Source organism: Nostoc sp. CALU 546 (genome assembly GCF_048836525.1).
The window spans coordinates 36807-94477 of sequence record NZ_JAWJTF010000018.1; the positions used below are offsets into that span (position 1 = coordinate 36807).

Consider the following 57671-nt stretch of genomic DNA (forward strand, 5'->3'; position numbering starts at 1 on the left):
GACACCAATGAGCAATGTGCTTTACCCCTACAAAAAATCTATATGTATCAAGATTTTTGTGAAATGGTATGAGATAGTTTTTTTACGAGTAATCGAGCAGACTCCTAATGAAACGTGGTTTATTACTGTTAAGACAGTCATAAACCACGTACTAAACTTGATATTACCTTTTACCTTTTAATAGAGACACGAAATTTCAAGTCTCTATTCATCGTCGAAATCATCTTCGTCGTCTTCCTCTTCTTCCTCGTAATCGTCGTCGTCTGCTACTTCATCGGCGATTAATTCATCTTCGTCATCTAGAACTGACCTTTCTGCACGTCTGCTGCCAAAACCCGATTCCCCAAGAGTCGGAGAATCTAAATTATAGGTGCGAGCTGTGCGGTCATCTAAGACCATATCCAAGGGATCATCAACTTCATCTAAGACACTACTGCTAATCTCAGCAGCATAATCATCGATCGCTCCTGGTTCTTCATAGGTATTGTAACCAGTACCAGCCGGAATCAATCGCCCGATAATCACGTTTTCCTTTAATCCGCGTAGCCAATCAGATTTGCCTTCAATAGCTGCTTCGGTAAGTACCCGTGTTGTCTCTTGGAAGGATGCGGCGGAAATAAAGCTGTCGGTGTTCAAGGATGCTTTGGTGATCCCCAATAATACTGGGGTATACTGTGCCCGCGCACCGCCTGTAATTGCCATCGCTTCGTTCACTTGCTCAACTTGGCGCAGTTCCACCAATTCGCCGGGAAGCATGGTGGTGTCACCACCATCATCAATCCGCACTTTGTTGGTCATCTGGCGAACAATCACTTCAATGTGCTTATCGGAAATATCAATCCCTTGAGACTGATACACCATTTGCACTTCATTCACCAAGAAAGTCTGTACCTTCTGCAAGGCAATGCTGGCACAAGCATAGATTCCGTCTTCGGAACCCAGGCTAAAGAAGATTTCCAAAATTTCGTGGGGATTGGATGGGCCATCAGTCAAGGGTTGTCCGGCCAAAACATAAGATCCATCGGGGACAATTAAATTTTGTCCTGGGCCCAGAGGATAATCTGTGACCACGCCATTTGATTCTACGACCTTGATGGCGATCGCTTCATCACCATCACCGTAAACTACCTTAACTTCTCCTCCCCGTCGGCATAAAATGCACGCTTCTTTCGGTTTCCGAGCTTCAAGTAGTTCCTCAATCCGGGGCAAACCTTGAATGATATCTCCGGTTTTGGCGCGTTCAAACACCAGCAACACCAAGTTATCACCCCGTTGCACTAAATCGCCGTCTTCTATCTGCAACACAGCACCAGGGCTGACTCGATAAGGGCGACCGATGCGGGTAGTAATAACGTAGTTTTTAGTACTCAAAGCTGACTCTCCACCAGATGCAGCAGCGGCACTCTTGATATCCACTACTTGCCCTGATTCTGGGGCAAAAACTCCAGGAGCAACTTCTGTACCTTCTACTAGCAAGTCACCCACTTTCACCTTGGGCTGAGTACTAGTATTAATGGGAAGCCTGTCAGCGTCGCGCAACACCAAACAGCGACGCACGTTTTCGGTTCCTTTTTTAACGCCCCGCACTTCTCCACCTTCTTTACACAAAATTTGGGTACGTGCGACCACAGAACCGGGGGCAATGGTCAACCCATCATGTACCTCAAGTGTTGTCTGGGTGCTACCTTGAGTAGCATCGGCGGTAATGTCTCGACGAATTACCAAGGATTCCAAAATTACCAGTTGTAAACGTTGAACTTCTGGGTCTTCAGTATCCTGTACCAATTCAATATCTGCTGCTAAAGGTGAGGCATTGTGGTCTTGTTCCCCTTCTTGCTCAATTTCCAGCACAAGCTGGGTTCGCAGCAGTTCCACACCTTCAACAGATTTGACGCGTTCTGAATCTTTGTAAGGTAGTCTTTGCACAGCTCGCAACTGAATCGATCGCCCGGTTTCTTGACTTACCGATGTGGTTGATGGCACATCTGGATTATCCGGTACGGCAAACTCAACTACTGGACGACTCAACAGGGCGGGCCCTTCTGGTGTTTCTACATACTGGATATAACGCAATTCCGTAGCAACATTGCCTTGGAATTCCTCACCTGGTTGGATGAAGGTGTTATCTCGCCCGATAACTGATTCTGGATCGTCCACCATCAGCAGTTCCCCTGGCTTCACCACCACTTCCCGCAGGATGTCGTTTTTCTGGGTGACTTCTACCACACCGCTGTTTTGACAGAAGATATCTTTTACTACCTCAGTGCCAGCTTCTACAAACTGACCATCTTCCACCAACAGCAAGGAGATATCTTTATTAACTTCGTGGCTTTCTTCGGGAATCCACAACAGAGTACCACCCTGCACAACTTCATAACCCAGCTTGGCTTTACCTTTTTTCTGGACTTCAACACCCGCGAATTTCAGGAATCCACCAGTGGTTGTGCGATAGCGGTCATCAATTAACTCAGCTACTACTTGACCATTTTGCACTTTTGTGCCCGGTGTAGCTCGGAGGTTAAATACTTGGTTGTTGCCAGTGGAGACTAAGTAGTTATTGCGACCTTGGGAACTTTGGACTGTCACCGTTGCCTGGTCTAGGACTACAGAAGCGGTGATAATCTCAATTTCTCTGGTACTCTTACCTGGAGTAGCTTCGGGCAAGCGCACCACACCGCCGTGCAAACTAGTTAATTTAGTTTCTGCTAAAACTCCATTAGAAGCGATCGCATCACCATTTTTCACCACCAATTCTGCACCAGGCGGCAAGTTGTAAACTTCTCCAGACAAAATCCAAATCAAGCCACCGCGTGCGGCTGTGGTTGTGGTATTACCTTGACGGTCAGTTTTTTGTTCTGGAACTACTTCGGCAAATTGGACTTCCCCAGCTAAGTCGGAGGCAACATCTTTAACGGCTTTTTCTGTATTAGTCCGAGTTGTGCGTCCACCAAGGGCAACCTCTGCCAATAACTGACCTTGTTTTACCTTATTTCCATCAAATACATATAATGTTGAACCTTGGGTAAGATGAACCTCTTGGTTATCTGGGGTAACATCACCTACTTTTGTTGGTTCCAAAAGCATGATGCCATTAGCTTCAACATAGAGGGCATCTTCCCCGTGGCGGGTACGATACGTTCTGGTCTTCAGTTTGCGGGGAAGCTTAACAGTCCCATCAATTTTAGAACGAACTTGTTGCGCCACTTCCCCAGTGAACACCCCACCTGTGTGGAATGTCCGCATGGTTAATTGAGTACCAGGTTCGCCGATACTTTGGGCGGCAATAATCCCCACAGCTTCGCCCAAATCTACCATCTTGGCGTGTGCCAAACTCCAGCCGTAGCAGTGTTGACAGACAGAACGTGCGGCTTCACAAGTTAGTGGCGATCGCACCACAACTTCTCCCACCCCAGATTCTTCAATTTTCTTCGCCAAATCCTCAGAAATTGGGGAATTGCGGGCGGCAATCACTTCTTTTGTGACCGGATGCACCACATCTTCGCCAATTACTCGTCCCATCAAGCGGGTCGCCAGAGGAATCAGGGTTTTGGCACCTTCTGTCATTGGTCGAATGCTAAGACCTCTAGTGGTGCCGCAGTCAAATTCCCGAATAATCACATCCTGGGATACGTCCACCAAACGGCGAGTCAGATAACCGGAGTCAGCCGTCCGCAAGGCAGTATCCACCAATCCTTTTCTGGCACCGTAAGACGAAATAATATATTCCGTTACAGTCAGTCCTTCACGGAAGTTGGTTTTGATCGGCAAATCGATAATTTCCCCTTGAGGATCTGCCATCAGTCCCCGCATCCCCACCAATTGCCGCACTTGAGAGATGTTACCCCGTGCCCCGGAAAATGCCATCATATATACGGAGTTCAGGGGATTAGTCTTCTTGAAGTGAACGACGACTTCATCTTTCAAGGCTTCACTAGTACCGTTCCAAGTATCGATTACCTTTTGGAAGCGTTCTACTTCAGTGATTTCTCCCCGTTGATAACGGGTTTCAGTAGCGCGAATTTCTTCCTCGGCTGCTTCTAAGAGCAATCGCTTAGTTGGTGGTATCATCAAGTCATCTACACTGATGGAAACCCCGGCTTTGGTAGCGTAGCGAAATCCCAAATCTTTCAATTTGTCCGCCATCACTGCGGTTCGCGCTGTACCATAATTCGTAAAGGCCCAAGAAATTAATTTTTGCAGTTGACTTTTGTTAACTACGCGATTGCGAAAAATCATTTTTTCGTTAGTCATTAATCATTAGTCCTGAGTCATTGGGCATTGGGCATTGGGCATTGGGCATTGGGCATTGGTAATTGTTCCCTATGCACTATGCCCCATGCCCTATTCTCTAACTTGCTAGCGCTTCCTGAATGGCATTGTTGTAAATAACGCGTCCAGGAGTTGTGTATATATACTGTGAAAGTACATTGCCTTTAGCGTCTTGTCTGACTCGACGGAACTTATAGAGTAATGTGCGAGTACCATCCTCGTTTTCCGTCACTTTCACCGGTTCTGTATCGGGTTGGTCTGATTCTATTTCACCGTCAAACCTTACGTAAATATAGGTGTGCAAGTCAATTTGATCTTGCTGGAAAGCCATAATTACGTCCTCCAACGAGGAATAGTAATTTCCTGCCCCTTTAGTTGCACCAGGATTTTCTGCTGTTAAATAATAGGCTCCCAACACCATATCTTGACTGGGCGTGATGATGGGTTTACCTGTGGCTGGTGACAAAATATTGTTAGAAGCCAACATCAACAACCGCGCTTCAGCCTGACTTTCTAACGATAGAGGGACGTGTACCGCCATTTGGTCGCCGTCAAAGTCGGCGTTAAACGCCGGACAAACTAGAGGATGCAATTGAATCGCTCTACCTTCTACCAAAATTGGTTCAAAAGACTGAATACCCAAACGGTGCAAAGTTGGTGCCCGGTTTAGCATTACAGGGTGTCCTTCAATCACCTCTTCCAACACATCCCAAACACTGGGATCATTGCGGGATATCAGCTTTTTCGCAGCTTTGATGTTATTCACCATACCGCTACGAATCAGGCGGTTAATCACAAATGGTTGAAATAGTTCAATCGCCATTTCTCTAGGCAAACCGCACTGGTGAATTTTCAGCTTTGGCCCGACCACAATTACCGAACGTCCAGAGTAGTCAACTCGTTTACCTAACAAGTTTTGTCGGAAACGTCCTTGCTTACCCTCAATAATGTCGGACAAAGATTTCAGGGGTCGGTTATTTGCCCCTACCACAGTGCGTCCCCGACGACCATTGTCAATCAAAGCGTCCACTGCTTCTTGCAGCATCCGCTTTTCGTTCCGCACAATAATCTCTGGTGCCAAAATTTCTTGCAAGCGTGCCAAACGATTGTTCCGGTTAATTACCCGCCGATACAAATCATTCAAATCGCTAGTAGCAAACCGTCCGCCATCTAGTTGCACCATTGGCCGCAAGTCGGGCGGAATTACGGGAATAACTGCCATTACCATCCACTCTGGTTTAGAACCAGTAGCGATGAAGTTGTCAATCACCCGTAGTCGCTTAATTAGCTTGGCTCTCTTTTGTCCCTTGGCGTTGCCAATTTCTTCGCGTAGGCTTTCGGCTTCTTGTTCCAAATTGATATCGGCAAGCAAACGCAACAGCGCTTCAGCCCCAATACCTACCTCTACGCCTTGCAGCACAGAATCTTCGCTATAAATTTGGTCTTCTATTTCCAACCACTGGTCTTCACTCAGTAGTTGTTTGTAAGTTAAAGTTTCGGCATTACCTGGACTCAGGACAACATAAGAGTTGAAATAGACAATCTGCTCGACATCCCGCAAGGGCATATCCAACAGGATGGAAATATAGCTAGGAATACCCTTGAGATACCAAACGTGAGCTACTGGTGCGGCGAGTTTAATATAGCCCATGCGGTGACGACGCACCCGTGACTCGGTGACTTCTACACCACAGCGCTCACAAACAATACCTCTGTGCCGAACTCTCTTATACTTGCCACAATGACATTCCCAATCTTTCGCTGGGCCAAAGATGCGCTCACAAAACAAGCCATCCATCTCTGGCTTGAGAGTTCGGTAGTTAATTGTTTCTGGCTTGGTAACTTCACCGACTACTTGACCATTGGGCAATGTTCTCTCGCCCCACTGGCGAATGCGTTCAGGGGAAGCCAAGCCGATTTTTACGTAGTCAAACTGATTAGTTTGGGCAGGTCTCATACTTAATTCGTAATTCGTAATTCGTAATTCGTAATTAACAATTTCTAATTCGTAATTAACAATTTTTAATTCGTAATTCGTAATTAATTCTTCAATTACGAATTACGAATTATCAATTACGAATTATTCGTCGTCTTCCAGCGATTCGCGGGAAAGAGATTCGTAAGTTGGTCGAGGAGGTGTGCGACGGGCTGATTGGTCTGCCATCAAATCGACTTCCACATCTAGGGAACTGCCGTCCGTTTGGGTTTCTACCTTGTGTACAGCAATATCTAACCCCAATGATTGCAACTCACGCATTAGCACTTTAAAGGATTCTGGAGTTCCAGGACGAGGAATTGCCTTACCTTTAACGATCGCATTTAACGCTTCATTCCGTCCTTGCATATCGTCAGATTTAACTGTGAGCAATTCCTGTAAGGTGTAAGCCGCACCAAAGGCTTCCAATGCCCACACTTCCATTTCTCCAAACCGCTGACCACCTTGTTGTGCTTTACCACCCAAGGGTTGCTGAGTCACCAGTGAGTATGGGCCTGTGGAACGGGCGTGGATCTTATCATCTACCAAATGCACCAGTTTCAGCATGTAAGCCACACCGATGGTAATTGCTCGGTCAAAGGGTTCACCTGTTCGCCCGTCATACACCATGATTTTGCCTGGGTTATCTGGGTTATATACCCAGTCTTTCCCTGTTTCGTCCCGTGCTTCTTGCAATTTGCCATGCACGATTCGGCGGGATGTCTCTTCACCGTACATTTCATCAAAGGGAGTAATCTTAAATCGGACTCCCAAGGTTTGACCAGCCCAACCCAACAGGCACTCAAATACTTGTCCGACGTTCATCCGACTGGGTACGCCCAAGGGGTTAAGTACAATGTCCACTGGTGAACCATCGGGCAAATAAGGCATATCTTCCGCCGGTAATATCCGAGAAATAATCCCTTTATTACCGTGGCGTCCTGCCATTTTGTCGCCAACTTGGATTTTGCGTTTTTGAGCAACATACACCCGGACTACCATATTGGCTCCTGGTGGCAGTTCATCGCCTTGTTCACGAGTAAACAAGCGCACATCAACTACGCGACCTTTTTCACCGTTTGGTACTCGCAGGGAATTGTCCCGCACATCCCGTGCTTTTTCACCGAAAATGGCCCGCAACAATTTTTCTTCTGGCGGTTGGTCAGATTCACCTTTTGGTGTGACTTTTCCTACTAAGATATCTCCAGCTTCTACCCATGCCCCAATGCGAATGATTCCCTGTTCATCCAACTGACGTAAGGCATCTTCCCCGACGTTGGGAATTTCTCTGGTGATTTCTTCTGGCCCCAGTTTGGTCTGTCTAGCTTCAATTTCATATTTTTCAATGTGAATTGAGGTGTAGACATCATCTTGTACCAGTCTTTCAGAGATTAAAATCGCATCTTCGTAGTTGTAGCCTTCCCAAGGCATATAGGCAACCACGATATTTTGTCCCAGTGCCAATTCACCGCCTTCGGTGGAGGAACCATCAGCCAATACCTGACCAGCAACAACTCGCTCACCAATGCGGACGAGAGGTTTCTGATTTAAACAGGTGTCTTGGTTTGAGCGTTGGTACTTGGAAAGGGTATATCTAATCTCGGAGGTGTTAGGTTTGGGGCGGACGCGAATTTCTGTGGCATCCACATAAGTGACATCGCCATCAGTACGCGATACAATTACCATCCCAGAGTCTCTTGCTCCTTGCGCTTCCAAACCAGTACCCACCAGCGGTCGCTCTGGTTTGAGCAGGGGTACTGCTTGCCGTTGCATGTTCGATCCCATCAGCGCTCGGTTAGCGTCATCATGCTCCAAGAAGGGAATCATGCTGGTTGCTACCGATACAATCTGTACAGGAGATACTGCTACGTAGTCCACCTGCTCTGGTGTTGTGGTAGAAAATTCTTGACGATAACGGACTGGCACTAATGGCCCAATAATGTGCCCGGTTTCATCTACAGGAATATCTCCCGGAGCAACCCGCAGATCGTCTTCTTCATCGGCTGTCATGTAGGCTGGAGGCAGATCAAATCTGACTCGCCCATTTTCTACAGGTCTAAATGGTGTTTCTAGGAAGCCGTACAGGTTAACCCGCGCATGGGTTGCTAAGGAGCCAATCAATCCGGCGTTGGGGCCTTCTGGTGTCTCAATGGGGCAAATACGTCCATAGTGACTAGGGTGAATATCCCGCACCGCAAAACCGGCGCGTTCACGAGTTAAACCACCAGGACCAAGGGCGCTCAGACGGCGTTTGTGGGTCAGTTCTGCGAGAGGATTGGTTTGATCCATGAACTGACTTAATTGGCTGGAACCAAAGAATTCTTTAATTGCTGCTACCAATGGTTTAGGGTTCACCAAGGAAGCAGGAGTTAGGACTTCAGCATCGGATACAGTCATCCGTTCCCGAATGATTCTCTCTAAGCGGTTTAAACCGACCCGCACTTGGTTTTGCAGCAATTCCCCGACGCTTCTCACCCGACGGTTGCCTAAGTGGTCAATGTCATCGATATTACCGATGTCATATTCTAGATTGATCAGGTAATCTACGGCTGCCAAGATATCGCCAGCAGTCAACACGCGCATCGTGTCGGGAACAGAAAGGCGCAATTTCTTGTTGAGCTTGTACCGTCCGACGCGACCAAGGTCATAACGTTTTGGGTCAAAGAAACGAGAATCTAGAAGTTGTTGTCCACCTAATACTGTGGGTGGTTCACCAGGACGCAGTTTCCGATATAACTCCATCAGGGCTTCTTCTTCAGAAAACTGCCCTTCTTTTTCGATGGTTTTTTGGAAATATTCGGGGTGGCGTAAGGCATCGAATATTTCGTTGTCTGATAACCCTAAAGCTTTTAGAAGTACCTGCGCTGATAGTTTGCGGGTTTTGTCGATGCGTACCCAAACTAAATCGTTACGGTCTGTTTCAAATTTCAGCCATGCTCCCCGGTTAGGAATTAAGCTAGCTGAATAAGTACGTCGCCCGTTTTTGTCGATTTCTGATTTGTAATAAACCCCTGGCGATCGCACTATTTGATTGACAATTACCCGCTCGGCTCCGTTAATAATAAACGTCCCGCGATCGGTCATCAAGGGCAAATCACCAATGAATACCTCTTGCTCTTTGATTTCCCCGGTTTCCTTATTAATCAACCGTGTGGGAACATACATTTGTACGGCATAGGTGCTATCCCGCCGTTTGGCTTCTTCAACGCTGTACTTTGGTTCTTTGAGTTTGTAGTTATGACCTAAAAAGTGCAGTTCTAATTTGCCCGTATAATCTGTAATAGGACTAAAGGAGTTAAGTTCTTCTATCAGCCCTTCTTCCAAAAACCAGCGAAAGCTTGACCGCTGGATTTCAATCAAGTCGGGCAATAGAAAGGCGGGTTCCATATATGTTTCTTTAGTCATGCCTCTACCTTTGTCAACCTGGTTAACTTTTCCCTTGGACACTGCTCTTTAACGCTTCCCACTGCTAGCCAGTGTCCTTAGCTGTTTGGGAACTTTTTATTACACACTTGTTGTTTACAGGTGTGGACAAACGCAGCGATTAAAGCTGGCTGGAATGAGCATTTTGACAACGGAGTAATCGCTCTTAAATAGGAAATGTGGGAGCAGAGGAGCAGGAAAGAAGTTGCTGAAAGTCTTTCCACTCTGCACCCCACGCCTCATCCCCAATCCCCATTTCAAAAAGAATATGCTGAGATATTCCTGAGTTTGATCTACTTTCCTCACTTCCCCTCCAAAAAGCGCGTTAATTTGCTGACGCAGCTCCATCCGGTGTGTCTTAAGTCCACCCCGCTGTTTATACTCTCAGTGATATCCTAGATATCCTAAGACTGAGGGGATGATCCGTACCTTGTCGGTTTTGAATCAGAATCACTTTATTTTGCTGAATTGTACTCACAAGGCAATTTTGTTTAACGATTTTCAATAGGTTCAATACACACCAAGCCGATGTTGTGCAAAAGTCTAGCTCAATTTGGATTGGCACGGTTAGTCATGTGTGGAGAGCATCCGCTTGTAGAGATTGGGAGGATGGCCAAGCCATAACAGCACGGAAAATTCAGACGAAAATTTTTAGGTTCCTTCCTTTATCATTATGGCGCAAGCAAAATGTTTTTGAGGGAATAATATTAGCATATTTTTGTCCCCCTAGAGTTATATTTTTTTTAGCACAACTTAACAAAATATACTAGGGCACACCTGATATTGACAAACCAAATAATTCACAGGCATTTTGGGTGGTTTGATGGGCGATCGCCTCTACCGTTTCCTGACGCAGTTTAGCTACTTGCTCGGCTACATAAAGCACGTAAGCAGGTTCGTTGCGTCTCTCACCCCGTTTCGGAACTGGGGATAGGAAAGGACAGTCTGTTTCAATCAGTAGGCGATCGCTATTCACCATCGCAGCTGAGGATTGGATCGCTTTGGCGTTTTTGAACGTTACCGTTCCGCTAAAGCTGATGTAAAAGCCCAAATCCAGAAACCACTGAGTTTCTTCTGGTGTTCCTCCCCAACAATGCATGACACCCCGCACTCTTTCTCCTTTGAGTTTTCGCCATTTTTGCAACACTTCTCTGGTTGCCACAGCAGCATCGCGGCAGTGAATAATCACTGGTAAGTTGAGTTCAGATGCGATCGCCAACTGTGACTCGAACACCATGTACTGTTGCTCGTAGTTATCAGCTTTGTAAAAATCCAGTCCCATTTCCCCAATGGCCACTACATTCGAGTCAGAACTAGCTAAAGTTTTGATTTTCTCGGCTGTCTCGCTATTCCACTTATCAGCATCTAAAGGATGTAATCCAACAGCAAAGCTGATTTCGGGAAACTCTTGGGCTATGGATTGAATACTGGAAAACTCCTCTGGGTGAACACAGGAATGTACTAAACGCACTACACCTGCTTCTTGCCACCGCGATCGCACTGTTGCTAAATCCGGCTGGAAACTATCAAAGTTGAGATGTACGTGTGTGTCTATCAGTTGCATCTTTTGTCCTTTGTTGTTTGTCCTTCGTCATTTGTTTCCGGAGTCTTGTACCCTGTTGGGCATGATGGAAGCAGACGATACCGACGGAACGCTGCAAATAGCTTGCTTCCCATTAAGGGTAAGGGGACTCGCTAAAGCTACGCTATCGTTGACAGTCGGCGCTCAGACTTCTGTTTTTGTTTTGTGACCAATGACAAAGGACAAATGACCAATGACTACTCAGCTGTTTGTGTGAGGGGTTTTAGTCTGTGAGCCAATCTTGACTTTTTCCTTGCCCCATTGTTGGGGTGAAGGACACCCCGTTTGATTGCTTTATCGATTTTGGCGTAAGCCTCGGATAACCTAACCTGTGCTTCTTGTTTTAATTCTGGGGTAGGATTAGCTGTACAGGCAGCTACAGCATTAAAGTATTTCTTCATCAGCGTCTTGACTGCTGATTTGTAAGCTTTGTTACGCAGTCGGTTACGTTCTGCGATTTCGGCACGCTTGAGAGCAGACTTTGTATTCGCCACAGTCAATTCCAAAAATACTATTAATTATGTACACACACTACTAGACTTACTAATATAGCATCCAAATTGCCAATGTTATAATTTCCTAAAAAAATTCTCTTTAAACACACTGGCTACCAAGAGTGTATGGAGTATCAGCCACTATCCGCAACTTCAAATTGTAAATCAGCGGGTTGTGCTAAACGCTTTTCATCCTCCACCCAAAAACTTAACAACCAGTATAGTAGTGAACTATCTATAACCTTTCTTAAATACCTACCCTGCAAAGGTGGGGAGTGGGCATTGGGTATGGGGCTATTTCTCCCCATCTCCTATTCCCTACTCCCTATTCCCTATTCCCTTTATTTCCCCATACCTAATTGTTGAGCTTTTTGGTAAACTTTACCCTCAGTTAATAGGGAAGGCGCAATCACAACTTCCACTTGTTGCATTTCTTTAATATTTTTAGCTCCCAAAGTGCCCATACTCGTCTTTAAGGCTCCTAAAAGATTGTGAGTGCCATCATCTAGTCCGGCTGGGCCAATGAGTATTTGCTCTAAGCTACCGGTTGTGGCAACGCGAATCCGGGTGCCACGGGGTAAGACTGGACTGGGAGTCGCCATACCCCAATGATAACCTCTTCCTGGGGCTTCTTCGGCTCTGGCAAAGGGGGAACCAATCATCACACCATCGGCACCGCAGGCGATGCATTTGCAAATGTCGCCACCGGTGATTAAACCGCCATCAGCAATAATGGGGATATAGTTGCCGGTTTCCTTGTAGTAATCATCTCGTGCTGCTGCACAATCTGCGATCGCAGTCGCTTGTGGCACACCCACACCCAATACGCCACGGGACGTACAAGCGGCACCAGGCCCAATTCCCACCAGTACTCCAGCTGCTCCAGCTTTCAACAAATTCAAAGTGACTTCATAAGTCACACAATTTCCCAACACCACTGGGATAGGCATGGAACGGCAAAATTCTGCTAAATCAAGTGGTACCAAAGACTCTGGTGACAGATGTGCAGTAGAAACTACCGTAGCCTGCACAAAAAATAAATCTGCCCCAGCTTTTGCCACCGCCTCACCGTATTTACTTGCACCGGCTGGAGTTGCACTTACCGCCGCAATCCCACCTTGTTGTTTAATTTCCTGAATACGTTGTTCAATTAATTCCGGCTTTATTGGTTCGGCATAGAGTTCTTGCATTAAGGCAACAAAATCATCTTTCCCCACAGAGGCAATCCGATCTAATATTGGCTCTGGGTCAGCATAGCGAGTTTGAATCCCCTCTAAATTGAGGACACCTAATGCTCCTAACTGTGACAAACGTACAGCCATACGAACATCTACTACGCCATCCATTGCACTGGCAATTATCGGGATTTCTCGCTCAATATTGCCAATACGCCACTTAGTATCCGCCAAACTAGGGTCTAGTGTTCTGTTACCGGGGGCTAGAGCAATTTCATCTATTCCGTAAGCTCTGCGAGCTGTTTTTCCCCGCCCAAGTTGAATTTCCACGCTTTAAATTTTCTCAAATCTGTTTAAGCTAGGGTATCAAATTGTGGGAGAACTTGGGGCGTTTTTTTCCCCGAACTATACTAGACTACTCCGAACAGTCCAGGCTGCTGTGTTGTTTGAAGGTTAGTGTTGCGCTAGTTTTTCAAAAATTATACTTTGATGTGTCTGTTCTTACTGAGTTGATGTCAAGATTATTGGCATTAGTTCTCTTAATTTGCCTGTATTGACTTAGGTCAAGATCATGCAAATTCCCATAAATGCCACCAACTTGGAATAGTTTGTCTTATTTCATCTCGATAAAATTTTTGAATTTGAAAATTTTCATTTCCAAAATCCCAAATTTATTTACCGTTTCTTTTTCGCAGCATCGACACCAGTGTAACCAGTTGCTAACCAAATTATTGCTCTAGCTCCATCACGAATAGATTTTTCGATAGATTCAGGGGGGTTTTCTGAAGGAACTGGCACTGGTTTTAAATAAATACCCCGACTACCCAAAATAATTTCGCCGATGACACAAGCCCGACGCATGTGGAAGTCTGAAGTAATTAAGTAAACGCTCTTGATGCCACGAGCTTGCAAATCATCCACCAACGTAGTAAAATTAGTAACTGTATCTACTGCTTCATAATCCAAGTGTAAACGTTTGGGATCAATACCAGCTTTGGTAAACACTCGTTGGGTGAATGTAGGTGGACTACCGCCAGTAATCCAAATCGGTATATTTGGATGCTCACTAACAAACTTTGCTGTAAACTTCTCTCTCTCTAAACGTCTCGTTGAACCACCCAACACTATAACTGCTTGCGGCTGTACAAATTGGTTTTGTACTTCTTTGTATCCCCACCACACGAATAGCGGTAGGACAAAAGCCATAAAACGAAAAGATTTACCTGTAAAGAGTAGCTTATTCAAGGCTCAATAACTTAATTTACTCAGTCCAAAATTTTCTCTGTCTAGAAGAAAAAACAATTGATAGTAGATTAGCAAACTTCCAAAAAATCTGCCCAAATATAATAAATTTGGTCGATTTTTTTGTCGCAGCGCGATTAAGCGTGCTTAAAGTTTTACCTCTAATTGATGGATTATCCTAACCTGTATCGGACGATTCATCAAAGGGTTGTAACCACTTTATCTAGTTCTTCTCGATTGCATAGAATAGAGACTAATAGCAGGTGCACAAGCAAGGCTGTGCCCCGATGAATTGTTATATGTTAATTGCCTGAATAAACGGGACTGGTGCGACTTGAACGCACGACCTGACGCTTAGGAGGCGTCCGCTCTATCCAACTGAGCTACAACCCCAACTGCGAAGCATATATAATTATAGCAGTAGTTTTAGTCAGACTGCCAACAATTATCCCAAGAGCCGCCGCCTACTTCTAAACCACAAAGAAGACTTTCTGCTTTGAGGATTATTTGAGATTTTCTTCCATTTAGTTCTCGTAACTCTAAATTTAGCTTTCCTTGCATAGTGTCTCGGCAACAGTATCTTAAACCTTCTGCTGTGGGCGCACGTAGAGGTGTACCAGATAGATTGGTGGTTCCTGTCAATTCAATTTCGTAATGAGAGTTACTAGCTTTCATTTGCCATCTACCCCAAGGCTGAATTTCCCACTCTACTTTTGAATTCCAGGGAACGAATTCATAAAACTTGCCTTGATAGTGCAGTCCAATCATCGCTACAGATTCCATCCACCACAGCACGCCCCGCCGCCCACCGCCAGCAGTTAATGCTAAGTCGGGTTCGCCTTCAAAGAAATTACAATTTATCCAAAACCATTTTTGAGGAAAAGCACCACCCCAATTTTTCTCTCCGTAAGCTGGGGCGTTGGTGAATTCGTAGATTTTGCCATTCCAGTCAATCTTTCCACTGGCTAAACCGTGAGCCATCAAAATTTGCCATCCGGGTTCAAAAACCTGCAAGAACGACAGCCAGCCAGCGGTTGATTGCTGAATGCTATTTTGATTTCCCCAACCGTATATTGGTTGAATTTCATACTCCCAACGGCAATAATTATTGGTGGCGCGATCGCAAATTATTCCCTGGTTCAAGGTGGCTGTAGCTTGATAGCCTTCTTGTACATGATGCTTAAACTCTGCTGGAAGGAGGTATAGGGGAGAAACTTGCAAATTGGTTTTACCCCAATGACCTAAACCCAGGACATCCCGACTACCCCAAAATTTGTTGACATCAGGAAAAGTACGGCATAGATACTCATCATCTGGCCCTAGTATTTGGGCTGCACCACCACTGTGAGGTTTACCGCCAATGGGGTCTTCAATGGAGTACATAAAGGCGAATGTTTGTCCAATTTCCGGTAACGTGACGCGGTAATACCAGCCTTCAAAGAAGCGGCGACTACTTCCATCCCAGTGATAACCAGAATGAGGCGTTTGGGTTGATTGAAGAAGATTTAGGGGAATAGTTAACATATATCTATATAGTTGCCGATTTTTTCAGTATGCGCGATGACCTCGATATCAATCATGCTTATGAAATTCTGGGGCTGGAACCCGGTGCATCTCAAGCACAGGTGAAGCGAACTTACCGTAAACTGGTGAAAATTTGGCATCCCGATCGCTTTGTTGATCAAAAGCAAAAACAGGAAGCTGAGGAAAAAATCAAATCAATCAACGCAGCTTACAATAAGCTCAAATCTGAAAGTCCATCTGAGCCTCCCATTTCTGAAAATCCATCTTCATCTTCGCCTAAAAATCCCACAAAAATATCTGTCAATCGTTGGGATGCAGAAACTTTCTATACTTTAGGAGTAGAGAATGCTACAGAAGGAAGATATGAGGATGCGATCGCAGATTTTACCCACGCAATTCGTCTCAATCCTCACTACGTTGACGCGTATAAATATCGTGGACTAGTTTGCTCACAATTGGGATACGAATATAGAGCCGCTTCAGATTTAAATAAAGCTGCTCAAATAGAACAAGAGTTAAGAAATCCGGGGAGTACACGTAGATCGCGCTCACCTAGATATGTATCAAAGCCTAGACCTCTGGTAGAAAGATTTTGTCAGAGGATAAAAAGTTTACTGAGGCTAAATCGGCGTTGGAGATAAGGTTTTACCCATCAGGTGACACCTTAATAACATCCATCTTTGGGACACTCTTTCTCTTGATTAAGTATTAACTTCCTACAGATAGAGCCACTTGCTGATCTCAGAGGTTATCCTGAGAATCACCAACAGTCGCGTAGCAAATAAAACCCAACATTTATCAGCAACATATATTTTTCAATTGAGTAAAACCTCTTGTTTTTACAAAACTTTAGTTTGTCAACATGATATCGAGGAGTGAAATCAATAGCTATGCCTATTCCCAATGAACGCGAAAGCCAAAACAGTGAATTTAAGCAAGAATCTTACACTGATGCTAATGGTAATACTCACACTGACTTGACGCAAACCACTGAAACCGTAAAGAACAGCACAGTTAATCCAAACTCTTTCAGTAACGGTTACGTACAAGGTAGAAATACTGAGCGTAGCAATCAGCAAGCAGATTTAGCCCAGCGTGATGAAAACAATGTTAGTGGTGGTTTAGTGTTGGGTATTATCATTACTTCCCTGCTTGGTTTGGTTATAGGTGGAGTTTGGTACTTCAACCAGCAGAATAACGCAGCCGTTGACAAGACTGTACCAGTCGTGGTTCCTGTACCGAGTAATAGTAGTGCAACCCCCAGTGCATCTCCTCAACCACAAACGACGATAATCGAAACAATTAGAGAAGTACCTGTTCCTATTCCTGTTCCACAACAGCAGGCTACACCTCCGTCTGCACCTCGCCAACCGGATATTAACATTACCATTCCACCCCAGCAGCCTGCGGCAGAAAAAGCACCTTCTGTAACTCAGCCAACTCCCAATGCGACACAGAGCCAGACCACGAGTCCATCTAATAACACTCCGACTTCGCAGAGCGATACTTCTCCCAAGAATGTCGCTCCAGACACGACAAGTGATACCTCTAAAACTACTCCACCTGCATCTAATAGCGGTTCTTCTACCGCAGGTGATGCTACTACAGGCGGAGGCGGTTCTGCTCAATAACGGCTTCTGAACTTTCAGCCCACTTGATAATGTTGGTATTCACGCCAATACGCAACAAGTGGGCAGTTTTTAAGCAATATTTTTGAATTATTGCGATAAATTAATGCTGTTAAAGTTTAGTAAACGTGTCTTGTAGCTAAACAAACACGATGCTAGATTAAGAGCAAGGTACAAACAGGTTAAAAGTTAAACAAAAACTTTCAAGTTAGAGCCTGTGCCTCCTGCTCTAATGTTCTTGCGATCGCTCTTTATGGTTGTGGCATCCATTGAATGTGTTTTTGCCTTGAGTTCAATGAGTTGTTTTGGAGGTTTTAGAACGCACAGCCAGAAAATGCCTACCTAGTTGAAATGTAAGGATGTGCAATTCTGAGTAGAGCGATCGCGAATGCTGTCCACCTTAGTTGAGTTAGTTATTTCTGAATTCTCCAATCTTCAAGAAACCGCCCCAAGCTGCTGATACCTATCCATCGTAGCTTCTGGCGGTTTCTGCTTTGAGTTATTAAAAAGTTCAGAATTGTTAATGACTAATTAAGGTAATTACAGTTACTTCTGGCGGACAAAATAAACGTCCTGGTTTATAAGTTCCTAAACCACGGTTGACATATAGTTGATTTTCTTCTATCTTGTGAAACCCTTGCGCCCACTCCCAATATCGCACTACTTTCGAGCAGTCTCCCAGAAAAAATGTTACCCAACGCCGCAATTTTTTAGGAATTTGTTTGAGTAGCTTTTTGTAATAAAGTACTAGGGGGCCAATGCCCGGAATTACGATGTGACCACCGTGAGTATGACCAGATAGTTGCAAATCTACGCGCCATTGTTGCAATATCTTGGCTGTATCTGGGTTATGGGATAAAACAATACGGGGTATAACAGAATCTAGTTGATTCATGATTGGTGCGGGGTAAAATTCCCGTGACCAATAATCAGCTAGTCCCACAAGCGGTAATTCTTTTCCTAATGGATAGGCGATTTCATTCCAAAGCACATGCACCCCAATGCTAGTTAAAGCCTGTGTAACTTCTGCTTTGGAGTGGCTGTAATAGATATCGTGGTTTCCAAGTACGGCGTAAATACCACAGCGACTCTGCAAATGTTTTAATCGAAGCACCAGTTGGTGAATTGGCATGGGATCGTCAGTTACGTAATCACCAGTTAATAGAATTAAATCTGGTTCAGCTTCGTTAGTAACTGCGATCGCTTCTTCAAGCATATCTTCCGATAGCCGCAAACCATCGTAGTGAAAATCTGACAACTGCACTAACGTTGTACCTTGTAAAGATGCAGGAAGTTGTGCAATCTTAACCGTTATTTTATCTACTCTTAAATGTCCCGTAAACAACCAATGCATAAGGCAACCGAGACTCCTCATACCAGCGCTTACAGCTTACCAAAAATCAAAATGTAACTTGATAAAATGCAATAATTTATGTCATCTACTGTAGATACAATTAATTCATTGATTTCATTTATGTATGCCAGGTACTCATTAGCCAGAATACCTGCTGTAATTGCATTCTTTTATATTGAATTTTGAATTAGCTTACTCACCTTGTAGGGTGATTATAGTAACTTCTGGGCGGCAAAATAAGCGTCCTGGGAGGTAAGTTCCCAAACCACGATTGACATATAACTGATTTTTTCCTAGCTGATGAAAACCCTGTGCCCATTCCCAATGGCTGACTACAGAAACATTTACTTCCAAAAATGGGAATCGACGTCGCACTTTTTTGGGTATTTTTTCTACAAGTTTCTCGTAAAACAACGCCACAGGGCCAATTCCGGGAATCACGATTTGACCACCGTGAGTATGACCGGATAATTGTAAATCGACTCGCCATGCTTGTAATATCTCCGCAGTATCGGGGTTGTGCGATAAAACGATGCAGGGTGTGTCGGGGTTTAGCTGGTTCATAACTGGTGCGGGGTGAAATTCCTGTGACCAACTATCCGCAAGTCCAACGAGTGGCAATTCTTTTCCTAGTGGATAGGCAATTTCATTCCAAAGGACGTGAATTCCAATACTAGTTAACGCCTGTGTAACTTCTGTTTTTGCGTGTTTGTAATGTATATCATGATTGCCAAGAACAGCATAGATACCACTGCGACTTTGCAGATGTTTGAGTCGAAGTACGAGTTGGTGAATCGGCGTCGGATCGTCAGTTACGTAGTCACCAGTTAATAGAATCAAATCTGGTTCAGCTTCGTTAGTAACTGCGATCGCTTTTTCTAGCATATCTTCCGACAGCCGCAAACCATCGTAGTGAAAATCTGACAACTGCACCAACTTCTTACCTTGTAACGATGCAGGCAACCCTGCAATGTTAACCGTCAATTCTTCTATACTCAACGGCCCAGATAACAACCAGTGCATAAGACGTTCAATAAACTTTAATCATAGCGCTTACAGCTTAACTAAACATCGTCGGTTTGTGTGCAGCGACCAGTCCAACTTATTGAAAATTTTATGAAACCTGTAGGTTATAGCGTATTTATACTTAGTGAAAATCAAAAATAAATTTACTACTAAATTATTTTGTAAAAAAAATACTACTTAATATTAGATATTAGAGTTAATATGCGTAGGCGCAGCCCATCATACCCCTACGAGGAAGCAAGCTACGCATAACGTCTGGCAGAGAAGATATCACTTTCCAGATTGCTGTATAATTTTGGATGCGATGTCTAACAACAAGCTCGAAAACAGAGTCTCTTCGGTTTTGCGCTATCGGTCTACGCACCTGTAATTTACTACTGTAAACGCCAAATTTGTTTTAGTCGATCAATTAGTTGTTCTTGCCGTTTATTGATAACTTCAGGTGTCCATTCCTTTTCCATCAGCACTTGTGTAGTTAGCGCAAAATTTGAAACACCTGTTTTCGTCGTGAAATACTTCTGCTTTTTCAGTTCAAAATCATAGTTCTGGGCTTGACTATTTTTATAGGAAGAGAGCAAAACTAAATTTCCTATACGATTAACATATTGATCACGTTCTTCCTGAGTGACAAACCAATTTTCCCACACACTATTAGAAATGGGATTTTGCGGAAGCACATGCTCAATAGTAATGTTATGGAAGTGATACGAAGCTTTTCCTTCCGACAATGCAGTATCTAAGCGAATTAAAACATAAAGTCGAATTTTCTTCATTAAATAAAGGTCATCATTCAGTATTTTGAGAATATATTGCTTTTCTTCCATTTTCAATTGCAGCGGTGAATGAGATGCGTACAAATCTTCTCCAATCTCGATAGCATACAACAACTTGCTGTAACGTTCTATGCGTTCATTAATATTAGCCCGTTGAATCATTAAACCTGAAGCAAGGCGATCTAAATCTGTGAAAAACCTCACTAACAATTCAGGATTGCTGTAATTCCGAGCAAGGTACAACATAGCTGGAGGTATCCAGTCAGAATTATCAATAAGCTGTAACCATCTAAAAAATTGGTTTACTTTTTCAGCTAAAATATCACTGTGATAAGCTTGATTATTAATGTCATAAAAAGCCTCACCGAAAGGAATCAGTATTTTATCAATTAACTGCTGAGGATTATGGATTGGTTTAATATCATTTAAGAATTCCTTAAGTATACTTTCACGGGGCTTAGATTTGACGTTAATCATTCTGATGTGAGAGAATAAGCTTTTGAATATATCACGTCCCAGTTTTTCTTCTAGCTCTTCCCATTTTGTAGTATATTTATCCTGTTGTTCAAGAGGAATCTTACCGATAATTTCAGCTTTCAAGATATCAGCATGAGACAAATCCATTCCTCGATTATTAATTACGGAAAATATTCTATATGCAGAGTCAATATCTGGAGTAGAAACTACTACTAAAAAACATCGTTTAATTATGAATTGAGTTAGGCGTAGAAGCTGATTATTAGTAAATAGCTGTAAGCGCCTTACAAATAATAATGTATTTTCTTTTATATTTTTACGACTATCTGATAGTTTGGCACTATGTAAATTTTTAAGTTTCTCAATTCCATCTTCATCCTGAATATATTCTTTAAAAAACTGTGCATCTCGCTCACGCAAATTCAAACGGTAAACGTTATCATCAGGATCAAAATCATCTTTTTCGTAAAGATATCTTGTTAATATATGTATGTGTTCTTTAGAAACGCATGTCCGTAAAGCCGCTAGCAGTATAGTAAGTGTAGTCAAACGCTGTTGACCATCTACAACTTGGGCATCTCGTTTATCTCCTTTTATGAGTACAATATTTCCTAAGAAATATGGGTTTATCTCATCAATTTTATCGTCACTGTCTCCCAAAGCAGTAATTAAATCTTCAAGCAGTTCTCCAGCTTGTTCGGTTGTCCACGCATAGGGACGCTGATATAGAGGAATGGTGAAGACAAAATCATTGCTAAATACTTTAGAGATAGGATAATCAGTAGCTTGAATTTTAACCGCGCTCATATATACCTTCTTTAGTCGTGTAGTAGACTGCACTTTACTAAAGTTAGTTTTCCCATTAAAAACAGCAATATTTCAGGGCGTTGTAATATTGGTCAGTTTTTTAGGGATTGGGAAAAATAAGCAATTGCCAAGGAAAACAGAAAAATCGACACTTAGCGATCGCTAATCTTCCTACCTGTCGAATTTTTAGCAATATCTGTGCTGAAAATGAAGGCTTTACTGACTTTTAAACACTCTCTAAGCTGTAACATAGCCTATTAGTGGGTATTGAATACACGATAAATCGCCGTCTCTACAAGTGTTTAGGTCTTATCTGAACTGTAGTAGCCTATTAGCTAGCGCTAATTTTGATTATTTTATTGCGATCAAAAAAATAACGCCTACCTGTAATTACGGAGACGCTATTTTTTTAATTTAATTCACAGTTAAAAATAGTTAAATGAATTTGCGAAATCTTTCTCATTGATTTACCGCAATTTTACTTTTATACAGCACTGCGGTTGGTTAGTAAATTCCACAAGAAAACTGCGACAATTGCACCAAGAACTGCTACCGCAATGCCTGGAATGCTAAGACTAGGAGCTGCTAGAGCTAAGGTTCCCGTACTGAAGAATACACCTAAACTACCACCCACAAAAGCACCAATAATTCCTAACACAATTGTTCCTAGAATTCCACCGCCTTGATGACCAGGATATATAGCTTTTGCGATCGCACCAGCAATTAGACCTAAAACAATCCAAGCAAGAATATTCATTGTTGTTAATTTTGGTAAACGTTTTTGACCGACAAATACATATTAACAATCTTCATCTCTGACTCAATCTACCATCAGAATTAATTATTAATATCCATAAGGAATAGTTTAATTACTACTAAGTTTTTTCAATATGATCCAATTGAGATAGATAATCAATAAAAAAAGCTCCTAGTCGGTCTTTAACTAGGGGCTTATCAAACTATTGCTTGGTAATTGCAGTATACGCATTTTTAATTAGCTCTCTCCTCTACTAGAAGAATTAAGCTAAGTTTTTAGAGACTGTCTCTAAAGTAATGTAAAGGAGGCAAAATCAGGCGCACACGATTAGAAAAGCTAATGCATCGACCTGTATTGTGAATAAGGTAGCTCTCAATACGGTTCGGATAAGCACTCTTCATCTGTTATCTGGGCTGGGAAAAGGGTAAGGGGAAAAGATAAAAACCTCGCCCTTTGTGGGTGAATTGTTTATTCCTTTCCCCTTTTCCCCTCGTTTTTATCTCTGTATTTTTTGAAATCGCACTAGTACAGTTTGGCGTAAATCAGCCACCCATTTTAAATGTCTGAAACCTTTGCAAACAATTAATTACGAATTACGAATTACGAATTACGCCTTGCGGTACTAGTAGCTATTAAGACACTGGAATCTCTATGACAAATTCTGTTCCTTCGCCAAGCACAGAATTGCAACTCAACCGCCCGTTATGGGTTTCCTCAACGATTTGACGAGCGATCGCTAATCCTAATCCTGTTCCTTTCCCAACCTCTTTAGTTGTAAACAGGTGGTCGAAGATCCTGGCTCTAACCTCCTCTGACATCCCTTGACCGTTATCTTTGATGTAAATTGTTACCGTGCGCTCGTCACTGGATACTTCGGTGTGAATCAGTATTTGCTGATGATTTGCTTGGGCTTGAGCAAAAGAAAGCCCGCTAATGGATGTATCTAAGGCATCAATGCCATTAGCGAGGATGTTCATAAACACTTGATTTAGTTGTCCCAAAAAGCACTTAACAGGTGGTAATTTTCCATATTCGGTGATGACTTCGATCGCTGGACGTTTTTCGTTAGCTTTGAGGCGATACTTCAAAATCAACAGGGTACTCTCAATCCCTTCATGGAGATTACAAGCAACTTTTTCGGCTGTATCGGCTCTGGAAAAGGTGCGAAGACTGGTACTAATGTCTTTAATCCGTTCCGAAGCCACCTTCATCGAACTTACTAGCTTTGGTAAGTCTTCAATCAGAAATTCTAGGTCAATTTTTTCGCCATGCTCAATGACTGCGATCGCTGGAGTGGGATGATGTTGTTTAAGCAATTGAATATGGGCAAGTAAGTCTTGAGTATACTCTTCGGCATTATTGAGACTGCCTTCGAGAAATCCTATGGGATTATTAATTTCATGTGCCACCCCTGCAACTAAATTGCCCAAGGTTGCCATTTTTTCGTTTTGCACCATTTGTAGTTGGGTATGCTCAAGTTCTTGCAGCGATCGCTTTAGTTGATCGGCATAATTCTGAGATTCTTGATAAAGACGGGCATTTTCTAGAGATATGGCGGCTTGGGAGCATAGCAGTTGGATGACTTCAGTGCGATCGCTCGTAAATACACCAATTGTCAGCGGATTTTCTAGATACACCAGCCCAATGATTTTACCCTGGTTTAATATCGGCGTACACAACACACTCTTAGGTTGTTGCTGAATGAAATATGGATCGGCGATAAAATCAGTTTTTGCTGTTGCATCATCCAGCACAACGGTTTTTAAGCTGTGTTTGACAAAGTTTACTAGTGTAATCGGAATGCCTTCGCTGATTGATAATGGTACAGATAGTAGAGTGACTCCTTCATTGATGGTGGCTACGGCTTCAACTGTTAAGTTCTCCTGTTGGAGTACAAGTAGGGCAGCTTTTTGTGCCCCAGCATTTTCCATTATCACTTGCAAGAAAATAGTGAGTAATTGCTCTAATTTAATTTCACTGGAGAGAGCTTGTGAGGCTTTAAGAATGGTAGCCAAATCGAGGGCTTCAGAAATACTGCTACTAGAAAGATTTGTGTGGATGGTTTGATGTGGAAATGATGATGTATCGATGGTTGATCTCAGTTGCAAGGGATTAAGCTGCTCTTGTAAGATGGGAACCAGGAGTTGGGGATAGCGTTTTTCTAAGTCTTCGGTTTTGGCTTTAGCACCCCAACGAGCGTAGCAGTAATAAGCTTCTTGCATATAAACTTGGGCGATTTTTTCTTTGCCCCAGTCGAGGTATAACTTGGCAGCCAACTCATTGCTCAAGCCTTCTTCTTGGATATATCCGTTTTCTTTAGCTAGAGTTATGGCGCGATCGTACAGTTCCATTGCTTTGTTTTTTTGCTGCAAAATCCGATGCCGTTCTGCTTCAACTAAGTAAAATTTGTGTTGATGATTCATTGGGGCATGATGCGCCCATTTTTTCAGCTTTTTCTGATGGGAAGTTACTTTTTTAAGAATCTGTTTTTGCTGGGCAGTTGTTGCTGTTGGATAGAGAATTAATTGGGTTAGCGCCTCATAAAAATAAACTATTGGTACAATTGCCGCCGATGTTACCCCATCTAAATAGGTCATTGCATGAATTGCGGCTTCAGATGCTCCGGTATAATTTTCAAACAGGTAGCAAAGTATGAGTTCATTGGCATAGCTAAAACTCAATCCAGTGCGATCGCCTGCTTGCTGTTGTAAAGGGCGAATAGTTTGTGCATCATAAACATCACCTGATAAGTAATTAGGATTAGTAGATTGTCCCAACAAATTCAAGATGGCTTGACGAAATGAATTAATATATATCTGAGGTTTTTCTTGTTTAAAATGGCTGTAGACTTCAGCATAGTCACCCATCTGTTTTTCTAACTCAGCCAATTCCTGTCCCATCAAGTATCCATGAAAACTACAGCTATAGCTAGCCCAAGCTGCATATTCAATATCTCCTGTTTCTAAACCTACTTGATAGGCTTCAGTTAACGGTGCGATTGTGTCTTTAAGGGGTTGATGCCAGTGATTAATAAATGTTTGAACAATGAAGAAGGTTCTAGCTTTTAATTCTTTACTATGAAATTTTTCGAGGACTTGCAATGCTAATTGACCAAATTCATAACCTGTCTCAATATTTCCCAGAATGCCACACTCAATTAATCCATACCAGGCATAGCCAAATGCAGATGCAGCAGCATTGCCGTACTGCATCGATAAATTGACTTCGCTCAAAATTATTTGTGGCAATAAATCTGGACGAGCAATATAAGCCGTTGAATTCGTACTAGCTAGAATTCGGATTGCTGCCAGTTGTTTGTCCCCCGTCATGTCAGCTAAATCAATTAAACTTAAAGGAGATTTACCTAAAAATCTTAATTTGGTTTTAGCTAAACTTAATAAATTTTGCGTTTGATTCGCTTGATGAGATAGTTTTACGCCTAAGAGATTTAGCAGTGCGATCGCAGTCCGAATTGAATCATCAAAACGACTCTGAGCTAAATAAGATTGGATTTGAATCTCAATCGATTTAACCCGATCTAGTAAAGTTTTAGCATGGTGTTGCACTTGCTTAACAAACTCTTCTACCTGGTCAAATTGACCCATGAGATAGGCTGCTGAAGCAGCTTCTTCATATAATGCTAATGTGAGTGAATACTGTTGTTGCCAGCTATCTGTTCTCAATAGCTGAATACCACAATTAATATATTCGATCGTATTAGTATAAGCCGTGGATAGTTTGGCTTTTTGACCAGCTAGCAAATTTAACTGTGCTAATTTATCTCTGTCAGACTGTCTAGTGATTAGCTTTACACCAATATTCAACTGATTAACAATCTCAAAAATTCTCTCTTCCTGCTTTTTAATAGGTATTTTGCTTAATAGCAGTTGACCAATTTGCAGATGGATGGATTGTTTTTTATCCTCTGGAATTAATGCATAAGCTGCTTGTTGAACGCGATCGTGTAAAAATTTATAGTTTACAGTTAGCGAACTGTGTACTAAATCCTGTGTTTCTCGCCCGACATAAAATTTGTAAACTTCACTTTGTGGCAGAATTAATCCCTCTTGTAGTGCTTTCCAGAGGGATGTTGCGGTTTCAGTCTCGGAATTTTCAGAAACAATCGCCAATGTTGCTAAGTCAAATTGATTACCAATACAAGCTGCTAGTTTCAAAATATTCTGTGTTGATGCTGGCAATTTTCGCAACTGTAATACCATAAAATCAACCACATCGTCTGTCAGAGCTAACGCCTTTAACTGGGCAATATCACATTGCCAACTTCCGGTCTCTAAATCAAATTTAATTAGCTGGTCTTCATGCAAAGCTTTGAAAAACTGTGTACTAAAAAATGGATTGCCCTTGGTTTTTTGATATACCAGCTGTGTTAAAGATTGTGTGTTTTGTAGTGAACATTTTAGGGTATCAGCAACCAGTTGATTTAAACTTGCTTCACTCAGAGGAGCTAATGTAACTTTGTTAATAGTAGCATTAGCTTTAGCAATCTCATCTAATGTCAACATTAATGGATGAGCAGCAGACACTTCATTATCTCGATAAGCTCCAATTAATAACAAATATCCTTCCTTGGACTCATTCATTAGTAACTGGATCAACTTCATTGATGCTGAATCTGCCCACTGCATATCATCTAAAAAAATGACTAGGGGATGTTCTTTGGTAGTGAATACTTTAACAAACCTTTGTAATAACAAATTAAACCGATTCTGTGCTGCACTTGATGACAGTTGCGTTGCAGATGGTTGTTGACCAATAATTTGTTCTAGTTCTGGAATTACCTCAAGAATGACTTGCCCATTTTCACCCAGTGCTTGTAAAATCTTATTTTTCCAAGTTGACAAATGGGCATCACTTTCACTTAGTAATTGTCCCATTAAGTCTCGAAACGCCTGGACAAAAGCAAAGAAGGGGATATTACGATTAAATTGGTCAAATTTGCCTTTAATGAAGTAGCCTCTTTGCCGGACAATGGGTTTGTGAACCTCATTAACAATTGCAGTTTTACCAATACCAGAAAAACCAGCCACCAGCATTAGTTCAGTTTGGTTGTTGGTAACACGGTCAAAGGCTTTTAGCAGAGTTTCAACTTCATGCTCACGACCATAGAGTTTTTCTGGGATAATAAAGCGATCGCACACATCCCGTTGAGCAATTGGAAAACTGACAATTTTCCCCGTCTCCTTCAGTTGAGCCAAACAATTTTCTAAATCATATTTCAGCCCAAATGCACTCTGATAGCGGTCTTCGGCATTTTTCGCCATCAGTTTCATCACAATGTCTGACAACACTTGCGGAATCTCTTTCCTATTCCCTGTCCCCTCTCCCCTCTCCCCTAAAACTGGTGGAAGCTTGGCAATATGACAATGTACCAATTCCATCGGATCTTGCGATTGAAATGGTAATTCCCCTGATAGTAACTCGTAAAAAGTTACACCCAAAGAATAAAAATCAGTCCGGTAGTCAATCCCCCGATTCATCCTTCCAGTTTGCTCTGGAGATACATAACCGAGTGTCCCTTCTAGCACATTAGGACTCATAAGAATTTGAGTTTCCCGTGGCAGCAGAGATGCAATACTAAAGTCAATTAACTTAACTTCTTTAGTTTCTGGATTAATTAAAACATTGGCGGGTTTAATATCTTTGTGAATGATCCGATGACGAATTAGAATATCTAATGCATTACACAGTGCGATCGCAATTCGTAAAAATTCCATCAGAGATTCTACCCTTACCCCCACTCCCCATTCCCTACTCCCTACTCCCCATTCTTTAAGAGAAATTCCCCCAAAGTCTTCCATCACTAACGCATAGCCATTTTGATAGGGTTCCAGACTATAGGTTTGGATGATTCCAGGTATATTCAAATTTTTGGCGATGGTGAACTGATTGCGAAACTGTACCAATTCGCTGAAGCTGGGATAAGCAGTTTTCATCAGCTTAATCACCACAGATTTTTGATCAGTTTCTCGATTAGCACGATAAACTAAGGTTCGAGAACCATTGTAGAGTTCTTCGCTAACGTGATATCCGGGAATGCTGACCATAGGGCTTAATCTTTGAGACCTCAGTATTTAGGTTTCCCAAAAACATGGCAATACTTACAGATAGCGTCTTCTCTGGGAGACATTTCGCCAATGTGCAGCCTCTTGCAGAGAAGACGATACCCTTGATATCTACGTTTCCATCAAACCCTCTCCAACCCTTGAGGAACAGGCGCACAGCGCCGTATTCCGTACTTCAGACTGCGTGATGAAAACGGTTTGAGGTGTTTACGCCTCAGTCACGTTCTGGTAAGATTGGGCTTAACAGGAACGGTAATCAACCTGTATAAAAACCTAAGTGCCTAACGGCAATCTGTACCTTGACAATTGAAGATATGGGGTTCTATTCCATAGTTCTAGAACAACCCAGGAATAGGTAAAATCTTCATGGGGACTAGGCGATCAGAGTTTAAATCAAACAAATTTTGGAATCATCCAACTACCGAGGGGCACTCGGAAAGTTAACGCTTGAGGAGAGAACCACCTCTGGATTAGATACCGCAAGGGGTCTAACCCAAGTGGACTCGTTGAATCAAGAATCCCTGCACCTTCAGGTCAGGGAGTGCCAATAGAGTCCTTCCATAGTTAGTTTGCCCCGCATGACCGCAACCATTCCCAATCTTCCCAGTCTCTACGACCCTTTTTCCACTGAAGCCAAGTGGCAAAAATTCTGGGAAGACAACCAAGTTTATAAAGCTGACCCTAATAAAGGCGGCGAACCTTACTGTATCGTCATTCCACCGCCGAATGTCACCGGCAGTTTGCACATGGGACACGCATTTGAAAGTGCGTTGATTGATACTCTTGTGCGCTACCACCGGATGCAGGGGCGCAATACCCTGTGGCTACCCGGAACTGACCACGCCAGCATTGCTGTGCATAGTATGCTGGAAAAGCAACTCAAGACAGAGGGTAAAACTCGCTACGAGTTGGGGCGTGAAAAGTTCCTAGAACGCGCTTGGCAATGGAAAGCGGAGTCTGAGGGAACGATTCTGAATCAGCTACGACGCTTGGGTGTCTCGGTGGACTGGTCACGGGAAAGGTTTACCCTGGATGAGGGTTTATCTAAAGCTGTTGTCGAGGCGTTTACTCGTCTTTACGAGGAAGGCTTAATTTATCGTGGTGAATATTTAGTTAACTGGTGTCCAGCTTCTCAGTCGGCTGTGTCTGATGTAGAAGTAGAAAATCAAGAGGTTAATGGCAATCTCTGGCACTTCCGCTATCCTCTCACCGATGGTTCCGGTTTTGTAGAGGTGGCGACAACTAGACCAGAAACTATGCTGGGTGATACGGCAGTAGCAGTTAATCCCAATGACGATCGCTATAAACACCTCATCGGCAAAACTCTAACTCTGCCCATTTTACAACGAGAAATTCCCATCATTGGCGATGAATTCGTTGATCCTACTTTCGGCACAGGCTGCGTGAAAGTGACTCCCGCCCATGACCCGAACGATTTTGACATGGGTAAGCGTCACAATTTGCCCTTTATCAACATTATGAATAAAGATGGCACTCTCAACGCCAATGCCGGGGAGTTTCAAGGACAAGACCGCTTTGTTGCTAGAAAGAATGTGGTTTCTCGTCTAGAGGCAGATGGCTTTCTGGTGAAGATAGAAGATTATAAGCATACCGTTCCCTACAGCGATCGCGGTAAAGTACCTATTGAACCCCTCCTCTCAACTCAGTGGTTTGTCAAAATTCGTCCCCTCGCTGACAACACTCTCGAATTCCTCGACCAGCAAACTTCCCCAGAGTTTGTCCCCCAACGCTGGACAAAGGTCTATCGTGATTGGCTTGTAAAACTCAAAGATTGGTGTATCTCTCGGCAATTATGGTGGGGACACCAAATTCCTGCTTGGTACGCTGTCAGTGAAACGGATGGGCAAATTACCGATAACACGCCCTTTGTAGTAGCGAAATCGGAAACTGAAGCTTGGGAGAAAGCTAAATCACAATTTGGCGAAAATGTCAAGTTAGAACAAGACCCAGATGTGCTAGATACTTGGTTTTCTTCTGGACTCTGGCCGTTTTCGACTTTGGGCTGGCCGGAACAAACTCAGGATTTAGCAACTTACTACCCGACTACAACTTTGGTAACAGGTTTTGACATCATCTTTTTCTGGGTAGCTAGAATGACAATGATGGCTGGGCATTTTACTGAGCAAATGCCTTTCCAAACCGTTTACATCCACGGCTTGGTGCTGGATGAAAAAGGTCAGAAGATGTCAAAGACCAAAGGTAATGGTATTGACCCATTGTTATTAATTGACAAATATGGTACTGATGCCTTGCGGTATACTTTAATTAGGGAAGTGGCTGGTGCGGGTCAAGATATCCGGCTGGAATACGATCGCAAAAAGGATGAATCAGCATCGGTGGAGGCATCGCGCAACTTTGCAAACAAGTTGTGGAATGCAGCCCGATTTACGATGATGAATTTAGATGGACAAACACCGCAACAATTGGGGAACCCAGTCGCTACCGAATTGAGCGATCGCTGGATTATCTCGCGGTATCATCAAGTTGTTAAACAAACCACGAATTACATCGATAATTACGGTTTAGGGGAAGCAGCAAAAGGACTCTACGAGTTTATTTGGGGTGATTTCTGCGATCAGTATATTGAATTGGTGAAATCCAGATTGCAAGCAGATGCCGATCCCGCATCGCGGCAGGTAGCACAGCAAACCCTTGGTTATGTGCTGGAAGGGATTATGAAACTGCTTCATCCCTTCATGCCTCATATTACTGAAGAAATTTGGCAAACTCTCACCCAACAACCACCAGATTCACCACAAACCTTACCATTGCAACTATATCCCCAGATAGATGCAAACCTGATTGACTTAGGTTTAGAAGAACAATTTGAATTGCTGATTGCTACTATCCGCACAATTCGGAATTTGCGGGCTGAAGCGGATATTAAACCAGGGGTTAAAGTAACAGCGAATTTGCAAACTGAAAGCCAGAAGGAGCGGGAAATTCTTACTGCTGGACAGTCTTATATTAAAGATTTGGCTAAGGTTGAGACTTTAATTATTACTGACAAGCAAGAAAACCAAACTGTTGCTGCGAAAAAACCTCAAAGGGGTTTGAAGATAATTGGCTTAATTATTGTGGCCATTGTCTTTGGTAGATTGGGTTTAGCTGTTGGGTATGCCATTGATGACATTCCCATTGTCGGAACTTTCTTTGAACTAGTTGGTTTTGGTTACACAGCTTGGTTTGTGAGCCAAAATTTACTGACTGCTCAAGCGAGACTTAGGTTATGGAGACGCTTTTTCCCACAGAGAGAATTAGAACAACCACAAGAATCGGAAAATGCGATCGCAGGTGTAATTGGTACAATACAAGTGCTAATTCCTCTCAGCGGTGTGGTAGATATTGAAGTTGTGCGTGCCAAGCTAGAAAAAAGCTTGAGTAAAGCTGAAGCAGAAGTTCAATCCCTGAGTACCAGATTAAACAATCCTAGTTTCGTAGATAGAGCTAGAGCCGACGTAGTACAGGGAGCGCGGGAAGCTTTAGCAGAAGCACAGAAGCAAGCAGAAATTTTGCGCGAGCGTTTGAAGGGATTGTCGTAGCGATCGCCAACGTGGCTTAGGATAACTGTAATGGGTAATGGAATGTACAATAATTCCCAATTACCCATTACGAATGAACAAAATCAAAATATCAATGTCTGGCACTTATTTTTTATTAATTTTTTATTAATTTTTTATTAATTTTGAATTTTTAATTTTGAATTGTGGAGCGAAGCGACCCTCATGCTATATCTAGCCCAGGTGCGTAAAAACGATTTTTTAGACCAGCACCAGTTACGCTTATTGGCGCGTCAAGAAGCTGATAACTTGTGGGCGATAATTCCCGAAGAGGCTTTCATTCTGTTGGGAAAGGGAAAGATCATGAGTGAGAACTTGCTTGTTTTAGTGGAACTTTCCCCTACAGGCGATATTGAAAGAATAGAAGACGCCACCAACTGGGTACTCCATCTGGTACAAAGCTACCTCACCATCGGCATTACCCCAGAATTTTTGCAGCACGAAGCCGAGCGAGCAGAACATTGGCGACAATCCTTGACGTTGCAAAACCAAGACTTAGCAAGGCGTTCCTTGGAATTAGAAGCCAGACGTGAACAAATTCAAGCCTTAGAAGAAAGCCTCAAACGCGAGAAAAATGGTTATACCCAAGAGGAAAGTTAAAAGTTTGCAGTTGTGTTACCTATAAAGCAATACAGTTCAGAATGAGCAAAAACACTTGTAGAGACGGCGATTTATCGCGTCTCAAAAACTCAAAATTGTTGCCAGTAGCCCTTAACCCAAGCGTATTAGCCTATAAAGCCACAGTACCCACAAGCGTGTAGAGACGCGAAATTTCGCGTCTCTACATTAGGTTGATTCTAGGTTAATTGTCTGAGCAAAGTTAGGCAATCACAGTAATATTTGCATTAGTAAGCATTGCCTGATTGGAGAACTGGGCGATTTGAACTTGTGCAGTCTTACCAGTCCCATCTACGTCAAAGAATAGATTCCCCGTAGTTTGATTGTAGATAAAGCGATCGCTTGCGGTTGTAGCAATAGTACCAAGTCGGAACAAGCCGGAATCAAGTACAGTATTCTGAGATTGGCTGAGTCCGAATTCTGCCTTGGAAATGAATATTGTATCATCTCCAACATTAAAATCAGTAATAGTATCATAGCCACCAGTGCGGGTATCAGTCAGATATAAGCTATCTGCCCCAGTTCCACCAGTTAGCGTATCTCGACCAATTCCACCGATGAGTTCATCGTCACCTGCACCTCCATCCAAAATATCATTGCCTGAGTTACCAAAGAGGCGATCGTTGCCACTTTCTCCGCTCAGAATGTTAGCGCCACTATTTCCCGTAAGGATATTATTAAGGCCGTTACCAGCACCATTGATGACCTTGGTTCCAGTCAAGGTCAAGTTTTCCAAATTATCTCCCAACACCCAACTCACCGAAGAATTGACTAAATCTGTGCCAGCATTTAAGCCTTCGACAATAATATCGCTGAGGTTGTCTACAGTGTAGATGTCATTGCCAGCTCCACCAACAAGACTGTCAATCCCTACACCTCCATCTAAGATGTCATCACCTGCACCGCTCAACAAAGTGTCATTGCCTGAGCCACCAAAGAGGCTATCATTGCCACCTTCTCCGCTTAAGATGTTAGCGCCACCATTTCCCGTAAGAATATTATCAAGGCTGTTACCAGTACCATTGATTACCTTACTACCAGTCAGGGTTAAATGCTCCAGATTATCTCCCAACACCCAACTCACAGCAGACTTGACTAAATCTATACCTGCATTTAAGCCTTCGACAACAATATCGCTGAGGCTGTCTACAGTGTAAATGTCATCACCATCTCCACCAACAAGACTGTCAATCCCCGCACCTCCATCCAAGGTGTCATTGCCGGAACCACCCAACAAGTTGTCATTACCTGTACCACCAATCAGGCTGTCGTTACCATCTCCTCCACTCAAGTTGTTAGCGCCAGTATTTCCTATGAGGATATTATTAAGACTGTTACCAGTACCGTTGATTGCCGAGCTTCCAGTCAGTGTCAAGTTCTCTAGGTTATCTACTAACACCCAACTCACCGAAGACTTGACTAAATCTATGCCTGCATTTAAACCTTCGACAACAATATCGTTCACATTATCTACAGTGTAAATGTCATTGCCTGCTCCACCATCAAGACTGTCAATCCCTGCACCTCCATCCAAGGTGTCATTACCTGCACCGCCCAACAAAGTATCATTGCCTGAGCTACCAAAGAGGCTGTCGTTACCATCTCCTCCGCTCAAGTTGTTAGCGCCAGTATTTCCTATGAGGATGTTATTAAGGTTGTTACCAGTACCATTGATTGCCGAGCTTCCAGTCAGGGTCAATTTTTCCAGGTTATTTCCCAACACCCAACTCACTGAAGAATTGACTAAATCTGTGCCTGCATTTAAGCCTTCAACAATAACATCGTTTATGTTGTCTACAGTGTAAATGTCGTTGCCTGCGCCACCATCAAGAGTGTCAGATCCCAAACCTCCATTCAAGGTGTCATTGCCTGCACCGCCCAACAAGGTGTCATTACCTGAATCACCAAAAAGACTGTCGTTACCATCTCCTCCGCTCAAGTTGTTAGCAGCAGTATTTCCTATAAGAATGTTCTTAAGGCTGTTGCCAGTACCATTGATTGCGTCGGTTCCAGTCAGGGTCAAGTTCTCCAGGTTATTTCCCAACACCCAACTCACTGAAGATTTAACTAAATCTGTGCCTGCACTGGCGGCTTCAATAATAGTGTCCCCGATGCTGTCCACAATATAAGTATCATTGCCTTTACCACCAATGAGACTGTCATCGCCTGTACCACCATCTAAGAAATCATTTCCATCGCCGCCATCGAGAGTGTCGTTATCACCTAGTCCGTTGAGGGTGTCATTGCCCTGCAACCCTGAGATGATATCCATGATCCCTGTACCAGTCAGGTTATCTGCACCTGAAGTGCCATTAATGGGAGGCGTGACTTCATTAATGGTCAAGTTGACGGTAGCAGTGCTACTGCCTCCTTGCCCATCACTTATGGTGTAAGTGAAGCTGTCGGAGCCATAATAGTTTTCGACGGACGTATAAGTGTAAGTACCGTTGTTGTTGTCAAGTAAGCTTCCGTGGCTAGGTTGAGTGAAGCTAATAATATTCAATACATCAATGACATCTGCATCCATATCATTGCTCAACAAAGTAGTAGCACTAATGATAATGGGTGTATTTTTGTTTGTGGTGATGCTGTCGTTAACAGCGACGGGATCATCATTCACCGCTGTAATATTAATATTGCGGGTAACGGTGGTGCTATTAGCAGTCCCATCATTCACTAGAAAGCTGACGGTACGAGGTGTAGTAGCGGGGTTATCACTGCTGTTGATATAAGTAATAGAACGTAGTGCAGTTTGATAATTAGCAACAGTGGCACTGCCAGTTAAAGTTAAAACGCCTGTGCTGCTGTTGTAGTTGCCTGTAATTCCATTTTGGTTGGTGAAGGCGAGGGTGTCTTGAGTAGAGACAAAACCACTGGTAATACTGACAGTGGCACTGGAAAGGTTGGGGGAGTCTGCATCGCTGACAGTGATGCCTGAGTCGATGACTGTAGTGGCGTTCTCAGTATATGCCAGGGCGGAGTTGGTAGCAGTAGCAACGGGCGCACTATTCACTGCCGTAATATTAATATTGCGGGTAACAGTGGTGCTATTAGCAGTCCCATCATTAACTAAAAAGCTGATGGTACGAGGTGTAGTATTGGGGTTATCACTGCTGTTGTTATAAGTAATAGAACGCAGTGCGGTTTGATAATTGGCAACAGTGGCACTGCCAGTTAAGGTTAAAACGCCTGTGCTGCTGTTGTAGTTGCCTGTAATTCCATTTTGGTTGGTAAAGGCAAGGGTGTCTTGAGCAAGGACAAAACCGCTGGTAATACTAACGGTAGCACTGGACAGGTTAGCAGAGTCTAAATCGCTGAGGGTGATGCCTGAGTCAATGACTATAGTGGCGTTCTCAGTATATGCCAGGGCAGAGTTGGTGACAGTAGCAATGGGTACATCATTCACCGCCGTAATGTTAATATTACGGGTAACTGCGGTGCTATCAGCAGTCCCATCATTAACTAGAAAGCTAACGGTACGAGGTGTAGTAGCGGGATTATCACTAGTGTTGGTATAAGTAATAGAACGCAGTGCGGTTTGATAATTAGCAACAGTGGCACTGCCAGTTAAGGTTAAAACCCCTGTGCTGTTGTTGTAGCTGCCCGTAATTCCATTTTGGTTGGTAAAAGCGAGGGTGTCTTGAGCAGAGACAAAACCACTGGTAATGCTGACAGTGGCACTGGAAAGGTTGGGGGAGTCTGCATCGCTGACAGTGATGCCTGAGTCAATGGCTGTAATGGCGTTCTCAATGTATGCCAAGGCAGAGGCAGAACCAGAAGTGATAGTCGGGGGAACCCCACTGTTTTTGTATAGTTGGGCATATATGCCATCGCCAGACCCATCTTGATTAGTGCTTTGCCAGGAAATGACAAAGTTATCATCTTGAGCGATCGCTATTGTGGGGTTAGATTGATAGTTGGGGGTGAAGGTATTGACTTGGAATTCGACCCCTTGAGCTACCCCGGCACTATTGTAGCGTCGGGCATATATCCCATCATAAGATGTGTCCTGACCATAGCTAGACCAGGAAATAACAAAGTCCCCAGTTGTATCCATTGCTACTACTGGGTTTTTTTGATCGTTGGGGGTGAAGGTATTGACTTGGAATTCGCCCCCTTGAGCTACCCCGACACTGTTGTAGCGTTGAGCATATATTCCATTGCCAGAACCGTCTTGATTCAGGCTTTGCCAGGAAATAACAAAGTCCCCATCTGAATCCATCGCTACTGTGGGGTTCGATTGTGATTTGTTGGTGGTGTTATTAACTTTAAATTCGTTCCCTTGAGCTACCCCAGCACTGTTGTAGCGTTGGGCATATATCCCATAGTAAGACCCATCCTGATAATAGCTTTGCCAGGAAATGACAAAGTCCCCATCTGCATCCATCGCTACTACGGGGTTCTTTTGCTGATCAGCGTTCTCAGTATTAACTTTAAATTCGCTCCCTTGAGCCACCCCAGCACTGTTGTAGCGTTGGGCATATATCCCATAGCCAGAACCGTCTTGATTCAGGCTTTGCCAGGAGATAACAAAGTCCCCATCTGAATCCATCGCTAATGTGGGGTTACTTTGATCACTGGCGTTCTCAGTATTGACTTTAAATTCGCTCCCTTGAGCCACCCCAGCACTGTTGTAGCGTTGGGCATATATTCCATTGCCAGAACCGTCTTGATTCAGGCTTTGCCAGGAAATGACAAAGTCCCCGTCTGCATCCATCGCTACTATGGGGTTCTTTTGGTCGTTGTCGGTGGTGTTATTGACTTTAAATTCGCTCCCTTGAGCTACCCCAAAACTGTTGTAGCGTTGAGCATATATTCCATAGCCAGACCCGTCCTGACCAAAGCTTTGCCAGGAGATAACAAAATCCCCATCTGCATCAATTGCCACTGTGGAGTTATTTTGATTACTAGCGTTCTCAGTATTGACTTTGAATTCAGCCATGAAAAACCTCTGAAAAAAACTAAAATTTTGATTTCAACAATTACGCTGTGATTAGAGAGATTCCTTAGTCATTAGGAATCACCGCACTCGATCGCAACCAGTAGTTCAACTCTGGTGCAGTAAATGCTTGGCGGATTTCTTTTCGTTCCTAATTCAAAACCATCGCTAACCATTCAGGTGGCACCGATCTTCTGATACTAATTGGGAAATAAATTTGGGATGCCAGCGTGGTACAAAGCTGAAGTCTAGAATCAAGGCAGAAAAAGTGGGTGTTGACAATCCATAGTCCTTCTCTGCCAAATTCCAGGTCGTGAATGTTGAGGTCGCCTGGGAAGTATGCCATCCGTGGCAAACTAACCCTGTAAAATTAATGAGATAGACCACTAAGTGTGCCATCATTGTCAAAAAACAAACTTTTACTAGGAAAGCAATCCAAAGGAATCGCCCCCTGATGAAAGTTCGCGCAGCTATAAAACTGCACTGTATTTAACTTTGTAAACATTTTGAACTTAGTTTTTTATAATGTCCTAATGCTAAGTCTTATTTAATAGACTATTGTCATAATAAAGACTATTTCTTTAAAATAAACCTGTATATATACTGAATATAAAGCTTGGTCAAAACTTCAAGAATTTGAAGCCTAGGTTAGCAGTTTTTGTTTTTTATAGCCATAAAGCCCGTTGTTAGGCTTGAGCAAGTGCGTAGGCATAGCTCATCGTAGACATCGCTAGTCGCTGTATTAAATATTGAAGCGATATACGTGTAAGTGCGATTCCTTTGCTCGAAATTAGTAGAAGTAAAAGTAGCAAGACTGATACTAGTCGCCAAGCGACGCCCGAAATTCCTGCTAAAAAAAGATTTTAAAAATAAAATTATTATTTGACCTGACATTATCCAAAAAAGCTTTTTTGGGTGTGCCATTTGAAGTCTACAGCGGAGGTAGGATGAGACAAAAAGAATATGGTATGACAATATGGTTCACTGGCTTAAGTGGTGCAGGTAAAACTACTATCTGTCAATTCGTAGAGAAGGAACTGCGGATACAGGGATATAGAGTTGAAGTTTTGGATGGCGACGCGATACGTCAAAACTTATGCAAAGGGTTGGGTTTCAGTAAAGAGGATCGAGAAGAGAATATTCGGCGCATTGGCTTTGTGGCTAGCCTTCTGGCCAGAAATAATGTAATTGTATTGATTTCAGCCATTTCTCCTTACCGCAAAATTCGGGAAGAAGTGCGCCAAAGTATTCCATCTTTCATTGAAGTGTACGTCAATGCATCATTAGAAGTTTGTGAACAGCGAGATGTGAAAGGGTTATATAAAAAAGCTAGATCCGGGGAAATTAAGCACTTTACTGGTATTGATGATCCTTATGAAATACCACTCAGTCCTGAAGTCGAATGCAAAACTAACCAAGAAAGCATTGTTGAAAGTGCAACTAAGGTTTTAGAAAAGCTGGAAGAATTGGGTTATACAACTGCTAAAATGATTAATTTATGAGTTAAAGAAAGTTTTTAACTCATAACTTTTACTACGTTATCAATAATTGCCGAATTAACCTGGCTATTGCTTTTTGCGTGAAGCGACTAGCAATTTGTTGACCCAAACGTTGTACATCTGAATTTACCAATAACTGGGCAATTTGGGACGCTAGTTGCACTGGGTCAAAGCCTCTTGTTTCTTGAAGAATGCCCAATATACGTTTGATATGCTGCAACGTTTGTTGTTGCTCAACTGTGGCCGCTGGAGTTTCATTAACTGCTGTCAATCCTACCCGTTCCCGCAACAGGGAGGTAAAGTTATGCAAAACATTTTTACCTAAAGCATCAAGTCCGTTGATAGATTCATCTACTAGTTTGTCACGAATAAAAGCACCACGTTCAGATGACAAAAATTCTATTCCCTGATTCAGCACTAAATTAAAGTCGTAGTCTTGACTATTGCGGGCATTTTTTAACAAGTTCTCTAAGCGATTCCAGCGAAATCGCCCATCTTTAAATAGCAAATCTTGCAATGATGCTCTTAATTGCGGTGCTGGGTCGGTTAACAGGCGTTTAGAAACGTAGGGATAAGCTTCACTGAGGACTTTAAAGTTCGGATCTATAAATATTGCAATACCTTCCAGTGTCACGAGTGAGCGAATAATTAAAGCGTAGTAAGGCGGTACGCGGAAAGGATATTCATACATCAAAGCAGATAGTTCATCGGTGATGCTTTTAATATTAAGATCGGCAACACTGGCTCCTTCGGCATCAGCAAAGACTCTTGCAAAAGCTGGGATAATTGGTGTTAAATCGGTTTCTGGTGATAAGAAATCTAACTTAACGTAGTCTTTTGCTAATCCTTCAAAGTCGCGGTTGACGACATGGACGATCGCTTCAATCAAACCATAACGCTGTGGTGGCTTGATCTCGCTCATCATTCCAAAGTCGAGATAAGCTAATTTACCATCAGTTGTCGCTAACAAATTACCAGGGTGGGGATCTGCATGGAAAAATCCATGTTCTAGCAGCTGGCGCAGGGAACACTGCACACCCACTTCAATTAGATAACGAGCATCTATACCTTGGGCGCTAATTTCTTCTGTCTGGGTTAATTTAGTGCCGTTAATCCACTCCATCGTCAAGACGCGACGATTGGTATATTCCCAGTAAATTTCCGGTACGTATATGTCTTTTATGTGACCATATAGCTCGAAAAATCGTTCGGCATTCTCGCCCTCATGGATGTAGTCCATCTCTTCAAAGATGCGATCGCCTAATTCATCAAGAATCCCAACTAGGTCACTTCTTACCCGTTTGACCTTTTTCTGCACCCAAGCAGCGAGGTTACGCAAGATATACAAGTCAATGGTGATCCCCTCTCTTAAGTCAGGGCGTTGAACTTTAACAGCGACTTCTTCACCAGTTTTTAGCTTACCTTTATAAACTTGCCCCAAGGAAGCCGCAGCAATTGGCTGGGCTGAGAGTTCGGCGTAAACCTCTTCTGGAGGTGCGCCTAATTCTTCTTTGATAAACTGGTAGGCAATTTCGTTGGGAAAAGGTGGTAATTGGTCTTGTAGCCTAGTTAATTCTTCTAGGTATACGGGAGGAACTAGATCCGGTCTGGTGGACAAAGCTTGTCCAATTTTGATGTAAGCAGGCCCCAGTTGCGTCAGTAATTCTCGTAACTGAGTGGCTCGGCGGCGATCATTTTTGACGACAATTCCCCGTTTACTATCCGACCACAACCCAAAAGCAAAAGATAGGGTCGGCCCCAACACGGCGAAAATCCGCCGTACAACTTGCAGTTTTCTATTTTGGTAATGCGCGGCTATGCCTATGGGATCGTAAAGCGTCTCTGGTTGAGCAGTTGTCCTGAGCTTTTGGGCAGCTAACAGGGATGCTGATGTCTGCGATGGGCTACGCCTACGCACAACCAAGCCTTGTGTACCATTTTCTTCTGGCACTATATCAATAACGTCCAGTTCGCCTCGGCGATTTGTGCCGTTGCTACTGTCCTCCTGAATCGGTTGGGAACTAGGGGGAAGTGTCTTAACAATCATGAAGAAGGCTACCAGTTCAGAACGATCACATTAAGTATTGTAACAATATGTTTAGAAATTGGGAATTGGAAATGGGGCATTGGGCATTCGTTATTTCTTCCTCATTTCTCCCTGCTCATAGTGCTAATAGGTCTGCTACACTTAAACGGGCATACTAGTTCAATAGTAGTAGGTATTGCTAGTTGCTGAAAGCTCATGCTTATTGTCTTGTAAGTTAGAAGTATCTCGCATCTGCCCTCATGGAGAATTTGGCTTGATGTTGCTCTGTCTGCGAATCGAAAACTTTGCCCTAATTGACCAACTGGAATTGGAATTTGGCGCGGGACTAAATGTGTTGACAGGTGAAACCGGCGCTGGAAAATCGATTATCTTGGATGCCATTGATGCCGCTTTAGGAGGTAAAGTTTCTAGTCGAGTCATTCGTACAGGAACAAGTCGGGCGATGGTGGAAGCGACTTTCACCTCAAACGCCCCTCTAGCAGCTTGGTTGACCGAACAAGAAATAGATTTACTTGATGAAAATTCTGTAGTCATAAGCCGAGAAATCACAGCCACCGCTAGTAATATCCGCAGTCGATCGCGGGTGAATGGTGTGTTGGTAAATCGCCAGATTATGGGAGGAATGCGCGATCGCTTGGTGGAAATTACAGCTCAAGGTCAAACGGTACAAGTAGGACAATCTGCCCAAGTCCGGGACTGGTTGGATTTATATGGCGGCGACTCTCTAATGCAGCAACGTCATAAAGTTGCCACGAGCTTTAGTACTTACCAACAGGCACATTTAGCACTAGAAAAACGCCGGACATCAGAACGGGAAAGGTTGCAACAACTCGACTTGCTGACTTATCAAGTGCAGGAATTGGGAGCAGCCAATCTCAGTGAACCTAATGAATTGGAACAGTTGGGACAAGAACGGGAACGCCTAAATCATGTCGTCGATTTGCAACAGATGAGTTACAAAGTTTATCAGGCTTTGTATCAAAACGATCATGAAACTCCCGCCGCAGGTGATTTATTGGGAGACAGTGAGGCGATATTAAATGACATGGTGGAATACGATACCCAACTACAACATTTGTTGGAATTGGTGCGGGACGCCCAAGCTGCGGTAATGGAAGTGGGAAGGCAAATTAATGCTTATGGGGATGGTTTGGAAGCCGATCCGCAGCGGTTGGAAGAGGTGGAAGAACGGATTCAGGAATTAAAGCAAATTTGCCGCAAGTATGGGCCGACACTTACAGAAGCGATCGCTTATTACCAACGTATCCAAGGGGAATTGGCCCAACTTAACGACAGCGAACAATCTATTGAAAACTTGGAACAGCAAGAAAAGGCGTGTTTTGAAAAACTCACCCAAGCAACTAATCAGTTAACTCAACTGCGGAGTAAGGCGGCTGCTAATTTAGAATCACGTTTGATAGCTGAACTCAAGCCCCTAGCGATGGAAAAGGTGAAGTTTCTGGTTGAAATATTACCAGCTTTCCCAACTGCGATGGGAGCAGATAAAATTACTTTTACATTTAGTTCCAACCCTGGAGAACCACTGCAACCTTTAACGGAAGTTGCTTCTGGTGGGGAAATGAGCCGCTTTTTACTGGCGCTGAAAGCTTGTTTTTCTCAGGTTGACGTGGCTGGAACGATGGTTTTTGATGAAATTGATGTCGGGGTTTCGGGCAGGGTAGCCCAAGCGATCGCGGAAAAATTACACCAGCTAAGTCAACGCAACCAAGTGTTATGTGTTACGCATCAACCTTTAGTTGCGGCAATGGCTGATCGGCATTTCCGCGTAGATAAGCAAACTATTAATCCAAGTAAGGGTAAAAAAGCCAACAATGGAAATGCTGAACAGCGTACTGTTGTCAGAGTTACTACTTTAGATGATTTAACCACTCGCCGGGAAGAATTAGCGCAGTTAGCTGGTGGTAAATCTGCAAGCGATGCGATCGCTTTTGCAGAATCTCTGTTATTACAAGCTGCAAACCACCGTCACCGGGAGCAAAATTGATATTACAGCAGAGCGAGGCAATTATGTCTGATGAAGTAAACCTATGCAAGCAGGTGGCTACCAAAAGGCCGGGCCTGCTTTGCGTAACGGTGGTAAATACGCGAGGGTGATAGCCATAGTCAAAGCACCGATGGAGTGGGCTGCTTGGAGATATCCCAACTCTACTGGCCCCACGTGTAAAATATCTTTGGCAAAAATCGGGAGAAGCGCGATGCCTACGGCGGGCTACGCCTACGCACCACCCAACAATACAGCAAACATATCTAATGTAATCGCGGCTAAAATCAACTGATTCTGCCAAACAAACTTAGCACCAGCAGCAAGTGCTTGGAGTGAGATTGGCTCAGTTGTGCGGATGACTTTTTGCTCTTTAATCGCTAGCGTTAAAAGAAAACACAAAAACGCAGCGATCGCAGCTAATACATAAACTCCTGTAGCACTTCCTAGTAGCGCAATCCCAAATCCTCCGAAGGCTGGGCCGATGACTGAGGCTAACTGAAAGCTACTACTATTCCAAGTAGCTGCATTGGTAAAGGCGCTGACAGGTATTAATTGCCACATCAGAGCATCACTGGCAGGTTTGAGGAATGCCCTAGCGACACCTGTTAAAACCAAGCAGGCATAAATTAGAAAGATTGTACCCTGAGTATAGGAAAGTACTCCTAAAGCTAGGGAACAGAGGGCTAGCAGTATCACCGACAGTAACATAGTGAGTTTGCGATCGCGCCGATCGGCAACATCTCCAGCAATTAACGTGAGAATAATCATCGGTAGGACTTGCGCTAGCCCTACACCACCTAAAGCGATCGCTGAGTTAGTCCGCTCATAGAGTTCCCAGCCAATCGCTACAGTTTGCATTTGCGACCCCACGAACAGCACCAGCCGTCCGATGGTAAATAGCCGATAGTCTCGAAACTTAAAGGCTGCAAAGGGATCGTGTTGTGCAACCTCAAAGTTATGGGGCTTTGAGTTCTGTTTTCTCGAAGACATTTTTTAGTAGAGTTAAGCCTTCTTCAATGTTGGAAATTTGGTCTTCTGAAAGACCTTTGAGCAAATCGGTAATATGAGCGCGAGTTTGATCTTGGGATTGCTTCAGATGATGCCTTCCATCTTCAGTTAAATTGAGCAGCACCCGCCGCCGTTCTTGAGGATGAGCAATCCGTTTCACGAAGTCGCGTTGTACCAAGCGTTCTATGGTTGCTGATGCTGTGGCAGAGGTGACACCTAAATGCTCTGCCAGATCAGATAATGAAGCCCCAGGATTGCGGTTGATAAATGCTAGCGATCGCAATTGAGGTATAGATAAAAAAGCGGCACTATGAGCACGCATATCCGCTCGGATAAACCGCATCACTAATGGAACTGTCTCCATTACTCTAGCGGCACATTCTTCGGAAGTTGCACCTTGATTAGGTTTATCCAAGGTCATGGGCTTTTTGTTCTCCTAGTTACATCGCCACCCGTGGATAAAGTTTTCCACCAAGGATGGCCAAAATGATTAATGTGAATAAGAGAATTGTACAATCCAGACCAAAGCCATAGATGCTAGTGCCATTCAACAGCATAGTGCTACGTAACCCGTCAACCAGATAAGTCAACGGATTTAAATGGGAAATGAACTTTAACCAACTGGGCATCAAAGAAATCGGATAGATGGCATTGCTCGCAAAAAATAACGGCATGGTTAACAATTGTCCAATACCCGTCATCCTTTCTCGGCTTTTCACCAAACAGCCAATAATTAATGAGAAAATACAAAAAGAACCCGCTCCCATTATGACTAGCAGCAGTACTTGAAGAATAGCTAGGGGATGAAGATTTAGTTTGACACCTAATAAAAATGCTAATCCGTAAATGAATATTACCTGAGATAAGCACCTCACCCCACATGCCAGGGCTTTGCCCAACACCATCGCCACACGAGGCGTAGGACTAGCTAAAAATTTATGGACAATCCCTAAATCTCGCTCCCAGATTAGCGTCATTCCACCACTAAAAATTGCCACAAACAAAATACTCTGAGCCAAGATGCCAGCAGAAATGAAGTCTAAATAGGGTAAATTCCCTGTAGGAATCGCGCGAGTTCGGGCGAAAACTTGCCCAAAAATTAGCAGCCATAAAGCTGGTTGCACAGCCCGAACGACTAAATCAGTGGGATCGTGGCGGAGTTTACGGATTTCCAATTCCGCGATCGCTAGGGTTTTGATAACTAGCTCTTTAATTGCAGAGATCAAATTTACTCGGACAGTGGGTGGTGATTTAACCCAACCGTTGAGCAGTACGTCTGGTTCTTGCTGTGTCACGGTAGTTGACTCCTGATGTTAGCTGGTCACCTGTATAGTGAATAAAGACATCATCCAAAGTTGCATTTGGATTATTTAAAGAAGCTTTTAAGTCGGTTGGTGTGCCTGTGGTAACGACTTCACCTTGCTGCATAATCGCCACTCGGTTACATAAGCTATCCGCTTCTTCTAAAAAGTGGGTTGTTAAAAATATAGTTGTGCCGTAATCAGCACAGAGTTGTAGTACAAGTTGCCATACTTGAGTTCGAGCGATGGGATCTAGTCCGACAGTCGGCTCATCAAGAAACAGAATTTGGGGTTGATGTAGAACTGATATGCCGATTTCCAGCTTGCGGATCATCCCACCAGAGTAATTTCGTACTAAGCGGTGCGCTGCATCTTGCAAACCCATGTATTCTAAAATTTCATAGATGCGGCGATCGCGTCCTTTGGCAGTTATTCCATACAACTTGGCGAAGATTAAGAGATTTTCGTAACCTGTGAGGCTACCATCAGCAGACAGCGCTTGGGGCACATAGCCGATAGCCCGTCTCACAGAATTAGATTGACAAGCCACGTCATAGCCAGCTAAGGTTGCTTTCCCTGCACTGATAGGTAGCAAGGTTGTCAGCATTTTAATAACTGTACTTTTCCCTGCCCCATTGGGGCCAAGCAGACCAAATACTTCGCCCTGTTCCACAGATATGCTCAGGTTATTAACTGCGGTTAACTTCCCAAAACGGCGTGTGAGTCCTTGAGTTTCAAGGATTAGCGGCTTTGGTTCGCTAGGAGGTTGCGATCGATTTATTTTTCCCGTCAGTATTGTCACAAGTTTGATGCACTTCTATTAATTAGTAAATCTAACTATTAGCTTCTCAATAGATTTGCCAGAAGTCAATAGACTTCTGGCGGAAATTTGAATAAGAGTAAAAGGAATGATTCAGGAGGCAGGAGGATAAAGGCAGGAGGTAACCCACCCTTAAAAGAGTGGGATTGAAGCAAGGACGTTTTATACCTCGCTGCAAGCAGTCTCAGTATAATTACTGCTTTGAACTGGACTTTAGACCCAGAACTAAAGTTTTAATTGATACTTCTTACCTCCTGCCCTCTGCCTACTGCCTTCTGCCTTTCTTCGGTAAATTACTGAAATGATGAAGCAAAGTAACCGCAAATTCTAATCGCCATATATATTTGCTGAGATGCTACCTTCGCATGATCATTTTTGTAGTTTCACAAAAACCTTATCCTCCTTAAACTTTACCGGATATGACTGAAGCGAAATATCCGGTGCAGTTAAGCATTCACCTGTCTCTAATCTGTACTGAAATCCGTGGGAAGGACAGGTGATAATACCATTTTCAATCTTACCCTCTTCTAAAGAGTATCCTAAATGAGCGCAAGCATTACGGTAACATCTTACTCTAGCACCTTGACGATGTAAAATGAGCGAAGTCCCAGCAATTTGTACTGCCAATATACCAAATTCAGGAACTTGCTCAATAGTTGCTACTTTTACCCAACTAGAAGTTATCTGTGGAGAAAATGGACTAGTTAAACTAGAATTTGTGGTGTTAATAGTAGGATTTTTATTAACTGCAACCACTTTGGTAATTTCAGGACAATGGTTTTTGATTGCCTGTTCTACTCCTTGAGATAAAGTCAAGGTAGAAGTCGGACAACTGCTACAAGTTCCTATGAGCATAATTTCCACTGTATCTGGTGGCTTAATTGCCACTAGTTCAATGTCCCCATTATGGCTTTTTAAACCTGGGCGAACTTCTTCTAGGGCTGTTTGAATGCGCTGTGTTAATGGTGGTTTTGGTGGTTTTACTAGTTCATGATAAAGCAGTACTGCGTATACTACTTCATCAGTAACAGCATGACGTAAACCTGACATTGATTCTTGTTTGAGGCTTTTAATCAAACTAGTCAATGCTGCTTTATGCAAGGCTTCAATTGCTCTTTTTAAACCTACCGCTACACAGCGTTGGCTTTCATCCCACTCAGATATAATTGCCTCAAAGCGGTTAATTTCCTGAACTAATTCTTCAAGATTTGTCATTTGTCATTTGTCATTGGGCATTGGGCATAGGGCATTGGGCATTGGGCATTGGGAATTGGTTATTTATCAATGACAAATGATAAATCACTTCATTTTGAAATCTTTGAGGAGAAATGGCATAATCATGCCTGTCACTAAACTAGACAATGTTATTGGTAGGCAAAAGGGAATGTCAGCTTGTGCAAATAACACTAGCAGTAATGAACCTACAACAGTAGCAATAGCAGTTCGCTGGATAAAATATATCGGGTCACGCAGCAACTTTCCTTTGACAAATAACTTGGCTGAGAACCATCCAATTTCTAACATTTTTCCTCCTAATAATTTGTCAATAAATTTAGTATGGCAAGTCCTAACAGGATGGCAGGAATTACACCAGCCGGAGCAAATAATGCACCAAGCATTGCTGAAAAGCTATAGCCTATATCTTTCCCAGCTAATAACATTCCACCAATAGCACCGCCAACCATAGACAAGGCTGTTGCGATGACTATCCACACTAATCCTGTTGCTATGTTCAAGTCACCATCTGCTAAACTTGTGAGAAAATCTCTTACAGTCGGGTTTGTAAAAACATCTCTCATGCTGTTTTGTTCTCCTTATTAGTAATTATGGGAGTGGGGATGAGGGGGATGAGGAGAATAACCAATGCCCTATTTCCTATTTCCTATTTCTACTTCAATATCTTGTAGGGCTTGGGTTACTATCTCTGCTTGTTGAATTTGTTGGTTTTGGGTAAAAATCTCTAACGCTTGTTGATAATACATACGTGCTTGCAACAGATTTTGAGGATTACCCACTTCTGGTTTTTCTGAGTCGTCTGGTAAGTTGAATAGGGCGTTAGCTTTGTTTGAAATTGTGTTAGCGTACTCTAGGGGTGTATCTTTAGAGTTACGAACTTTTAGCGCTTCATCGTAAGCTGCGATCGCACGCAAGTTATTTTCCACAGGATGGGAACTCACTAAATATTGCAAAGCGTTACCCAAGTTGTTTTGCAACATCGCATATTCTCTGGGATGATCGATCAAATTAATATGCTTTAGTGCCACCTCAAATGACTGCACAGCTAACCCTTGACGCAAGTATTCCCGTTCCGATGCTAAGGGCATAGAAAGATAAGCGATCGCAATATTGTTATATAAAATCGCGTATTCCTGGGGGTAATCCTCCCAACTAAACACCCGCAACGCCTCATGATAAGCCTGGATGCTGTCAGTTATCCGCGCCAAATTAAATGGCACTAGCGACTGCAACACCAGCCCAAAATTCATCTGCGTCTCTGCCACTTCCTCTGGTGAGGCTAATTGCTGTAAGATTGGCAACGCCTCTTCATAACCTGCTTTTGCTTGCAGCAGCAGTTGGTAATCAACATCCGGTATTGCCTGTAACGTCCCTGCCATGCCCACTTTAGCCCTAGCTTTTAGCAAGGGATATTCCTCACCACACATTTCATAGGCCCGGTAATATAACCCAACTGCATTTCGCAAGTCTTGGGTAGCTTTGGGCTTTTTTTGAAAGCCTTGCGCTATCTCAATCAGCATCTGGATTTTTTCCTCTGCTGTGGCTGACTCCGATGCAACAGCTGCTACCGCAGCTTTCACCGCTGAATCTGTAATGCTGGGGATCATAACTCTGCCGTACTCTAGCCAATTGGGAATTGAGTCCAACGCCCACAAATGATCGAGACACAGTTTTGCATCTGATCACGGGCCATACTGATTTACGCAGGCTTCGAGTCCTTTAGGCGGAATTCCCCTTTTTGATCTGAGACTAGGAATTTAGTGACTGGTGATTGGAGGTTAGCAACTGAAGATTAAGGAATAGTTTTCCCCAATCCCCAATACCCAATCCCCAATACCTAGTCCCCAGTCTCTAAAATATAAAACACCCTATTTCTAAAATTCTAGGGGGGAATTGCTAATATTAATGTCAGCTTTAAACACCTAATATTTTAAAAATATTTTTTGTATCATTGCTGGACACAATCCAAATATTTTTTATTGAATTGTTGACATATATTAGGAATACGGTTTGATATCATGTTCGCTTGATTGCTTATTAAACCCGAAAAAGCCCATCCCGCCAAAGCTATGCTTTGTCTCCCCTATCTATCCATTAGTCACATCTTTCTTTACAATCTTGAAACGCTTGTTCTGTAGGCATCTTTAGCACTGAGGTGTCAAAGATACTTGACAGATTGGCTCTTAATCTTATCGTTAAAATTAGCTTTTTATTGAGAATTGATGACGAACTAATCAGAGTTAGAAAAAGCGTGAGTGAATACTATCGCAAATCTTAAGAAAGATGTGACTAATGGATAGCCGCTTCGGAGAGGAGTTGGGGGAGAGGTCAATCCATGCGATCGCTATCAATAGTGTAGTGTATCTTTGTCAGATACATACATTATGTAATATCAGGGAATTTTGTTTTTGAAACTTCTCCGAAATACTTTCACTAGAAAACTTTAGTATTATCTGCCTTTCAACGCCTTTTGTGGTTAGCATAGGCATTGCTTATTTCCTTCTATTTTTTAAACGCATTTTCTGCCTATTTTGTCAATACGTAAGTCCTGAATTTATTTATTTGTCGGAAGTCCCTTACCCAATAGTCAATTTGGGGGTAAAACTGGGGTAATGTAAAAAGGTCAATGTGTTTATAAAGCAGCTGTGTTGAACAAAAATTATGTCGTGCGATCAAAGCAGATTTTATCCCATAACGACGAGGGTCTTCTGAATAAGCATTGCTTTCTATGAATTGCGATTTAATACACGGGTGTATATCCGTTAAACGGAATTTGCGCTCCTTAATACCATATATTGTCAAGTTAAGCGCTTATATCTTGCAATAGATAACTTTTACCCTCACGACTGGAGAGCAAAATCTTGGGAATAGAACTACGCAGTTTCGTATTTCTCGACAACCTGCAACCTCAACATGCAGCATATATGGGAACAGTAGCCCAAGGCTTCTTACCATTACCAGGAGATACATCACTGTGGATTGAAATCTCTCCTGGTATCGAAATTAATAAGATTACGGATATAGCCCTGAAATCTGCCTCTGTCCGTCCAGGAGTACAGGTAGTTGAACGACTCTACGGACTATTAGAAGTTCATTCTAGCTCCCAAGGCGAAACGCGAGCTGCTGGTCAAGCTATTTTGGCGTTCCTGGGAGTCAAAAGAGAGGAATGTCTGAAACCGCGTGTTATTTCTAGCCAGATTATCCGCAACATCGATGCTTATCAAACACAACTAATTAATCGCACGCGCCGGGGACAGCTACTACTAGCAGGTCAAACACTATATGTATTAGAAGTGGAACCTGCTGCTTATGCCGCACTGGCTGCCAATGAAGCGGAAAAAGCAGCGAGGATTAACATTCTTGAAGTTCAAGCTGTAGGTAGCTTTGGACGGCTTTACTTAGGTGGACAAGAACAGGATATTCTAGCAGGGGCGGCGGGAGCATTAACGGCCATTGAAAGTGTCGCTGGTCGGGTAAATTCTCTGGGTGGGCGTCAGGAGTAAAGGAGAGAAAATGGCAAATCGAGAGCATCTAACTTTACTCAAAGCAGGTGCAGTTACATGGATTGAGTGGAGAAAGAAAAATCCCCAGATTGAACCAGACCTCAGCAGCGCGAATCTGCAAGGCGATAACCTCAGAGGCGCAAACCTCCAAGGGGTAAACTTGAGAAGAGTGGATTTAGGTAATGCTTTACTGGTGCGAGCAAACCTCAGTGGTGCTGACCTCAGTAGTGCCAACCTCTACAAAGCCTTTTTAACTGAAGCTAATCTGAGTGCGGCTAACTTCAGTGTTGCTAACTTGAGTGGTGCTATACTTACGCAGGCAGATTTGAGTCATGCCAATCTGATTGGAGCCGATTTGAGTCACGTGGATCTTAGAGACGCTGCGATCGCATATGCTAATCTAATTGGCACTGACTTAACAGGCGCTAACTTGAAAGATGCCGATTTAGGTTCAGCAAAGCTGATGCGGACTAACCTCTCTTTTGCCAACCTCATTGAAGCTAACTTGATTGCATCTGACCTCAGCGAAGCGAGTTTGTACGAAGCGGAAATGTTGGGTGCTTATCTTTACAAAGCTGACCTCTACAAAGCTAATCTGAACAAGGCTCACCTCAGTGGTGCATACCTGTTGCAAGCTAATCTTAGTGAAGCTGACTTGAGTCAAGCAGACTTGAGTTGGACTAACCTCAGAAACGCGAATTTAGCAGGAGCAAATCTCAGAGGAGCTAACCTTAGAGGAGCCGACATTAGGGGAGCTAACCTCAACGGTGTAAATCTTCAGGAAGCAATTATGCCTGACGCTTCAAGGCACAATTAGTTTACAGCCGACATTTTGCACCTCAGAGGTTGTTTGAAAAGATATTTTTGGTAACTTCTAACCCTCAGAAACCTAACTCGAAATCCTTGTTGACATACTCACCGAGAAAGAAGGGTCGGTGATTCTGGAGTAATAAGTAATAAGTAATAAGTAATGAGTAAATACCTATTTCTCATCCACTCATTACTCATTACTCATTACTCATTACTCATTACTCATTTAAAGTCCTGTCACCGATGATAAAAAGCCGTCCTCAAAGGACGGGGCTTTAGACCCAAGTTTTTGGTAGAGACAATTCATGAATTTTCCCCACATCTTTTTTTGAAGATGCCTAATAGTTAACGAACCGTTCCTCGCAATACTTCAGTATCAATGGGTTTGATCAGATAAACTAACAGCAGATTCCAAACAATTGCTGCAATCAAAGGTAGTTTGCGAATTAGCTTCACAACTTTCGGCGCAGAACTGCTCTCAATCTCTGCAATTTTCAAGTTGTAACCTGCACAGCGTTGCAGCCGTGGGAAAAACTTGGGGTGTTCGGTATTCAGCATCACCGGAAAAGCCCGTCCCGCAGTTTCATTGGTGTTGCGGACAACTTGGAAATCAAATTCTGTGGCATCAAGTCCCAGTGATTTATAGAACCCGGAACGTTCATGAACTGTCAAGGTGTGAGTAGCAAATACCGAGAGTAAGAAAAAGCGACTCCACAGCCTAGATTTCCAGGTATTCCATAGTTCAGGTTGAGAACGTAATAATGCTTTGAATATATCTCCGTGGCGGTTTTCGTCCTGACACCAACTTTCAAAGTAGCGGAAGATAGGGTAAAACTCGTTTTCTGGGTGCTTTTCTAGATGTCTGAAAATAATAATGTAACGCCAGTAGCCGATTTTTTCTGATAGGTAAACAGTGTAAAGTACCCACTCAATCGGAAAAAAGGTATAGGTGCGGGTTTTAGTAACAGTGGCTAAATCCAGGGAGACTTTAAAATCGCCCATTGCTTTGTTGAGAAATCCGGCGTGGCGGGCTTCATCACGCGCCATCAGTTGAAATATTTCCGCTAGCACTGGACTGCGATTTTTCAGCTTGCGGGATAATTCCTTGAATAGCAAAAAGCCGGAAAACTCAGAAATGCAAGAGCGTTCCAAATACTCTATAAACGCCTGCCTTGCTTCACCACCAATGTGTTCCCAAGACTGCTCAAAGGCTTCATCACGAACAAAATGGTGGCGGTTGTAGTCTGTCCGCATTTCTGTCAACATCGCCTGCAACTCTGTTTCCTGGGCAGACAAATCCAGCTTGGCTGCGGTTTCAAAATCTGTAGTATAAAACCGGGGAGTGAGTACCGTTTCTTTACTGGGGGTTTTAATTTCTGGCTTGGGTAGAGTGTTAACCATGAGTGATGAGGCGATGAATCAATAGTTCTATAACTATAAAGTTATGATAAATATCATTATTTAGCTAGCCCTCTTCACAATCCTTTAGTAAAGTCGGAATTTCTGAATTCTTCTTCAATCATCATTCTTTCCTCCTGCCTCCTCGCTTAAAAGTGCTGAATGCTGTACATGGATAGCGGGGCGTTGAGCCAGTGCTGAGTAAAAATACCAGTCTCAAATCCCTCTTTCATCCAAGGCTTTTGAAACTCATTTCATCGGCACTGCCTTTTTCATAACACAGTTAGATCCGCGAAAATGTGAAAGGAAAACCTTTGAGGGCTAGGGTTTAGATATTTTATTAAGTTTTTAAATTTCCCTGTCTAAATACAGTATCCGGCGCTATCCGCCATTCATACAGAATACCTTTCCTGTATTCTGACTCCTGACTCCTGTTCGATAAAAATCCCCGCCACAGTGGACAGGGATAGTAGTTTTTAGCTAAGACTTGTCTGTTTCTGTTAGCTAACAAAATCTTTGTGAGCAGTGACAAGCATCTGAGCTTGCCTTAAAACGTTTCCGAATAAATAAATAGGAATCTGCCAAGCTGCAACGGTAACTTCTTTGACGATATCCTGTACACTAATTGCGATTAATTCATGTTCTGGTGGCTCTCCCTCAACTGCACCAGACCAAGTAAAAGCTAATAAGAAATCATCATCTCCAGGTAAGGATGCAATTAAGCATTCTTCTGGTGTTGGCTGGCAAATAATTCCATGATCGTTTGCAAGTTCTACTAGTCTTTGAAAGTTGTTTACGTTCGTCATTTGTCCTTGGGATGTAATGTAATCTCAGTTTTAGAAAAAATCATATTTTTATCTCCAGAACTCAAGTTAGTTGCTCTATACCATATATTACGAATTATTAATTAGTCGGTCAGAGTTAGGAGTTATTGGAGTTGGATCAGGCTTAAGTCCAAAATCTTACCGCGATCGCCTGGTTCTATCAGCAACAATTGTTACTGTTTTAAAAAAAGCTAGACTACCTACTTTTTCGATTTACCCTATTGACATACACCTCCCTTCTTTACCATTCCAATATTGATACTCTAATTTGACCCAGGCTGACGCAGTGCATTGAGAATTGCACTCGCTTTTGGGGGAATAGCTGTAAGCCGAAGCAGAAAAAGATGCTCGTCAACATTAGATTGTTGAATCACCTTGGCATAGATATGTTCTTCTTCTGTAGCCATTTCTGCATCAATCAATAGCTTGAGTTTGAGATTACTCAAGAGTTCTAAAGAATGTGGCGATCGCAATTGCGCCTTTTTTTCTGAGAGACTAATCAATGCTCCCAGCAATATTGTTCCCACTGCATGTTTTCCCTGTAAAATGGTGTATTTCACAGGTATTTCTTGATTAAGAATGATCATCTTTTCATCATCTTCAGGCAAGAATAAATTATATTGACCGCCAATGCCACGAATTTCACAAATTGTCACAAGGTGTTTTATTCCCTTCAGTTCGGTGAATAAATAGAGTATTCCCAAAAGCAAGATCAGATTTTGCACTCAACTACGAACTATTAGCAAGAGACAAGTTAGGCAAGAGATCGTAAAAATAATTACAACAAATTGGATGAGCTAGGATTTAGCAGCACGACAAGTGACTTGATACACAGTTACTTCTCTTACAGTAAATTTCGTGCAACAATTAAGAATCTTTCTTATTTAAGGATATAGTCACTTAGGGTAATGACTGTTGGAGCGTTAGCTACGCTTGCTTAAAGACGCTACGCGAACGTCGCAGGCATCGCACAAGGGCTGACTTATCAATTCTCACTGAGCATTGCATCCAGTATTTAGGTGTTTCCTTTCGGATAACTTGAAAAAACGCGTTAGTTTCAATCATATATCAGCTTGATAATGACAGTAATTATTATTAAACTATGACAAAAATTCTTACAGATACAGATTGGCAAGAATTATTGGCAGAAAGTGAGCAAAATGGTCACACTTCTTTTCAATCAAAGGGTTTTGAAACTATCCGTAAAGGGAAACTTCTAGATGTCTCTCATACCTATCAATGCTGGTCAGAATTACGTAATGGACTATCTATTTCAATACATCAAGAAGAATTTATTGATGATATTGTGTGGCTTAGAGATATTTTTGATAAATCTCAATTTGGCTTGAGTTTTTTTCTCTCAGGGAAAGTGAGAATTGAACGCCACGGTTTAACTGACAAGACAGACGAAATAGTAGGCAGATATTATTCAGAATGTAACTGTGACATCAAAGAAACTGAATGCTGGAAAGCTGGTGAGAAGTTTTCACGAATTTATCTGAAAATCGAACCGCAGGAATTTTTTCAAAGTTTTGGTGAAGAAGAATTAGAACAGATACCAATTTCCCTGCGTCAAGTAGTGATGAATGGTAAGGTACAGCCTTACTACCAGCAAGGGGAAATCACACAGCAAATGTGGAAAGTTTTATGTAATATCCTCAAGTGTCCCTATCAAGGCTTGATGAAGCGAATGTATTTGGAAAGTCAAGCAATAGAATTGATTACGCTTCATTTTCAGCAAATTCAGGAGCAGGAGCAGGAGATACGTAATCATAGCTTTCCAGGGAAGAATTTGAGAGATGTTGAGAGAATTTACCAAGCTAAAGAAATTTTGTTGGGTAATTTAGAAAATCCACCCAGCCTGATAGACTTAGCACGACAAGTAGGTATAAATGAATTTAAATTGAAGCGTGGGTTTCGTCAAGTTTTCGGGACATCTGCGTTCAAATATTTGCACAACTATCGCCTGGAAAAAGCGAAACAACTTTTAGCATTAGGAGATATGAAGATTGAAGAAGTAGCATTTAGGGTAGGTTTTGACAGTCGCAGTTACTTTGCTTTAGCTTTTCGCAAAAAATTTGGATTGAATCCCAAACAATACTTTCAACATCATCACAAATCCCTCTAGCGTTCAGAAAAAATCCCTCTAGCGTTCAAAAAAAATCCCTCTAGCGTTCAAATTAGAAATCTGAATCCCTTATTGTACATAAACTACTAGTTTAGTTAAGAAAGATTCTTAACAGCTTGTGGGGATAAATGGAGTGGTCTAATACCCTAACCTGTAACGGGAGAGGGGTCGAAAGTCTGATGAATATGTTGGTGTGAGGGAGATTTGGTGATGAAATTAATAAAATCGCTTTCTGGGCTGATGTTTACAGCCTCATTTTTTATACTCGTAACACAGTCAGTATTGGCTGAAACTGATGGAGTAAATTCAGTAAATGTTAGAGATAAACGCAAAGTTATATCAACTATTCCCCAGTTGAGTGAGGTAGAACTTCCCCAGATGAAGGCCGCACTGTTATTAACTCAGAACCCCAGTGCAGAGGCAATAGTAGAAGTTACAGGGGTACGCATTACCAAAACCGAAAAAGGTGTTGAGATAATTTTAGAAACAAATAAAAGTGATACTCTCCAGCCTGTTCAGAAGAATGAAGCCAATAAATTAATTATCAATGTTCCCAATTCGCAATTGCGTTATGAGGGTGGTAATACATTTCGCCAAGAAAAACCATTTGCCGGAATTGCAGAAGTATTGGTAGTTAATCAAGATAATAATACTATCCAGGTGACAGTAACGGGGGAGACTCAACTCCCAACAGTTGAGTTATTTGATGGAGATGAAGGGCTGATTTTTGGTGTGACACCTGCTGCAACTGCAATGCAGCCACCACAGCAGCCAACAAGTGAAACACCGCAAGAGGAACCAGCAGCGCCAGCTGATGAACCAATTGAGTTGGTGGTAACAGGGGAGGAAGACAAGTATCGCGTCACGAATACCACCACTGGGACAAGAACTGATACACCCCTGCGTGACCTTCCCCAATCGATTCAGGTTATTCCTCAAGAAGTGCTGCGCGATCAACGCGCCGATATTTCCAGTGCGCTTATTAATGCCCCAAGTGTCCGCACTTCATCTCCGACTAATTTTGAAACATTGCGGATACGAGTTCGAGGATTTTTTACCCAGCCTACGCTAAACGGTTTCAAAGACTCTTTATCTTCTAACCTTGGGCCTGACCTTACAGGAATTGAAAGAATAGAAGTCCTGCAAGGCCCAAACTCTATTTTATTTGGTTCATCATCACCAGGGGGAACGGTTAACTTTGTGACCAAACAACCCCTGCGCGATCCTTACTACTTTGCCGAAGCAACTATTGGTAATTTTAACTTTTACCGTGGTGAAGTGGATCTATCTGGGCCGTTAGACGATGCGAAGAAAGTACTATATCGGCTTAACGCATCATACCGAGATCAAGAGTTTTTCATTGAC

Annotated in this window: 38 protein-coding genes, 1 tRNA gene and 1 pseudogene (1 of these 40 only partly in view); 11 read left to right on the forward strand and 29 right to left on the reverse strand. The window is 42.9% G+C overall.

Going from position 1 to position 57671, the window contains the following annotated elements; translation table 11 throughout:
- The coding region (locus tag RRG12_RS11805) for a hypothetical protein (RefSeq protein WP_420759408.1) at positions 1–181 on the forward strand (181 nt) is incomplete at its 5' end.
- A gap of 23 nt (positions 182–204) precedes the next feature.
- On the opposite strand, the gene RRG12_RS11810 is transcribed toward RRG12_RS11805, so the two are convergent.
- The 10 genes from RRG12_RS11810 to RRG12_RS11855 all read right to left on the reverse strand — a co-directional run bounded on the left by RRG12_RS11810 (position 205) and on the right by RRG12_RS11855 (position 15684).
- Positions 205–4251 carry a DNA-directed RNA polymerase subunit beta'' gene (locus tag RRG12_RS11810; protein WP_069071713.1) on the reverse strand — a complete coding sequence of 1349 codons (4047 nt, stop codon included), beginning with the start codon at positions 4249–4251 and terminating at the stop codon, positions 205–207.
- Between the two features lie 97 nt (positions 4252–4348).
- Positions 4349–6226 carry a DNA-directed RNA polymerase subunit gamma gene (locus tag RRG12_RS11815; RefSeq protein WP_069071712.1) on the reverse strand — a complete coding sequence of 626 codons (1878 nt, stop codon included), beginning with the start codon at positions 6224–6226 and terminating at the stop codon, positions 4349–4351.
- Between the two features lie 123 nt (positions 6227–6349).
- Positions 6350–9649, reverse strand: a complete 3300-nt coding sequence (rpoB, locus tag RRG12_RS11820) for a DNA-directed RNA polymerase subunit beta (protein WP_069071711.1) — start codon at positions 9647–9649, stop codon at positions 6350–6352.
- A 784-nt stretch (positions 9650–10433) separates the two neighbouring features.
- On the reverse strand, positions 10434–11231 hold the full coding sequence (locus RRG12_RS11825; protein WP_420759409.1) for a TatD family hydrolase: 798 nt from the start codon (positions 11229–11231) through the stop codon (positions 10434–10436).
- A 215-nt stretch (positions 11232–11446) separates the two neighbouring features.
- Entirely contained in the window at positions 11447–11743 is a 297-nt protein-coding gene (gene rpsT, locus RRG12_RS11830) for a 30S ribosomal protein S20 (protein WP_420759410.1), read from the reverse strand.
- A gap of 134 nt (positions 11744–11877) precedes the next feature.
- On the reverse strand, positions 11878–12051 hold the full coding sequence (locus RRG12_RS11835; protein WP_176727052.1) for a hypothetical protein: 174 nt from the start codon (positions 12049–12051) through the stop codon (positions 11878–11880).
- A 33-nt stretch (positions 12052–12084) separates the two neighbouring features.
- A complete protein-coding gene (locus tag RRG12_RS11840; protein WP_069071707.1) occupies positions 12085–13248 on the reverse strand; it encodes a GuaB3 family IMP dehydrogenase-related protein in 1164 nt (387 codons plus the stop codon).
- A 345-nt stretch (positions 13249–13593) separates the two neighbouring features.
- Positions 13594–14124, reverse strand: a complete 531-nt coding sequence (locus RRG12_RS11845) for a YdcF family protein (protein WP_069071706.1) — start codon at positions 14122–14124, stop codon at positions 13594–13596.
- A gap of 355 nt (positions 14125–14479) precedes the next feature.
- Positions 14480–14553, reverse strand: a tRNA-Arg gene (locus RRG12_RS11850).
- A gap of 33 nt (positions 14554–14586) precedes the next feature.
- Positions 14587–15684 (reverse strand): tocopherol cyclase family protein, encoded by a 1098-nt coding sequence (locus RRG12_RS11855; protein WP_420759411.1) that lies wholly within the window; start codon positions 15682–15684, stop codon positions 14587–14589.
- A gap of 29 nt (positions 15685–15713) precedes the next feature.
- Between RRG12_RS11855 and RRG12_RS11860 the strand changes: the two genes are divergently transcribed.
- Entirely contained in the window at positions 15714–16325 is a 612-nt protein-coding gene (locus RRG12_RS11860; RefSeq protein ID WP_420759412.1) for a J domain-containing protein, read from the forward strand.
- Between the two features lie 249 nt (positions 16326–16574).
- The gene (locus tag RRG12_RS11865) at positions 16575–17315 is read left to right on the forward strand and encodes a hypothetical protein (RefSeq protein WP_069071703.1); all 741 of its coding nucleotides are present in this window, start codon (positions 16575–16577) and stop codon (positions 17313–17315) included.
- 517 nt (positions 17316–17832) lie between these two features.
- On the opposite strand, the gene RRG12_RS11870 is transcribed toward RRG12_RS11865, so the two are convergent.
- From RRG12_RS11870 to RRG12_RS11890, 5 genes are all read right to left on the reverse strand, one after another.
- The gene (locus tag RRG12_RS11870; RefSeq protein ID WP_069071702.1) at positions 17833–18666 is read right to left on the reverse strand and encodes a metallophosphoesterase; all 834 of its coding nucleotides are present in this window, start codon (positions 18664–18666) and stop codon (positions 17833–17835) included.
- A gap of 192 nt (positions 18667–18858) precedes the next feature.
- Positions 18859–19689 carry a metallophosphoesterase gene (locus RRG12_RS11875; protein WP_069071701.1) on the reverse strand — a complete coding sequence of 277 codons (831 nt, stop codon included), beginning with the start codon at positions 19687–19689 and terminating at the stop codon, positions 18859–18861.
- 377 nt (positions 19690–20066) lie between these two features.
- Positions 20067–21749: a DUF262 domain-containing protein gene (locus RRG12_RS11880; protein WP_420759413.1), complete on the reverse strand. Its 1683-nt coding sequence runs from the start codon at positions 21747–21749 to the stop codon at positions 20067–20069.
- A 484-nt stretch (positions 21750–22233) separates the two neighbouring features.
- Positions 22234–22506 carry a GlsB/YeaQ/YmgE family stress response membrane protein gene (locus tag RRG12_RS11885; RefSeq protein WP_069071700.1) on the reverse strand — a complete coding sequence of 91 codons (273 nt, stop codon included), beginning with the start codon at positions 22504–22506 and terminating at the stop codon, positions 22234–22236.
- Between the two features lie 632 nt (positions 22507–23138).
- Positions 23139–28571, reverse strand: a complete 5433-nt coding sequence (locus RRG12_RS11890) for a trifunctional serine/threonine-protein kinase/ATP-binding protein/sensor histidine kinase (RefSeq protein WP_420759414.1) — start codon at positions 28569–28571, stop codon at positions 23139–23141.
- A 596-nt stretch (positions 28572–29167) separates the two neighbouring features.
- Here RRG12_RS11890 and RRG12_RS11895 point away from each other — a divergent pair.
- Together RRG12_RS11895 and RRG12_RS11900 are read left to right on the forward strand one after the other, a co-directional pair.
- The gene (locus tag RRG12_RS11895; protein WP_420759415.1) at positions 29168–32152 is read left to right on the forward strand and encodes a valine--tRNA ligase; all 2985 of its coding nucleotides are present in this window, start codon (positions 29168–29170) and stop codon (positions 32150–32152) included.
- 183 nt (positions 32153–32335) lie between these two features.
- Positions 32336–32770, forward strand: coding sequence for a hypothetical protein (locus RRG12_RS11900; RefSeq protein WP_069071697.1), 435 nt, complete (start codon positions 32336–32338; stop codon positions 32768–32770).
- A gap of 220 nt (positions 32771–32990) precedes the next feature.
- Here the strand turns inward: RRG12_RS11900 and RRG12_RS11905 are convergent, their stop codons facing one another.
- Positions 32991–37730, reverse strand: a complete 4740-nt coding sequence (locus RRG12_RS11905; protein ID WP_420759416.1) for a beta strand repeat-containing protein — start codon at positions 37728–37730, stop codon at positions 32991–32993.
- Positions 37731–37895: 165 nt separating this feature from the next.
- Positions 37896–38129, reverse strand: a complete 234-nt coding sequence (locus RRG12_RS11910) for a DUF4915 domain-containing protein (protein ID WP_420759417.1) — start codon at positions 38127–38129, stop codon at positions 37896–37898.
- A gap of 545 nt (positions 38130–38674) precedes the next feature.
- On the opposite strand from RRG12_RS11910, the gene cysC reads away from it, so the two are divergent.
- Positions 38675–39229, forward strand: a complete 555-nt coding sequence (cysC, locus tag RRG12_RS11915; protein ID WP_069071694.1) for an adenylyl-sulfate kinase — start codon at positions 38675–38677, stop codon at positions 39227–39229.
- Between the two features lie 31 nt (positions 39230–39260).
- Here the strand turns inward: cysC and RRG12_RS11920 are convergent, their stop codons facing one another.
- Positions 39261–41273, reverse strand: a complete 2013-nt coding sequence (locus RRG12_RS11920) for an ABC1 kinase family protein (protein ID WP_420759418.1) — start codon at positions 41271–41273, stop codon at positions 39261–39263.
- Positions 41274–41529: 256 nt separating this feature from the next.
- Between RRG12_RS11920 and recN the strand changes: the two genes are divergently transcribed.
- Positions 41530–43278, forward strand: coding sequence for a DNA repair protein RecN (recN, locus tag RRG12_RS11925; RefSeq protein WP_420759435.1), 1749 nt, complete (start codon positions 41530–41532; stop codon positions 43276–43278).
- Positions 43279–43344: 66 nt separating this feature from the next.
- Here recN and RRG12_RS11930 read toward each other — a convergent pair.
- The 8 genes and pseudogenes from RRG12_RS11930 to RRG12_RS11965 form a co-directional block, all read right to left on the reverse strand.
- Positions 43345–44268, reverse strand: a pseudogene (locus tag RRG12_RS11930) (MFS transporter); the annotation flags it as partial.
- Positions 44234–44707 carry a MarR family winged helix-turn-helix transcriptional regulator gene (locus RRG12_RS11935; protein ID WP_069068812.1) on the reverse strand — a complete coding sequence of 158 codons (474 nt, stop codon included), beginning with the start codon at positions 44705–44707 and terminating at the stop codon, positions 44234–44236. The gene RRG12_RS11935 and the pseudogene RRG12_RS11930, both read right to left, overlap by 35 nt.
- A gap of 19 nt (positions 44708–44726) precedes the next feature.
- The gene (locus RRG12_RS11940) at positions 44727–45581 is read right to left on the reverse strand and encodes an ABC transporter permease (protein ID WP_069068811.1); all 855 of its coding nucleotides are present in this window, start codon (positions 45579–45581) and stop codon (positions 44727–44729) included.
- Positions 45538–46389: an ABC transporter ATP-binding protein gene (locus tag RRG12_RS11945; RefSeq protein WP_420759419.1), complete on the reverse strand. Its 852-nt coding sequence runs from the start codon at positions 46387–46389 to the stop codon at positions 45538–45540. Before RRG12_RS11945 ends, RRG12_RS11940 begins: the two co-directional genes overlap by 44 nt.
- A 387-nt stretch (positions 46390–46776) precedes the next feature.
- Positions 46777–47622: a NifU family protein gene (locus tag RRG12_RS11950; RefSeq protein ID WP_069068809.1), complete on the reverse strand. Its 846-nt coding sequence runs from the start codon at positions 47620–47622 to the stop codon at positions 46777–46779.
- Positions 47623–47706: 84 nt separating this feature from the next.
- A complete protein-coding gene (locus tag RRG12_RS11955) occupies positions 47707–47931 on the reverse strand; it encodes a hypothetical protein (RefSeq protein WP_069068808.1) in 225 nt (74 codons plus the stop codon).
- An 8-nt stretch (positions 47932–47939) separates the two neighbouring features.
- Positions 47940–48206 (reverse strand): hypothetical protein, encoded by a 267-nt coding sequence (locus RRG12_RS11960; RefSeq protein WP_069068807.1) that lies wholly within the window; start codon positions 48204–48206, stop codon positions 47940–47942.
- Between the two features lie 69 nt (positions 48207–48275).
- A complete protein-coding gene (locus tag RRG12_RS11965; protein WP_420759420.1) occupies positions 48276–49250 on the reverse strand; it encodes a hypothetical protein in 975 nt (324 codons plus the stop codon).
- A 1254-nt stretch (positions 49251–50504) separates the two neighbouring features.
- Between RRG12_RS11965 and RRG12_RS11970 the strand changes: the two genes are divergently transcribed.
- Together RRG12_RS11970 and RRG12_RS11975 are read left to right on the forward strand one after the other, a co-directional pair.
- Complete coding sequence (locus RRG12_RS11970) at positions 50505–51146, forward strand: hypothetical protein (RefSeq protein ID WP_069068805.1); 642 nt, start codon at positions 50505–50507, stop codon at positions 51144–51146.
- A gap of 10 nt (positions 51147–51156) precedes the next feature.
- Positions 51157–51963: a pentapeptide repeat-containing protein gene (locus RRG12_RS11975; protein WP_420759421.1), complete on the forward strand. Its 807-nt coding sequence runs from the start codon at positions 51157–51159 to the stop codon at positions 51961–51963.
- A 338-nt stretch (positions 51964–52301) separates the two neighbouring features.
- On the opposite strand, the gene acsF is transcribed toward RRG12_RS11975, so the two are convergent.
- The 3 genes from acsF to RRG12_RS11990 form a co-directional block, all read right to left on the reverse strand.
- A complete protein-coding gene (acsF, locus tag RRG12_RS11980; RefSeq protein ID WP_069068803.1) occupies positions 52302–53357 on the reverse strand; it encodes a magnesium-protoporphyrin IX monomethyl ester (oxidative) cyclase in 1056 nt (351 codons plus the stop codon).
- Positions 53358–53854: 497 nt separating this feature from the next.
- Entirely contained in the window at positions 53855–54160 is a 306-nt protein-coding gene (locus tag RRG12_RS11985; RefSeq protein WP_069068802.1) for a hypothetical protein, read from the reverse strand.
- A gap of 281 nt (positions 54161–54441) precedes the next feature.
- Positions 54442–54834: a hypothetical protein gene (locus tag RRG12_RS11990; RefSeq protein ID WP_420759422.1), complete on the reverse strand. Its 393-nt coding sequence runs from the start codon at positions 54832–54834 to the stop codon at positions 54442–54444.
- 446 nt (positions 54835–55280) lie between these two features.
- On the opposite strand from RRG12_RS11990, the gene RRG12_RS11995 reads away from it, so the two are divergent.
- Together RRG12_RS11995 and RRG12_RS12000 are read left to right on the forward strand one after the other, a co-directional pair.
- Positions 55281–56306, forward strand: a complete 1026-nt coding sequence (locus RRG12_RS11995) for a helix-turn-helix transcriptional regulator (protein ID WP_420759423.1) — start codon at positions 55281–55283, stop codon at positions 56304–56306.
- Positions 56307–56516: 210 nt separating this feature from the next.
- Positions 56517–57671: the 5' end (the start) of a TonB-dependent siderophore receptor gene (locus tag RRG12_RS12000; RefSeq protein WP_420759424.1), read on the forward strand. It continues 1431 nt past the right edge of the window; only the first 1155 of its 2586 coding nucleotides appear in the window; it begins with the start codon at positions 56517–56519; the stop codon falls past the right edge of the window.

Bases quoted from the DNA above. Each gene is read 5' to 3' on its own strand.
- RRG12_RS11935 (WP_069068812.1), bottom strand. From the start codon at position 44,707: ATGACCTTGGATAAACCTAATCAAGGTGCAACTTCCGAAGAATGTGCC.
- RRG12_RS11985 (WP_069068802.1), bottom strand. From the start codon at position 54,160: ATGACGAACGTAAACAACTTTCAAAGACTAGTAGAACTTGCAAACGAT.
- RRG12_RS11870 (WP_069071702.1), bottom strand. From the start codon at position 18,666: ATGCATTGGTTGTTTACGGGACATTTAAGAGTAGATAAAATAACGGTT.
- RRG12_RS11900 (WP_069071697.1), top strand. From the start codon at position 32,336: ATGCTATATCTAGCCCAGGTGCGTAAAAACGATTTTTTAGACCAGCAC.
- RRG12_RS11845 (WP_069071706.1), bottom strand. From the start codon at position 14,124: ATGGCTTTTGTCCTACCGCTATTCGTGTGGTGGGGATACAAAGAAGTA.
- RRG12_RS11960 (WP_069068807.1), bottom strand. From the start codon at position 48,206: ATGAGAGATGTTTTTACAAACCCGACTGTAAGAGATTTTCTCACAAGT.
- RRG12_RS11975 (WP_420759421.1), top strand. From the start codon at position 51,157: ATGGCAAATCGAGAGCATCTAACTTTACTCAAAGCAGGTGCAGTTACA.
- RRG12_RS11825 (WP_420759409.1), bottom strand. From the start codon at position 11,231: ATGCAACTGATAGACACACACGTACATCTCAACTTTGATAGTTTCCAG.
- rpoB (WP_069071711.1), bottom strand. From the start codon at position 9,649: ATGACTAAAGAAACATATATGGAACCCGCCTTTCTATTGCCCGACTTG.
- RRG12_RS11865 (WP_069071703.1), top strand. From the start codon at position 16,575: ATGCCTATTCCCAATGAACGCGAAAGCCAAAACAGTGAATTTAAGCAA.
- RRG12_RS11895 (WP_420759415.1), top strand. From the start codon at position 29,168: ATGACCGCAACCATTCCCAATCTTCCCAGTCTCTACGACCCTTTTTCC.
- recN (WP_420759435.1), top strand. From the start codon at position 41,530: ATGTTGCTCTGTCTGCGAATCGAAAACTTTGCCCTAATTGACCAACTG.
- RRG12_RS11880 (WP_420759413.1), bottom strand. From the start codon at position 21,749: ATGAGCGCGGTTAAAATTCAAGCTACTGATTATCCTATCTCTAAAGTA.
- RRG12_RS11950 (WP_069068809.1), bottom strand. From the start codon at position 47,622: ATGACAAATCTTGAAGAATTAGTTCAGGAAATTAACCGCTTTGAGGCA.
- RRG12_RS11875 (WP_069071701.1), bottom strand. From the start codon at position 19,689: ATGCACTGGTTGTTATCTGGGCCGTTGAGTATAGAAGAATTGACGGTT.
- RRG12_RS11920 (WP_420759418.1), bottom strand. From the start codon at position 41,273: ATGATTGTTAAGACACTTCCCCCTAGTTCCCAACCGATTCAGGAGGAC.
- RRG12_RS11855 (WP_420759411.1), bottom strand. From the start codon at position 15,684: ATGTTAACTATTCCCCTAAATCTTCTTCAATCAACCCAAACGCCTCAT.
- RRG12_RS11910 (WP_420759417.1), bottom strand. From the start codon at position 38,129: ATGATGGCACACTTAGTGGTCTATCTCATTAATTTTACAGGGTTAGTT.
- acsF (WP_069068803.1), bottom strand. From the start codon at position 53,357: ATGGTTAACACTCTACCCAAGCCAGAAATTAAAACCCCCAGTAAAGAA.
- cysC (WP_069071694.1), top strand. From the start codon at position 38,675: ATGAGACAAAAAGAATATGGTATGACAATATGGTTCACTGGCTTAAGT.
- RRG12_RS11965 (WP_420759420.1), bottom strand. From the start codon at position 49,250: ATGATCCCCAGCATTACAGATTCAGCGGTGAAAGCTGCGGTAGCAGCT.
- RRG12_RS11905 (WP_420759416.1), bottom strand. From the start codon at position 37,730: ATGGCTGAATTCAAAGTCAATACTGAGAACGCTAGTAATCAAAATAAC.
- RRG12_RS11955 (WP_069068808.1), bottom strand. From the start codon at position 47,931: ATGTTAGAAATTGGATGGTTCTCAGCCAAGTTATTTGTCAAAGGAAAG.
- RRG12_RS11890 (WP_420759414.1), bottom strand. From the start codon at position 28,571: ATGGTCAGCATTCCCGGATATCACGTTAGCGAAGAACTCTACAATGGT.
- RRG12_RS11860 (WP_420759412.1), top strand. From the start codon at position 15,714: ATGCGCGATGACCTCGATATCAATCATGCTTATGAAATTCTGGGGCTG.
- RRG12_RS11995 (WP_420759423.1), top strand. From the start codon at position 55,281: ATGACAAAAATTCTTACAGATACAGATTGGCAAGAATTATTGGCAGAA.
- RRG12_RS11815 (WP_069071712.1), bottom strand. From the start codon at position 6,226: ATGAGACCTGCCCAAACTAATCAGTTTGACTACGTAAAAATCGGCTTG.
- RRG12_RS11885 (WP_069071700.1), bottom strand. From the start codon at position 22,506: ATGAATATTCTTGCTTGGATTGTTTTAGGTCTAATTGCTGGTGCGATC.
- RRG12_RS11835 (WP_176727052.1), bottom strand. From the start codon at position 12,051: ATGGGGAGAAATAGCCCCATACCCAATGCCCACTCCCCACCTTTGCAG.
- RRG12_RS11810 (WP_069071713.1), bottom strand. From the start codon at position 4,251: ATGACTAACGAAAAAATGATTTTTCGCAATCGCGTAGTTAACAAAAGT.